This is a genomic window from Lentibacter algarum (assembly GCF_018860975.1).
Classification (GTDB): Bacteria; Pseudomonadota; Alphaproteobacteria; order Rhodobacterales; family Rhodobacteraceae; genus Lentibacter; species Lentibacter algarum_A.
This window is the reverse complement of sequence record NZ_JAHKQI010000005.1, coordinates 224,312-279,752: the sequence shown is the minus strand read 5'-3', so window position 1 is coordinate 279,752 and position 55,441 is coordinate 224,312. Positions and strand designations below refer to the sequence as shown.

57 protein-coding genes (2 of these 57 cut by a window edge) are annotated in these 55,441 nt (G+C 57.8%); 16 read left to right on the top strand and 41 right to left on the bottom strand.

From position 1 onward, the window contains the following. The 4 genes from KO498_RS18330 to hemC form a co-directional block, all read right to left on the bottom strand. Nucleotides 1–784, bottom strand: the 5' portion of a protein-coding gene (locus KO498_RS18330; protein ID WP_289847823.1) for a calcium-binding protein. 167 nt of this gene lie to the left of the window's left edge; only the first 784 of its 951 coding nucleotides appear in the window; its start codon is at nt 782–784; its stop codon lies off the left edge, out of view. Nucleotides 785–859: 75 nt separating this feature from the next. After that, nucleotides 860–1,138, bottom strand: coding sequence for a DUF5665 domain-containing protein (locus KO498_RS05735; protein WP_252731289.1), 279 nt, complete (start codon nt 1,136–1,138; stop codon nt 860–862). A 13-nt stretch (nt 1,139–1,151) separates the two neighbouring features. Next, nucleotides 1,152–1,658 (bottom strand): DUF1643 domain-containing protein, encoded by a 507-nt coding sequence (locus KO498_RS05730; RefSeq protein WP_215958922.1) that lies wholly within the window; start codon nt 1,656–1,658, stop codon nt 1,152–1,154. 9 nt (nt 1,659–1,667) lie between these two features. Further along, entirely contained in the window at nt 1,668–2,630 is a 963-nt protein-coding gene (gene hemC, locus KO498_RS05725; RefSeq protein WP_215958921.1) for a hydroxymethylbilane synthase, read from the bottom strand. Between the two features lie 99 nt (nt 2,631–2,729). On the opposite strand from hemC, the gene hemE reads away from it, so the two are divergent. After that, nucleotides 2,730–3,764 (top strand): uroporphyrinogen decarboxylase, encoded by a 1,035-nt coding sequence (hemE, locus tag KO498_RS05720; RefSeq protein ID WP_215958920.1) that lies wholly within the window; start codon nt 2,730–2,732, stop codon nt 3,762–3,764. Here hemE and KO498_RS05715 read toward each other — a convergent pair. The 11 genes from KO498_RS05715 to xdhA form a co-directional block, all read right to left on the bottom strand. After that, entirely contained in the window at nt 3,761–4,507 is a 747-nt protein-coding gene (locus tag KO498_RS05715) for an SDR family NAD(P)-dependent oxidoreductase (RefSeq protein WP_215958919.1), read from the bottom strand. The genes hemE and KO498_RS05715 overlap by 4 nt on opposite strands. Nucleotides 4,508–4,518: 11 nt before the next feature. Continuing rightward, a complete protein-coding gene (locus KO498_RS05710; RefSeq protein ID WP_252731288.1) occupies nt 4,519–5,037 on the bottom strand; it encodes a hypothetical protein in 519 nt (172 codons plus the stop codon). After that, on the bottom strand, nt 5,034–5,912 hold the full coding sequence (gene hemF / locus KO498_RS05705; protein WP_215958918.1) for an oxygen-dependent coproporphyrinogen oxidase: 879 nt from the start codon (nt 5,910–5,912) through the stop codon (nt 5,034–5,036). Before hemF ends, KO498_RS05710 begins: the two co-directional genes overlap by 4 nt. 10 nt (nt 5,913–5,922) lie before the next feature. After that, entirely contained in the window at nt 5,923–6,726 is an 804-nt protein-coding gene (locus KO498_RS05700; RefSeq protein WP_215958917.1) for an SDR family NAD(P)-dependent oxidoreductase, read from the bottom strand. 45 nt (nt 6,727–6,771) lie between these two features. Then, nucleotides 6,772–7,761, bottom strand: coding sequence for a class I SAM-dependent methyltransferase (locus KO498_RS05695; RefSeq protein WP_252731287.1), 990 nt, complete (start codon nt 7,759–7,761; stop codon nt 6,772–6,774). A 31-nt stretch (nt 7,762–7,792) separates the two neighbouring features. After that, a complete protein-coding gene (gene clpS / locus KO498_RS05690; RefSeq protein WP_215958916.1) occupies nt 7,793–8,137 on the bottom strand; it encodes an ATP-dependent Clp protease adapter ClpS in 345 nt (114 codons plus the stop codon). A 128-nt stretch (nt 8,138–8,265) separates the two neighbouring features. Further along, nucleotides 8,266–9,963, bottom strand: coding sequence for an adenine deaminase (gene ade, locus KO498_RS05685; protein ID WP_215958915.1), 1,698 nt, complete (start codon nt 9,961–9,963; stop codon nt 8,266–8,268). Nucleotides 9,964–9,978: 15 nt separating this feature from the next. Then, nucleotides 9,979–11,268, bottom strand: a complete 1,290-nt coding sequence (guaD, locus tag KO498_RS05680) for a guanine deaminase (RefSeq protein WP_215958914.1) — start codon at nt 11,266–11,268, stop codon at nt 9,979–9,981. Continuing rightward, nucleotides 11,265–12,074: a xanthine dehydrogenase accessory protein XdhC gene (xdhC, locus tag KO498_RS05675; RefSeq protein ID WP_354667624.1), complete on the bottom strand. Its 810-nt coding sequence runs from the start codon at nt 12,072–12,074 to the stop codon at nt 11,265–11,267. Before xdhC ends, guaD begins: the two co-directional genes overlap by 4 nt. Then, nucleotides 12,067–14,376: a xanthine dehydrogenase molybdopterin binding subunit gene (gene xdhB, locus KO498_RS05670; protein WP_215958913.1), complete on the bottom strand. Its 2,310-nt coding sequence runs from the start codon at nt 14,374–14,376 to the stop codon at nt 12,067–12,069. The genes xdhC and xdhB overlap by 8 nt, the downstream gene beginning before the upstream one ends. After that, a complete protein-coding gene (xdhA, locus tag KO498_RS05665; protein ID WP_215958912.1) occupies nt 14,373–15,812 on the bottom strand; it encodes a xanthine dehydrogenase small subunit in 1,440 nt (479 codons plus the stop codon). The genes xdhB and xdhA overlap by 4 nt, the downstream gene beginning before the upstream one ends. Nucleotides 15,813–15,932: 120 nt before the next feature. On the opposite strand from xdhA, the gene KO498_RS05660 reads away from it, so the two are divergent. Further along, a complete protein-coding gene (locus tag KO498_RS05660) occupies nt 15,933–16,829 on the top strand; it encodes a LysR family transcriptional regulator (RefSeq protein ID WP_215958911.1) in 897 nt (298 codons plus the stop codon). Here KO498_RS05660 and KO498_RS05655 read toward each other — a convergent pair. The 3 genes from KO498_RS05655 to KO498_RS05645 all read right to left on the bottom strand — a co-directional run bounded on the left by KO498_RS05655 (nt 16,817) and on the right by KO498_RS05645 (nt 20,292). After that, complete coding sequence (locus KO498_RS05655) at nt 16,817–17,200, bottom strand: MerR family DNA-binding protein (RefSeq protein ID WP_215958910.1); 384 nt, start codon at nt 17,198–17,200, stop codon at nt 16,817–16,819. The genes KO498_RS05660 and KO498_RS05655 overlap by 13 nt on opposite strands. Before the next feature lie 62 nt (nt 17,201–17,262). Then, on the bottom strand, nt 17,263–18,840 hold the full coding sequence (locus KO498_RS05650) for a choice-of-anchor L domain-containing protein (protein WP_215958909.1): 1,578 nt from the start codon (nt 18,838–18,840) through the stop codon (nt 17,263–17,265). Nucleotides 18,841–19,041: 201 nt separating this feature from the next. Continuing rightward, on the bottom strand, nt 19,042–20,292 hold the full coding sequence (locus tag KO498_RS05645; protein ID WP_215958908.1) for a urate hydroxylase PuuD: 1,251 nt from the start codon (nt 20,290–20,292) through the stop codon (nt 19,042–19,044). Nucleotides 20,293–20,396: 104 nt separating this feature from the next. Between KO498_RS05645 and KO498_RS05640 the strand changes: the two genes are divergently transcribed. Further along, nucleotides 20,397–21,305 carry a LysR family transcriptional regulator gene (locus tag KO498_RS05640; RefSeq protein WP_215958907.1) on the top strand — a complete coding sequence of 303 codons (909 nt, stop codon included), beginning with the start codon at nt 20,397–20,399 and terminating at the stop codon, nt 21,303–21,305. Nucleotides 21,306–21,339: 34 nt separating this feature from the next. Here KO498_RS05640 and KO498_RS05635 read toward each other — a convergent pair whose 3' ends face one another. From KO498_RS05635 to KO498_RS05620, 4 genes are all read right to left on the bottom strand, one after another. Next, nucleotides 21,340–22,212 carry a DMT family transporter gene (locus tag KO498_RS05635; RefSeq protein WP_215958906.1) on the bottom strand — a complete coding sequence of 291 codons (873 nt, stop codon included), beginning with the start codon at nt 22,210–22,212 and terminating at the stop codon, nt 21,340–21,342. A 29-nt stretch (nt 22,213–22,241) separates the two neighbouring features. Then, on the bottom strand, nt 22,242–22,598 hold the full coding sequence (gene uraH, locus KO498_RS05630) for a hydroxyisourate hydrolase (RefSeq protein WP_215958905.1): 357 nt from the start codon (nt 22,596–22,598) through the stop codon (nt 22,242–22,244). 89 nt (nt 22,599–22,687) lie between these two features. Continuing rightward, a complete protein-coding gene (locus KO498_RS05625; RefSeq protein WP_215958904.1) occupies nt 22,688–23,698 on the bottom strand; it encodes a type I glyceraldehyde-3-phosphate dehydrogenase in 1,011 nt (336 codons plus the stop codon). Beyond that, complete coding sequence (locus KO498_RS05620) at nt 23,698–24,054, bottom strand: hypothetical protein (RefSeq protein WP_354667623.1); 357 nt, start codon at nt 24,052–24,054, stop codon at nt 23,698–23,700. The genes KO498_RS05625 and KO498_RS05620 overlap by 1 nt, the downstream gene beginning before the upstream one ends. Nucleotides 24,055–24,211: 157 nt before the next feature. Between KO498_RS05620 and KO498_RS05615 the strand changes: the two genes are divergently transcribed. After that, on the top strand, nt 24,212–24,847 hold the full coding sequence (locus KO498_RS05615; RefSeq protein ID WP_215958903.1) for a hypothetical protein: 636 nt from the start codon (nt 24,212–24,214) through the stop codon (nt 24,845–24,847). 158 nt (nt 24,848–25,005) lie between these two features. Here KO498_RS05615 and dapD read toward each other — a convergent pair whose 3' ends face one another. Continuing rightward, nucleotides 25,006–25,833 (bottom strand): 2,3,4,5-tetrahydropyridine-2,6-dicarboxylate N-succinyltransferase, encoded by an 828-nt coding sequence (gene dapD, locus KO498_RS05610; RefSeq protein ID WP_215958902.1) that lies wholly within the window; start codon nt 25,831–25,833, stop codon nt 25,006–25,008. A 132-nt stretch (nt 25,834–25,965) separates the two neighbouring features. Between dapD and KO498_RS05605 the strand changes: the two genes are divergently transcribed. Then, nucleotides 25,966–27,582, top strand: a complete 1,617-nt coding sequence (locus KO498_RS05605) for a GMC family oxidoreductase (RefSeq protein WP_215958901.1) — start codon at nt 25,966–25,968, stop codon at nt 27,580–27,582. Here the strand turns inward: KO498_RS05605 and KO498_RS05600 are convergent. Then, nucleotides 27,579–28,499 (bottom strand): threonine/serine dehydratase, encoded by a 921-nt coding sequence (locus tag KO498_RS05600; protein WP_215958900.1) that lies wholly within the window; start codon nt 28,497–28,499, stop codon nt 27,579–27,581. The two genes, KO498_RS05605 and KO498_RS05600, sit on opposite strands and share 4 nt — an antisense overlap. A gap of 79 nt (nt 28,500–28,578) precedes the next feature. Between KO498_RS05600 and KO498_RS05595 the strand changes: the two genes are divergently transcribed. Continuing rightward, complete coding sequence (locus KO498_RS05595) at nt 28,579–29,421, top strand: TIGR00730 family Rossman fold protein (RefSeq protein ID WP_215958899.1); 843 nt, start codon at nt 28,579–28,581, stop codon at nt 29,419–29,421. A 61-nt stretch (nt 29,422–29,482) separates the two neighbouring features. Here KO498_RS05595 and KO498_RS05590 read toward each other — a convergent pair whose 3' ends face one another. Then, complete coding sequence (locus tag KO498_RS05590) at nt 29,483–30,481, bottom strand: asparaginase (RefSeq protein WP_215958898.1); 999 nt, start codon at nt 30,479–30,481, stop codon at nt 29,483–29,485. Nucleotides 30,482–30,659: 178 nt separating this feature from the next. Here KO498_RS05590 and KO498_RS05585 point away from each other — a divergent pair, with 178 nt between their 5' ends. After that, nucleotides 30,660–31,190: an invasion associated locus B family protein gene (locus tag KO498_RS05585; RefSeq protein ID WP_215958897.1), complete on the top strand. Its 531-nt coding sequence runs from the start codon at nt 30,660–30,662 to the stop codon at nt 31,188–31,190. A 4-nt stretch (nt 31,191–31,194) separates the two neighbouring features. On the opposite strand, the gene KO498_RS05580 is transcribed toward KO498_RS05585, so the two are convergent. From KO498_RS05580 to KO498_RS05565, 4 genes are all read right to left on the bottom strand, one after another. After that, a complete protein-coding gene (locus KO498_RS05580) occupies nt 31,195–32,433 on the bottom strand; it encodes a glycerate kinase type-2 family protein (protein WP_215958896.1) in 1,239 nt (412 codons plus the stop codon). Between the two features lie 16 nt (nt 32,434–32,449). Further along, the gene (locus KO498_RS05575) at nt 32,450–33,718 is read right to left on the bottom strand and encodes an ABC transporter permease (RefSeq protein WP_215958895.1); all 1,269 of its coding nucleotides are present in this window, start codon (nt 33,716–33,718) and stop codon (nt 32,450–32,452) included. Continuing rightward, nucleotides 33,715–34,524 (bottom strand): ATP-binding cassette domain-containing protein, encoded by an 810-nt coding sequence (locus KO498_RS05570; RefSeq protein WP_215959411.1) that lies wholly within the window; start codon nt 34,522–34,524, stop codon nt 33,715–33,717. Before KO498_RS05570 ends, KO498_RS05575 begins: the two co-directional genes overlap by 4 nt. 135 nt (nt 34,525–34,659) lie before the next feature. Then, a complete protein-coding gene (locus KO498_RS05565) occupies nt 34,660–35,655 on the bottom strand; it encodes a taurine ABC transporter substrate-binding protein (protein WP_215958894.1) in 996 nt (331 codons plus the stop codon). Nucleotides 35,656–36,048: 393 nt separating this feature from the next. On the opposite strand from KO498_RS05565, the gene KO498_RS05560 reads away from it, so the two are divergent. Together KO498_RS05560 and KO498_RS05555 are read left to right on the top strand one after the other, a co-directional pair. Next, on the top strand, nt 36,049–37,449 hold the full coding sequence (locus tag KO498_RS05560; RefSeq protein WP_215958893.1) for an aminotransferase family protein: 1,401 nt from the start codon (nt 36,049–36,051) through the stop codon (nt 37,447–37,449). Continuing rightward, on the top strand, nt 37,442–38,128 hold the full coding sequence (locus KO498_RS05555) for a GNAT family N-acetyltransferase (RefSeq protein ID WP_215958892.1): 687 nt from the start codon (nt 37,442–37,444) through the stop codon (nt 38,126–38,128). Before KO498_RS05560 ends, KO498_RS05555 begins: the two co-directional genes overlap by 8 nt. A gap of 171 nt (nt 38,129–38,299) precedes the next feature. On the opposite strand, the gene ilvD is transcribed toward KO498_RS05555, so the two are convergent. The 3 genes from ilvD to KO498_RS05540 all read right to left on the bottom strand — a co-directional run bounded on the left by ilvD (nt 38,300) and on the right by KO498_RS05540 (nt 41,585). After that, nucleotides 38,300–40,132 (bottom strand): dihydroxy-acid dehydratase, encoded by a 1,833-nt coding sequence (gene ilvD / locus KO498_RS05550; protein ID WP_215958891.1) that lies wholly within the window; start codon nt 40,130–40,132, stop codon nt 38,300–38,302. Between the two features lie 72 nt (nt 40,133–40,204). Further along, the gene (locus KO498_RS05545) at nt 40,205–41,194 is read right to left on the bottom strand and encodes a glycosyltransferase family 2 protein (RefSeq protein ID WP_215958890.1); all 990 of its coding nucleotides are present in this window, start codon (nt 41,192–41,194) and stop codon (nt 40,205–40,207) included. A gap of 13 nt (nt 41,195–41,207) precedes the next feature. After that, nucleotides 41,208–41,585 carry a winged helix-turn-helix transcriptional regulator gene (locus KO498_RS05540; protein WP_215958889.1) on the bottom strand — a complete coding sequence of 126 codons (378 nt, stop codon included), beginning with the start codon at nt 41,583–41,585 and terminating at the stop codon, nt 41,208–41,210. Nucleotides 41,586–41,699: 114 nt separating this feature from the next. On the opposite strand from KO498_RS05540, the gene KO498_RS05535 reads away from it, so the two are divergent. Then, a complete protein-coding gene (locus KO498_RS05535) occupies nt 41,700–42,341 on the top strand; it encodes an NAD(P)H-dependent oxidoreductase (RefSeq protein ID WP_215958888.1) in 642 nt (213 codons plus the stop codon). Between the two features lie 147 nt (nt 42,342–42,488). Here the strand turns inward: KO498_RS05535 and KO498_RS05530 are convergent, their stop codons facing one another. The 3 genes from KO498_RS05530 to KO498_RS05520 all read right to left on the bottom strand — a co-directional run bounded on the left by KO498_RS05530 (nt 42,489) and on the right by KO498_RS05520 (nt 44,094). Further along, complete coding sequence (locus tag KO498_RS05530) at nt 42,489–43,262, bottom strand: nuclease-related domain-containing protein (RefSeq protein ID WP_215959410.1); 774 nt, start codon at nt 43,260–43,262, stop codon at nt 42,489–42,491. Nucleotides 43,263–43,429: 167 nt separating this feature from the next. After that, nucleotides 43,430–43,774, bottom strand: coding sequence for an antibiotic biosynthesis monooxygenase family protein (locus KO498_RS05525; protein WP_215958887.1), 345 nt, complete (start codon nt 43,772–43,774; stop codon nt 43,430–43,432). Further along, nucleotides 43,771–44,094, bottom strand: coding sequence for an NIPSNAP family protein (locus tag KO498_RS05520; RefSeq protein WP_215958886.1), 324 nt, complete (start codon nt 44,092–44,094; stop codon nt 43,771–43,773). The genes KO498_RS05525 and KO498_RS05520 overlap by 4 nt, the downstream gene beginning before the upstream one ends. Before the next feature lie 236 nt (nt 44,095–44,330). Here KO498_RS05520 and KO498_RS05515 point away from each other — a divergent pair, with 236 nt between their 5' ends. The 4 genes from KO498_RS05515 to KO498_RS05500 all read left to right on the top strand — a co-directional run bounded on the left by KO498_RS05515 (nt 44,331) and on the right by KO498_RS05500 (nt 49,773). Beyond that, complete coding sequence (locus KO498_RS05515) at nt 44,331–45,794, top strand: PLP-dependent aminotransferase family protein (RefSeq protein WP_215958885.1); 1,464 nt, start codon at nt 44,331–44,333, stop codon at nt 45,792–45,794. Between the two features lie 111 nt (nt 45,795–45,905). Further along, nucleotides 45,906–47,684, top strand: coding sequence for a sulfoacetaldehyde acetyltransferase (gene xsc, locus KO498_RS05510; RefSeq protein WP_215958884.1), 1,779 nt, complete (start codon nt 45,906–45,908; stop codon nt 47,682–47,684). 77 nt (nt 47,685–47,761) lie between these two features. Then, nucleotides 47,762–48,709, top strand: a complete 948-nt coding sequence (locus KO498_RS05505; RefSeq protein WP_215958883.1) for a phosphate acyltransferase — start codon at nt 47,762–47,764, stop codon at nt 48,707–48,709. Beyond that, nucleotides 48,709–49,773 (top strand): acetate/propionate family kinase, encoded by a 1,065-nt coding sequence (locus tag KO498_RS05500; protein WP_215958882.1) that lies wholly within the window; start codon nt 48,709–48,711, stop codon nt 49,771–49,773. Before KO498_RS05505 ends, KO498_RS05500 begins: the two co-directional genes overlap by 1 nt. Before the next feature lies 1 nt (nt 49,774). Here the strand turns inward: KO498_RS05500 and KO498_RS05495 are convergent, their stop codons facing one another. Further along, entirely contained in the window at nt 49,775–50,626 is an 852-nt protein-coding gene (locus KO498_RS05495) for a phosphate acyltransferase (RefSeq protein WP_215958881.1), read from the bottom strand. 36 nt (nt 50,627–50,662) lie between these two features. On the opposite strand from KO498_RS05495, the gene KO498_RS05490 reads away from it, so the two are divergent. Together KO498_RS05490 and KO498_RS05485 are read left to right on the top strand one after the other, a co-directional pair. Beyond that, the gene (locus tag KO498_RS05490; protein WP_215958880.1) at nt 50,663–51,796 is read left to right on the top strand and encodes a citrate/2-methylcitrate synthase; all 1,134 of its coding nucleotides are present in this window, start codon (nt 50,663–50,665) and stop codon (nt 51,794–51,796) included. Then, nucleotides 51,793–52,542 (top strand): sulfite exporter TauE/SafE family protein, encoded by a 750-nt coding sequence (locus KO498_RS05485; RefSeq protein WP_215958879.1) that lies wholly within the window; start codon nt 51,793–51,795, stop codon nt 52,540–52,542. The genes KO498_RS05490 and KO498_RS05485 overlap by 4 nt, the downstream gene beginning before the upstream one ends. Here KO498_RS05485 and KO498_RS05480 read toward each other — a convergent pair. The 5 genes from KO498_RS05480 to KO498_RS05460 form a co-directional block, all read right to left on the bottom strand. Further along, nucleotides 52,489–52,671 (bottom strand): hypothetical protein, encoded by a 183-nt coding sequence (locus KO498_RS05480; RefSeq protein ID WP_215958878.1) that lies wholly within the window; start codon nt 52,669–52,671, stop codon nt 52,489–52,491. The genes KO498_RS05485 and KO498_RS05480 overlap by 54 nt on opposite strands. A 108-nt stretch (nt 52,672–52,779) precedes the next feature. Then, nucleotides 52,780–53,436, bottom strand: a complete 657-nt coding sequence (locus tag KO498_RS05475; RefSeq protein ID WP_215958877.1) for a DUF1523 family protein — start codon at nt 53,434–53,436, stop codon at nt 52,780–52,782. Nucleotides 53,437–53,446: 10 nt separating this feature from the next. Then, the gene (locus KO498_RS05470) at nt 53,447–53,722 is read right to left on the bottom strand and encodes a hypothetical protein (protein ID WP_215958876.1); all 276 of its coding nucleotides are present in this window, start codon (nt 53,720–53,722) and stop codon (nt 53,447–53,449) included. Between the two features lie 19 nt (nt 53,723–53,741). Continuing rightward, entirely contained in the window at nt 53,742–55,085 is a 1,344-nt protein-coding gene (locus KO498_RS05465) for a DUF6638 family protein (protein WP_215958875.1), read from the bottom strand. Nucleotides 55,086–55,170: 85 nt separating this feature from the next. Further along, on the bottom strand, nt 55,171–55,441 hold the 3' portion of the coding sequence (locus KO498_RS05460; RefSeq protein WP_215958874.1) for a hypothetical protein. It continues 152 nt past the right edge of the window; the window shows 271 of its 423 coding nt (coding positions 153–423); its start codon lies beyond the right edge, outside the window; the stop codon is at nt 55,171–55,173.

The following is a 55,441-nucleotide window of genomic DNA, read 5'->3' as shown; positions in this document are numbered from 1 at the left end:
CACCTTCTTCGCCGTCAAAGACAACAATCAAGCGATCATCCTCTGGCGTAAAGTCTTGCACTCGCACCTCTTCTCCGGCTTCGATCCAGTCGCCAACCACAATATCATCGGAGCCAAGGCCTGCTGTCACAACGTCGTTGCTGCCGGCGATAATGTTGTCGTTTCCGGCACCGCCATTCAGGAAATCGGTGCTGCCACCATCGCGACCATCGAGCACGTCGTCACCCGTGCCGCCAAACAGTGTATCTTCGCCCGCGCCCCCTGTTAGGCTGTCGTTATCAAGCCCGCCGTGTAGTGCGTCGTCGCCCGCATCACCCGTGAGCGCATCTTGTCCGCTGCCACCATGCAAAACATCATCGCCAAGACCGCCATCAAGCGTGTCATCATCTTCATGTCCGTAAAGGTCGTCATCATCGGCATCGCCAAACAGCGCGTCTTGGCCTGCGCCACCGTGCAACGAATCCTGACCGAGACCGCCAAACAACTCATCATCACCGTCCGCACCGTAGAGATCATCATCGCCGCTATCACCCTCGACAAAGTCATCGCCGTCATAGCCGTTCATCTGGTCATCACCGCTGGTGCCGCTCATGACATTACCCTCAGCATCGCCAGAGCTGATTTCTCCGATATCGAGACCGGCATCTAGTAAAGCGGACACAGGTGCACTGCTCTCCGAGGGTGTTTCGGGCTGAGCGTCGTCAATGTCTGTAGAGTCATCAAACCCTATAAACACAGTGGCGCCTACAACCGCCATACCCATAAGACCAACAAGGACGAGCATCATCCGACTCCAATAAACCCGACCTATTCATAGGCCGAATCTGACATATTCGTCAAAACTTTAACGTCCAAATGGTTAACGACCGCTTTCGATCTGATCGACAATTTGACCGGCCCACTCGCCGATCACAGGAATAAACTCGATCTGGCCAACCCAGTAAACCAGCATCGACACCAGCAAGGTTGCACCCAGCACCGAGCCAAGACCAAAGAACAACCCGCGCATAAAGTTGAACCCAAGCAACCGCCACAAAGAGTTATGCAGCGTCACAAAGCGGTGCGTGTTGAGGCGCTCTACTTCTTGTGTAAGCCGTTCAACAGCATGTTGCATTTCTTCAGGTGTCTTTTCAGTCATCTTAAAACCGCCCTCAAAACCACAGTTCAGGTTGCTGCGTGTAAGCAATATATAGCGGATGCTTTGGATGGCCAGCTTTTGTCAGGCCGAGGTGTGACACAGGCAAGCCGGTTGCGCGCAGCACGGCTTGCATTGACGCGCCCCTCCCGAGGTGATCACCATGCGCGCCCCAAGCCGCGATGATCTGATCCGCCCAAGCGCAGCCTTCAGCAATGATCCGGTCATTTTCCGGCCCGACAGGCTCGGCAGCGGCGCGCATGTTCTTCGGATCAGTGTCACGCCATGCAAAGATATTGGTCACTTGAAACGCCCCGAATCCAAGCGCTCGCGCCCGTCGCTCACAGCGCTCAACTGTCGGGTCATTTTGCATCTCGGTCGCCGTCGAGGGGTTGAGCATAATGAACAACACGCGGCGGCCCTCAGGCTCCCAGACGCGCGTCAGGCTATAACGATATCGCTCGCAATCCGAGTAAACAGCCGTTGAAGGCGCGTCGCCTTTGGTGTGGGTTCGTTCAATCATCCTGCGTGATCATTCGCGCCAACTGAAAAAGTCAGGGCCAGCTTGCTTAAGCAGCTTCGCCGCCATCTCGCGGCCCATCTTGGCGCCGTCTTCAATGGGGCCAGTAACGTCATCATTGATCGCCTCGCTACCATCGGGGCGCAGCACCTGCCCGCGCAGTCGCAAGTTGCCGCCGTTAAGCTCGGCAAGCGCTGCGATCGGTGTTTCGCAAGAGCCGTCCAGCGCGGCAAGGAAAGCGCGCTCCGCGGCAAGGCGTTGGCCCGTTTCAACATGGTGAATGGCCGCAAGCATATCAGCGACACGCGAGTCGTCGCCGCGCCGTTCAATACCGATAGCCCCCTGTGCCACCGCAGGCAGCATGTCGGTCACTTCAATCGGCGATGCCGGCACTTGCCCGATCATCCCAAGGCGCGTGAGGCCAGCCATAGCAAGGAACGTCGCATCGGCGGTTCCGTCTTCGAGTTTCTTCAAGCGTGTCTGCACATTGCCGCGAAACTCGACCAAGTTTAGATCAGGCCGCCCCTGAGCAAGCTGCGCGCGGCGGCGCAGGCTAGACGAGCCCATCACAGCCCCTTCAGGCACATCGCCCAGCGCGCCGTATTTGAGCGAAACGAACGCATCGCGCACGTCTTCACGCGGCAGATAGGTGTCGAGCAGTAAGCCAGTCGGTTGCAACGTCGGCATGTCTTTCATCGAATGCACTGCAATATCGATGCCGCCGCTCAAAAGCTGCTCTTCGATCTCTTTGGTAAACAGCCCCTTACCGCCGAGCTCCTTGAGCGGTTTGTCTTTTGCAATTAGCGCTGCGTCGTCGCCTGTGGTCTTTATCACCACGACTTCAAAGGCCTCTTGCGGCAAGTCAAACGCCACTGACAAGCGTTCGCGCGTTTCGTAAGCCTGTGCCAATGCCAGCGGCGAGCCGCGTGTGCCTATCTTGAGCGGGGAAGCGGGTGTTGGGAGTTCTTTAACCATACCCTCGTTTAAGCGCGGCTGATTGCCCTGACAAGCTCCTCATGCTTGACATCTTGCCTCAGTCAAGGGACGACAACCGCAACACCTCAGGAGAGACACATGACACAGCAAAAGAAAATCCTGCGCGCTTTGGCCGGAGAAACGCTACCGACACCGCCAATCTGGATGATGCGGCAAGCTGGTCGCTACCTCCCTGAATACCGCGCAACACGGGCGCAGGCGGGTGATTTTCTGAAGCTCTGCTACAATCCCGAGCTGGCCTGTGAAGTGACCATGCAACCCATCCGCCGCTATGGTTTTGACGCCGCGATCTTGTTTGCCGACATCCTCTTGGTGCCGCAAGCGCTTGGAGCTGACCTCTGGTTTGTCACCGGCGAAGGCCCGCGGCTTTCGACCATCACCGACAAAGCAGGCTTTGACGCGCTCAAGCCCGCCGATGCGATCCATGAACACCTGTCGCCGATCTACGAGACCGTCAAGCTGCTGCGCAAGGAGCTACCCGACGACACAGCCCTCATCGGCTTTGCTGGTGCGCCTTGGACAGTCGCGACATATATGATCGCCGGACAAGGCACCCCCGACCAAGGCCCAGCGCATGCGCTCAAAGATGGCAACCGCGAGGTGTTTGAAGCACTGCTAGGCCGCATCACCGAGGCCACCGTGAGCTATCTCTCCGAGCAGATCAAAGCCGGGGCCGAAGTGGTGAAGCTGTTTGACAGCTGGGCAGGTTCCTTGATGGGCGACGACTTTATCAACTACGCCGTCAAGCCTGCCGCGCAGATCACTGCAGCGCTCAAAAAACTACACCCTGAAGTGCCGGTCATCGCCTTCCCGCGTGGCGCGGGCGAAAGCTATGTCGGTCTGCACAAAGCCATCGGCGCCGACTGCATCGCGATCGACGATGGTGTCACAGCCGAATGGGCCGCCGCCAACGTGCAAACAGGCGGCTGCGTTCAAGGCAACCTCAAGTCATCACACATGGTGACGGGCGGCGACGCTCTGGTCAGTGAAACCCGCCGCATCGTTGACGCCTTCTCAAACGGCCCACATATCTTCAACCTCGGCCACGGCATCACCCCTGACGCCGACCCGGAAAATGTACAGCTGATGATTGATACTGTTCGCGGCAACTAACTCCGCAAACTTGGTAGCCCGATGCCTGTGCTCTCGAACCCGCCGTCAACGGCAATCACTTGCCCTGTCACGTAGCTGGCTTTGTCCGAGCAGAGGAAGGTGATCACATTGCCGAGCTCGTCTTCCGTGCCGTAGCGGCCAAGCGGGATAGCGTCGTGATAGGCGTCGATGATGTCTTGCGAGTGCACCGCCATCGCCAGTTTGGTGCGTACAGGGCCGGGGCAAACGCAGTTCACACGCACGCCAAACTCGCCCCACTCGGCCGCTTGCTGCTTGGTCATGTGTATCACCGCCGCTTTTGATGTCCCGTAAGCCACGCGCAAAGTTGATGCGCGCAAGCCGCTGATCGAAGCGATGTTCACAACCGCTCCCTTGGCGCGTTTGAGCAAGGGTGCCGCGGCCTGCGACATACGGAATACACCGTCGAGGTTGGTGTCCATAACTGTGCGCCAGCGGGCAAAATCTGTCTCGTCAATCGGGCCAAAGTCGGCCACACCCGCGTTGTTCACCAGCGCGTCGAGTTGCCCTGCCCACTCCGTGACTTCGGCTATGATCGCCCCGACATCTTGACCAACCGACACATCACGGCAAATCGCCTTCACGTTGCTCAGCCCCTCTGCCGCTTTTGCCAATTCGTCGCCGTCACGATCAACCATCGCCACGCGCCAGCCCTCGGCCAGAAACAGCTTTGTGGTTGCAAGTCCAATGCCGCGTGCGGCGCCTGTTACAAGTGCGGTTTTCATCTGTCGTTCTCTCAAATTAGCGGGTCATATGCCCATTGTAACAAGCCTTGCCTCTGGCGTGGACGGCAAAAGATATCGCCGGGATCACAGTTGGCACGGATCTGCCCTGCGTGTCGCGCAAACCCGCGCCAGCGTTTGATCTGCACATCATCAAGTGCCTCAATGCGACGGCCAAGATAGTATCGGCAATACCATTGAAACCAACCACGCGGGTCAGGTTCAAGTATCCAGCCCTTTTTGCGCCATTCTGACAAAGGCTGCCTGCTTTTGATGCCGAAGTAATTGATCGATGGATCAGGCTTGTCCGCAAGCTTTGCCCCCTCAAACCACTCTTCCGGAAGTTCATCGCGGCAATCGTTGCAATATTTGCCCTCAAACACGCCCATCGCCAGCATCTCGGCAGGAGTGTGATGCGGCTCAAAACCCTCGCCAAGCACACCAACGTCCGCTGCAAGCTCATAACTATAGTCGCGCTGCATACTGTCGCTTACCTCAATCACCAGACCGGGCTTATAACTGGCGAGCTTCAAACCCACTTCGCCATTGGCGGCAGGCTCATCAACACTGCGTTGGCGTCATGGCCTGTCTCAAGGCCAAACTTGGTGCCGCGATCATAGACAAGGTTATACTCCGCATAGAGCCCACGGTGCACGAGCTGCGCGTCTTTGTCGGCCTCATTCCAAGGCTGGTGCATACGCTTCTCGGTGAGCGGCACAAAGGCCGGCAGAAACGCCCGCCCGATATCTTGAATGAAGGCAAAGTCTTTGGCCCAGTCGCCGGTGTTGTGATCATCCAGAAAGATGCCGCCAACCCCGCGCGCGCGGTTGCGGTGCGGAATATAAAAGTATTCGTCTGCCCAGGCTTTGAGCCGCGGGTAATTCTCGCTACCGTGCTTGTCGCAATGCTCTTGCTGAACAGCGTGAAAATGCGCGGTGTCCTCGGCATACTCGATACATGGGTTGAGATCAGAGCCGCCCCCAAGCCACCAGCCATGCGGTGTCCAGAACATACGCGTGTTCATATGGACCGCAGGGCTGTGCGGATTTTGCATATGCGCAACGAGGCTAATGCCTGACGCCCAAAAGCGCGGGTCGTCTTTCATCCCCGGCATGCCCTTGCGCGCCATCATAGCCGCCTGCGCACGCTCACCGAGGGTGCCGTAAACCGTCGAGATGTTCACCCCGACTTTCTCAAACACGCGCCCGCCGCGCATGACGCTCATCAGGCCACCGCCCGCATCAGAACCGTCGTCAGCTTTGCGTTTGGTGTCGCTTACCTCAAATGTGCCCAGCGGCGCATCACCGCCAAAACTTGCTTCTAGCCCTTCAAACGCAGCAACAATGTCGTCGCGCAGAGAGCGAAACCAAGCACTGGCCTTGGCTTTTTCTTCAATCATATCACTCATGATACTTCCCTCAGTGAGCAGGTGCCGAGACCGGATCAAGCAGGGTGCGACCGCCGTCAACCGTGAGCACCTGCCCTGTCATGAAGCCCGCACCGTCAGAGGCGAGAAACTGCACCGCTTCCGCAAGCTCTGTCGGGCTGGCGATACGCCCCATAGGCGTGCCTTTCTCGATCACATCGCGAAAGTCGGGGCTTTCCTTGAGCTTCTTTTGCAAGCTCGCGCTCATCACCGAACCCATCGCAACGGCGTTCACTCTGATATGCTTGTCAGCCAAAGCCACGGCCAGCGAGCGTGTCATTTGCTCCAACGCAGCGTTTGAGATCGACAGAGCCATCAACTCGGGGTGCGCACGGTTGGCAAGAATTGACGACAGGTTGATGATCGAACCGCTGGAGCCGGTGCCGTCACCGCCCTCCGCCTGCTTGATCATCCGTTTGGCTATAACCTGGCTCAGCCGCAGTGATGTCATCAGGTTTTGTTGTATCGCCATCTCAACAGCGTCATCATCAGGGTTAAGCGGGTCCGAGCGCAGCACCTGCCGAGAGGCATTCACCAGAATATCAACCCGATCAAACGCATCAATCGTCGCTGAAAGCAGGTTGGTGATTGTCAACTTCTCTCGCAGATCACCCGAGAAAAAGCGGATAGCGCTGTCTTCTTCTTGCTCGCCAACTTCCTTGGCAAGGCGCACATCGTCCATATCGGCGAACATCACATTGGCGCCCTTATCGACGAAATGCCTTGCGATCGCGAGCCCAACGCCGTTAGCAGCGCCTGTGACAATCGCGGTTTTTCCGCTAATCGAAAGCGACATACCGCTCTCCCTCTGTTCGAATCCAACTAGACCTAGCGCAATTTCTCAGCGCTTGCGAGACGGCTTCGCAGCATGCAGAAGCTTAAACCGCGTATTGCCGCCGATCTCTTCAACAAACTTGAACCGCTCACGCAGGATATCCTCATAAGGCAAATGCCGGTTGGCAACCATGTAGAGCTTGCCCATCCCCTTCAGGATGTTCGCAGCCGAGTCGATGAACTGCTGCCCAAGCTCGGGCACACCCTTACGGCCAACATGAAACGGCGGGTTCATCACCACAGTGTCAAAGTTGAACTTCGGCTCCCAGCGCGTCGCATCTGCCCAATGAAACTGCGCGCGCACGTCCGGCAGGTTGCGTTTGGCACAGCTCAGGGCGGCACTACTTGCTTCAACGAGGTGCAGCTCCTCTACGCTCTCGCGTGTCAGAACCGCGCGCGAAAGGTAGCCCCAGCCAGCGCCCAAATCAGCAACATGCTTGCCAAGATTGTCTGGCAAAGCCTCCGCCAAAAGCAGCGAGCCCTCGTCGGCCTTCACAGAAGAAAACACACCCGGAACAGTGAAAAAGCCGGCCTCGTTTTCTCCGCCCTCGCCCTGCTCCGCCCAGTCGGCCAAGGCCTCCGCAGTGACGTCACAAGCAAACACCTTGCCATGCGCCTTGCTGTAAGCAGCAGTGCAATCACCTCGCGCGCGCAACTCCTTGAAGTGGCTGTCGATGCCGTCCGTCTTTGCCCCGTCGACAATAAGCTTACCAGCCGCAAGCGCCGCAGCTCGCGCAAACATCACCCGCCCCTCAATGCGCCCGCGCGGCACAAAAACCAGCCCCAGCGCCGCACTTTCTGGCGGCTCGACCTGCACATGGTAGCCCTGCGCCTTGTAGCTCTCTGCAGCGATCACATCGTCACAGATCAGCACCAGCCGCTCAGCTGGCAAACCCGTCAACACCTGCCCCGACGCACCAAAAACCGCGATATCGCCAACCTCCGGCAAAGCAACATGCCCCGCCTCAAGTGCGAGTGAAAGTCTCGTGTCCATCATCTCAGAAATCCCTTTCGAAGCGAGGCGCAGCTCACTCCTTTTCCATCGTGCATTGCAGCGGGTGCTGGTTCTGGCGCGCGGCATCCATAACCTGCGCAACTTTGGTCTCGGCAATCTCGGCAGAGAACACCCCAACCACAGCCAGCCCCTTTTTGTGCACCGTCAGCATGATCTCGAAGGCCTGCGCCTGGTTCATCCCGAAAAAGCGCTCAAGCACGTGCACAACAAATTCCATCGGAGTAAAATCATCATTGAGCAGCATCACCTTATAAAGTGGTGGCCGCTTGGTCTTGGGTTTGGTCGCGGTAAGAACCGAGGTATCTCCCCCGTCATCACCATCATCATCGCCCGACATGATCAGTTCAAAACTACGCATCGAATCCGCTTTGCTGCTTTGGCTTGTGCTCCGCCCTATATAACCCTTCACGCGCGGCTGAAAAGAGGCAGCAGTCAAAGCACCCTCACGCTCCGGCTTTTCCTTTGGCAAAATACTCAAATCCCGCCCTAACCGATAATCTCAAACTTCATTACGTCCACCAGCCCTCGGTCGGTGATTTTCAGGTTTGGAATCACCGGCAGCGCCAGAAATGCCAGTTGCAAAAACGGCTCGTGCAGCGCCACATCCAAGCTCGCCGCCGCCGCCCTGAGCGGTATCAGCATCTCGTGCACGCGCTCAAAGCTCTCAAGGCTCATCAACCCTGCCAACGGCAACGCCAGCTCAGCCAAAACCTTGCCATCTTCAACAACAACAAAACCGCCTTCGATCTCGCTCAGCCGATTCGCCGCCAAGGCCATATCGCCATAATCCGCGCCGACAACCGCAATGTTGTGATGGTCATGGCAAACCGTCGAGGCAATCGCCCCGCGCTTCAGCCCGAAGCCGCGCACAAAACCGGTCGCGATGTTTCCGTTCTCGCCGTGCCGTTCAATCACCGCGATTTTCACCAAATCACGGCTCACATCAGGCCGCTTGTCACCATCGACAATCGGAATATCTTCATGCAGGTGCTCAGTGATGATCTTGCCTTCAATGATGCCAATAACATCAGTGCTTTCGCGGTTGCCCGAGGTACGGAACGCTTCTGCTGTCACCTTCGGCGCTTTCACAGAGGCGCGCCCAACAGGGCTTACATCAGGCCGCGCAGCAAAGGCTTCGTCGCTCACCCGCACACCGCTCGCCCACACAGCCTGCACATCACAGGCCTCAAGACTGCCAACCGCGACAATATCCGCGCGCTTGCCGGGCGACACTTGCCCGCGGTCTTTCATCCCGAAAGCCTCCGCCGCCGAAAGGCTCGCCGCTCGGTAAACAGCCCGCGCAGAGCAGCCCCGCTCGATCAGCCGCCGGATCATATAGTCCAGATGCCCCTGTTCAGCGATATCAAGCGGGTTGCGGTCATCGGTGCACAGACACATGTAGGCGCTGGTGAAATCATCGAGCACCTCAGCAAGCGCCTCCAGGTCTTTGCTGACAGAACCTTCCCGTATGAGCACCCGCATGCCCTTACGCAGCTTCTCTAGCGCCTCCTCAGGCCCCGTCGCCTCATGCTCGGTTCTGATACCAGCGCTGATGTATGCATTCAGATCAATCCCCGACAAAAGCGGCGCATGCCCGTCGATGTGCATACCGCGAAACAACTCCAGCTTTTTCATCGCCTCAGCATCGCGGTGCACAACCCCCGGGTAGTTCATGAACTCGGCAAGGCCTGTTACCTGAGCATGCCCCATCAGCGGCGCCAAGTCTTCCGCCAGTATCCGCGCGCCAGAGGTTTCCATCTCGGTTGATGGCACACAGCTTGAGAGGTTGACCCGCAAGTCCATCAACAGACATTCGGCGCAAGCAAGGAAATACTCGATGCCGGAAACGCCCATCACATTGGCAATCTCATGCGGATCACAGATCGCCGTGGTCACGCCCCTCGAGGTGACGCATCGGTCAAACTCATGCGGTGTGACAAGCGAGCTTTCCACATGCAGATGCGTGTCAATAAACCCTGGCACCAGTGTCATCCCGCTAACATCAGTGGTTTCACGGCCCTCATAGGCCTCACCGATGCCCGCAATCACCCCTTGGTATATCGCCACATCGCCCTTGATCAGCGCTCCGGTGACAACGTCAAACACTTCGCCTCCGCGCAGCACAGTGTCGGCAGGCGCATCGCCCCTAGCCACAGCAATCAGCTCTTCAAGTGTCGGTAGCATCTTCAGCCCTCGCGCCTATTTCTGCGCCACACCTGCAACATAGGTCTGCGCGACAGCTCGATCATCGCCCATGATCATCAAAAGGAAAAGCTCTTCTGCAAGGCTCTCGACACGTTCCTGCCGCAGCCGCATTTCCGGCGTCGCGCCGGCGTCGAGCACGACCATATCCGCCGCACTGCCAGCCTCCAAGGTGCCTATGTCGTCGCGCAACCCAAGCACCTCGGCATTGCCCCGCGTGATCCAGTCAAACGCTGTATAGGGGTGCATCTGCTGTTGTTGGAGTTGCAACACTTTGTAACCCTCATTGAGGGTCTGCAACATCGAGTAGCTCGTGCCGCCGCCAATGTCGGTCGCGATCCCGCTCTCGATACCTTTGGCCCGGAGGCTTGCTTCGTCAAACAACCCCGACCCGAGGAACAGGTTGCTCGTCGGGCAAAACACCGGTGCCGCACCCGTCTCGGCCATCACACCAACCTCGCGCTCGGTGAGGTGAATGCAATGCCCCAACAAAGCGCGCTCATTGAGCAAACCGTAGTCTTCATAGATGCCAAGGTAATCTTTCGCGCTCGGATAAAGCTCCTTGGCGCGGGCGATCTCGTCAACATTCTCGTCAACGTGGGTTTGCATAAAACATGTCGGGTTTTCGCGCACCAAAGCACCGGCGGCCTCAAGCTGCTCGGGGCTGGATGTCAGCGCAAATCGTGGGCTGATAGCATAGTGCATCCGCCCGGTGCCGTGCCATTTGCCGATCAGATCAAGGCTCTCGTCATAGCTTTTTTGTGGTGTATCAAGCAGCCCCTCGGGCGCGTGACAGTCCATCATCACCTTGCCACCAATCATGCACATGCCGCGCTTGTGCCCTTCGGCAAAGTAAGCCTCGGCGCTCTCAGAGTGCACCGAGCAATAGGCAACCGCAGTCGTGGTTCCGTGGTTGGTCAACCCGTCATAGAAGCCCCCAGCCATACGCGCACTATGGGCCGCATCTGCAAAACGCAGCTCTTCGGGGAAAGTGTAGGTGTTGAGCCAATCCAGCAAGTCAGCGCCCCAAGAGGCCAGAACCTGCACCTGCGGGAAGTGCAAATGCGTATCAATGAAGCCGGGCATGATAAGATGCGGCCGATGGTCAACAACCTGCGCTGCACCCGCCTGTCTGCGCACAGCTTCCGCCGCACCCGCCGCGATGATCCGCCCGTCGCGCACCAAAACTGCGCCGTCTTCCTCATAGGTGAACGCCGTCTCGTCGCCAGCACCCGCACACCGCCGATCAAAGCTCAGCACACGGCCTAAGAAAATGGTCTCACTCATTGTTCTTCCTTAACCGTTCCGGCCTTAACAGGGGCATAATAGGCACCCAAAGCCTGCATAACTTCTGCAACAACAAAGGCCGCGATCACCTCGGGCCGCCTGTCGCCCTTGTTATTCGCCGCCATCGGGCAAACCAACAAGTCAGTGGCTGTTTCTGCCCAACTCTCAAATTGCTTTCGCTTGCTCAGCGAACCGATCATGCCAACATAGGCTGCATCACCACGTTCAAGCGCTTCCTTGGCAAGGATGAAATCAAGCGCATGCTCATGGGTAACAATGATATGTGCCGCACCCTTGCTTGCGCCGCGCAGCTCGGCCTCCGGCAACACCGTCAACCGCCCTTCGACGCCCGCAGGCGCATGCACGATCTCCTCGGGCCGGTTGTCTACCAACCGCAACCGCACAGGCAGCGCAAGAAATGCCAGCGCAAGCGCGCGGCCAACATGCCCGGCACCGTAAACAAACACCTCGGGCTGTGCCGCCAGCCGGTCACGTTCGGCCTTCGCCAAGGCGCGCTTGTCCGCCTCGCTCATCACCGTCAAAGCAAGCTCGACACGCCCGCCGCAACACTGGCCGATCTCCGGCCCAAGCGGCACGTCCATTGCCCGCGCCAGGTCATCGCTCGCAAGCAAACTCCGCGCCTCATCAATCGCCATATACTCAAGCTGTCCGCCGCCGATAGTGCCAAACAATCCCCGCGCCGTGACCAGCATAAATGCGCCCTCTTCGCGAGGGGCCGAGCCGCGCACTCGCGTCAAGGCAACCTTTACAACAGGCTGCAACAGCATGGCTTCAAGCTCATACACCGGTGCGCATCCGCTCACAGGCCATCAACACACACTCGGGCGTGGCTGGCGCGTCAAGTCGTGGGCAAGTCTTGTAATCACCCAAGGAGGCCACAGCATGCCCCAGCGCCTCAAACACCGATATCCCAAGCATAAACGGTGGCTCTCCCACAGCTTTAGAGCGCTTGATCGTGCGTTCAGGGTTCTCGCTCCACTCCGCCAGTTTGACGTTAAACTCGCGCGGCTTGTCACTCGCCAGCGGGATTTTGTAAGTGCTCGGCGCATGGGTGCGCAGTTGGCCTTTGTCGTCCCACCACAGCTCTTCCGTTGTCAGCCAGCCCATGCCCTGAATGAACGCGCCTTCAACTTGCCCGCGGTCGATCACCGGGTTCAGCGAACGGCCCACATCATGCAGCACATCCGCCCGCTCGACACGGTATTCGCCGGTCAGCGTATCAACCGAAACTTCACTGCACGCTGCACCATAGGCAAAGTAGTAGAACGGCCGCCCCTGCCCTTTGTCGCGGTCCCAGTGAATCTTGGGCGTCTTGTAAAAGCCAGCCGCCGAAAGCTGCACCCGCGCCATATAGGCCTGCGAGACAAATTCGGCCCAATCGTGCTCTTCACCGCCGCACAGAACCTTGCCGTCAACAAACTGCACATCATTGCACACATCGCCCCAACGCTCTGCGGCAAAGCCAACGAGCCGCGCCTTGATCTGCTCGCAAGCATCCTGCGCCGCCATGCCGTTCAGGTCGGTGCCTGAAGAGGCCGCCGTGGCGCTGGTGTTTGGCACTTTGTCAGTCGCCGTTGCGGTGATTTTCACCAAGCTCAGGTCAACTCCAAACGCCTCGGCCACGATCATCGCGATTTTGGTGTTCAACCCTTGGCCCATCTCTGTGCCGCCATGGTTAATCATGATCGAGCCGTCTTTGTAGACATGCAACAGCGCGCCCGCTTGGTTATACCACGTCGCCGTGAAGCTGATGCCAAACTTCACCGGCGTCAGCGCGATTCCACGCTTGATCACCGGGCTCGTAGCGTTATGCGCGACGATCTCAGCCCGCCGCTTGCGGTAGTCAGAGCTCTCTTCCAGCTCACCCACCAAGCGCTCCAGGATGTTGTCCTCAACCGTCTGGTGGTAAGGCGTCACATCACGCTCGCCGATGCCGTAAAAGTTCGCGCGGCGCACATCAAGCGGGTCTTGTCCAAGCGCATATGCGATCTCTTCGATCATCCGCTCGGCAACGATAACGCCCTGCGGCCCGCCAAAGCCCCTGAAGGCGGTATTGCTCACCGTATTTGTCTTCATCGGCTTTGAGACGAGCTTAACATTCGGATAGTAGTAAGCGTTGTCAGCATGAAACAAAGCGCGGTCTGTCACTGGCCCGGACAGGTCAGCCGCAAAGCCGCACCGCGCGGCGAACTGCCCTTCAACAGCCTCGATGCGCCCGCTGTCATCAAAGCCGACTTCGTAATCAACCGAGAAGTCATGCCGCTTGCCAGTTGCGCTCATGTCTTGGTCGCGATCCGGCCTGATCTTTACCGGCGCGTTCCACTTTTTCGCCGCCATAGCGGCAACGCTGGCAAACAGGTTCATCTGGCTTTCCTTGCCGCCAAACCCGCCGCCCATGCGCCGCACTTTGACAGTGACGCAATGCGCCGCAACACCAAGAACCTGAGCAACAATCACTTGCGCCTCGGTCGGGTGTTGTGTCGAAGTGTAAAGCAGCACATCCTCGTCCTCGCCCGGAATGGCAAAAGAGATATGACCCTCCAGATACATATGATCCTGCCCGCCGATCTCCATCTGCGCTTTGATCCTGTGCTTGGCGTTTTTCAGGCCGCTTGCAACATCGCCACGCTCCAGTTTCAACGGAGCCGTCACCTCGGGGTAGCCCGCTCTCATCGCTTCACGCGTCGCGGTCACATGCTCCAATGGCGTGATCTCGACCACTGCCAGTTCGGCCGCCCGCCGTGCTGCATCCCGCGTCTCGGCAACGACCGCAAACAACGGTTGGCCGTAAAACTCGACAGTCTTGCTAGGGAACACCGGCTCGTCATGCGCGTGCACCGCCGAAACGTCATTGACGCCTTTGATGTCATCCGCCGTCAACACACCGACGACACCCTCAGCTGCCAGAACAGCGCTCAAATCAAGCCCCTCAAGCGTGCCATGCGCCACTTTCGAGCAACCGAGATAAGCGTGCAAAGTGCCGATTGGCTCAGCAATGTCGTCCGTGTATGTCGCGCGCCCCGTTACATGCTTTACGGCGCTGTCGTGCGGGGTGTCTGCGCCTGTCTTGCTCACAGAATTCTTCATTGCGCGGCCTCCTGTGCTGCACCCTGTTCTGCCCAGAACCTCCGGAACATATTCGCCGCGACCATGCTGCGGTACTCAGCCGATGCGCGCCAATCTGACAGAGGGGAAAAGTCCCTTGCAACAGCCTCTGCCGCCGCCTCGAAACTTGCTTGCCCAAAACCCTTCCCGACAAGCGCCGCCTCAGCGAGCTTCGCGCGTTTGGGCGTCGCGGCCATACCGCCAAATGCCGCGCAGGCTTGGGTGATGATACCATCAACAACCCTCACCGAGATACCAGCCGCAACCGCCGTGATATCTTCATCGCGTCGCTTTGATACCTTGTAAGCCGCGTTAATAACGCCCGCCTCAGGCATCGGAATTTCAACTGCCTCAACAAACTCACCAGCCTGCAAGTCTTGCTTGCCGTAGTCGATGAAATAGTCTTCCAACGGCAGGCTACGCTGGCCCTTGGCACTGCGCAAATGCAGCACCGCCCCAAGCGCGATCAGCACCGGCGGCGTGTCACCAATCGGTGAGCCGTTAGCAATATTCCCGCCGACCGTGCCCATGTTGCGCACCTGCCATCCTGCGATGCGGCTCCAGTAATCCGCGAGGTGCGGGAAAGCGCGCACAAGTTGCGCCTCGGCTTCGGAGTAACTCGCCCCCGCGCCGATCTTCAAGCTCCTGTCCGATAGTGCCACATTGCGCAGCCCGTTCAGATGTCCGGTGAAAATCGCTGGCGCAATCGGCTTCATCATCTTTGTCACCCAGAGGCCAACATCTGTCGCCCCCGCGATGATCGTCGCATCGGGATAATCCTGCATCGCCTGTGCAAAGTCGGCAACGTCAGCAGGCAGGATCGCCCCACCAACTTCAACTCGCTTGCTGTCTTGCATCTTGCTCAGGGCAGCTGTCACCTCGGCGCGTTCTACAAACAACGGGTCAGCCTCGGGCTTGCCCAGTTCCGCCGCGGCGCGCGCTGCTTTGAAAATCGGCTCATAGCCGGTGCAGCGGCACAAGTTGCCCTGAAGCGCAACGCCGATCTCTTCATCACTTGGCGCAGCCGACTGCATCCATAGCGCATAAAGCGACATCACAATCCCGGGCGTGCAAAAGCCGCATTGGCTGCCGTGTTGATCAACCATCGCTTGCTGCACAAGGTGCAAACCTCCGTCCGCGCCGCGCAGATGCTCGATCGTGACCACATGGCACCCATCAAGACTGGCCATAAAGCGGATGCAGGCATTAACGGTTTCATACACCAGCCCGCCCTCAGCAAGCCGCCCGACAAGCACGGTGCAGGCACCACAATCACCCTCGGCACAGCCCTCCTTGGTGCCCGTCAGCCGCTTGGCAATCCGCAGGTGGTCAAGCAGCGTGTCCTGCGCTTGGACATCACGCAGCGCAACTTCGGCCCCGTTGAGCAAAAATCTGATCTCGTCTCGGTGCTGGGTCATAGGGTCCTCCGCCTGCGTGACACCTGTCAGGTGTAATCCTCCTCGGCTTTCACAAAAACCACGGGATTGCTTGGACACTTTCAATGATTTGTATAAAATCCACAAGCAGGAGGAAAACAAATGCCTTATGTCGAGTCGATCAAAGTGTTTGTGCGGGTTGTCGAGCTTGGATCGATCACATCAGGCGGGCGTGACTTACGGCTGACACCTGCCGTTGCCTCCAACCGCATCAAGGAACTGGAAAAGCGCCTCGGACTGCGGCTGTTTGACAGAACCACCCGTAAACTGCGCACCACCGAAGCAGGCGAGCTGTTTTATGATCACGCCTGCAAAGTGATCGCCGCACTGGATGACGCCGAAGCCGTTCTTGCGGGGTTCTCCGGCCAGCCCCGCGGTGTTCTCAGGGTCAGCGCGCCCTTGGGTTTAGGGCAACGCATGATCGCGCCGCTTGTTCCTGCTTTCAGCGATGAGCACCCCGAAGTGCAAGTGCAACTCAGGCTCACCGACAGGCGCATCGACATGCTCGATGACAGGCTTGATGCCGCTTTCGTGCTCGGCGAACTACCCGACAGCAACTTCAAACAACGCAAAATAGCCGACTGCCCGCGTATGCTGGCAGCGGCACCGGGTTATCTGGCAAAGCACGGCACGCCCAAGACACCCGAAGACCTCTCAAAGCACAATTGCCTGCTGCTGCGTTTTCCGCGCTCGCCCGAGTATTTCTGGACATTGCAGACAGACAGCGGGCCAAAAAAACTTAACCTGCGTGGCCGCTTTGACGCCGATACAGGCGATGTGCTCACAGCTTGGGCACTTGCAGAACAAGGCATCATCAACAAACCGCGAATCGAACTGGAAGCGCATCTGCAATCCGGTGCTTTGGTTGAGGTTTTGCCCGACACCCCGCCCATGCCGACGCCTTTTGTTTGCCTCTATCCGCACCGCAAGTTGCAAGATCCGAAGATCAGCCTGTTCATCGACCACATGCTCGACGCGCTAAAACCTCAGCTCAAGTAATCAAGGATCGGGCAGTCAGGCCGTGCATCGCCCTTGCAAGCCCCGACAAGCCCTTGCAGCTCGTCGTGCAACAACTGCAATTCGCGTTGCTTGGCACGAATGTCCTCAAGCCGCGCTTGCGCAATCTGGCGCACTTCGGCGCTGCTGCGTTCGGTGTTTTCATATAGCCCCAGCAACTCACGGCACTGGACTATAGAAAAGCCAAGCGCGCGCGCACGGCCCACAAACGACAGCTTGCGCAGCGCCACATCGTCATAGTCGCGATAGCCCGCTTGCGTGCGCCCCTGCGGCTTTACCAACCCGATGTCAGCGTAGTAGCGCACGGTCTTCACCGGCAGGCCTGCCGCCTCGGCTGCTGTTGAAATCTTCATAGAACATCACCCTAAAGCTTCCCGTTATGGGAAACTTACAGCGTCATGCCAGAAAACAAAAGTCACTGAAACCACGACGCCATGCTGCGTGTCTCAAACCAGCGCGCAACCCGCCGCGCAACACCGCCGTAAGCTGTCTCACCATGGTTGCGCAGCTCGGGAAACAAGACGTAAATCTCCTCGCGCGCCTTCTCGCTGAACGCATCCAGCGTGCTGTCGGAAGGGAAGTAGCTTTCCGCCTCAAGCCCGTTGGCCCACAACAGTTGATGACGGTCAAACAGCAGGTGATAGTAAGTCACGTCCCTGTCGCTCTCGACAACTTCGGCAAGCCCTGCTTCCGCAAGCATCTGTGCCGAGGCAAGCAACTCGCTGCCGTCCGCGTTTAACTCGGCCATCGGCCCGCGCACCAAAACACGGTGCTGCGGCGAAACGCTCAGGTCTCCATGTGCGCCAAACGTGCCTGCACGTATCAATACCGGTGCGAAATCACCCATCGCCGCGACAGTCTTCTTGCCAACCCAGCGCAAGACCTGCGTGCCGTCGTCGCGGGTGATCACACGGTCGCCAACACGCAAGTCCTCGACTGGCATATCTCCATACATCGTCCGGATCATCGTTCCTGCCGTAAAGCACGGCACTGTGTCGACGGTCACAAAAGCAGTGTCGGTGTTGCCGTCTTCGTCGGTCACCTCATAAGAAAATGTGTTTGTATCAACGTCCGCATCCGCGGTTACTGTGATGGTTCCGTCAGCGTTGAGTAATACAGTCTCACCCGTCGCCAGCGTCACTTCATCACCGGCGCTCACGTCCATCCCGTTGATCTGGGTGATGGTCAGCGTGCCGCCTGTAGAGCTCTCATCATTGGCTAGAATGTCGATCGTTTCACTGCCAAAGGGGACCGTCTCGACAAAATCATCGTCAGCGATCAGCACAGTCTGGATGCTGTCACCGATGATCAGCAGGTTGCTGTCATAAACACTGTCACCCCCGTCCGCGATGCCGATCTTGATGGTGTTTTCCTGTCCGGCCACAACCGGCGCTTTTAGCGTCAGCGTCACGGTAAACCCGTCCATCTCGGTGTTGAAGGGGCTGCTTGCTGCGGGGTTATCAACATAGAGGTTCTCGTTTGAGCCATCGTTGATATTGTTAATCGTAATGTCGCCGTCGCCAACCGTCAGCTCGGCCTGAACGCCGTTCACCCAAATCGCTGTCGCGTCGTTGAAACCCGAGTTCACATACTCGAGATATTCCTCCGAGCTAAAGATGATCTGCATAGTCAGCTCATCGCCTTCGGGCACAAACACAGCCTCGAAAACGGCGGCATCAAATGTTTGCTGCCCTGCTACCGCTGTCAAATCAGCGTCGCCCGCCAGCCCGTTGTTGCCTGAGGTATTTGCCGCTTGGTTGGCTTGCCCTGTGCTGTTGGTAAAGTCGCGCGCATCGCCCGTCGACAAGATAACACCGCTGTCGGAAGGCAGCACATTCGGCGAGGTGCTCTGCCCGTTGCTATAAACGCCGGACGCGTTGTTGGCACCTGTGTATGTGGCCGAGGTAACGCTGACCCCGTTTCCAAACATTGCATCGGCCATAGCCAAAGCCGAAGCATTTGTGTCGATCGTAAGTTCGCTAGCAGCAACCATTATCTTGCCCCCCTAAGGCAAGCTCACTTGGGGCGCTGGCAGAAATCAGCAATTTTGGACAACTTTGACAAACAAAGAATCGCCCCAACAAGCGCATACAGTGTGTCTGGCAATCGCACCGCCCCCTAGGGGAACCGCGATATTGCTTTCCCCCTAGCGAAATATGGCTTGTTTTCAGGGGTTTGCTCGGCAGGCCTCCGCCTATCCGCGCTGTGCAGCCTCAAACCACGCCCGAATAGCAGCGCGTTCCTCCGGCTCGATAAAGGTCACATTCGCCGGCGGCATGGCAACAGTGCGCCCCGCATGCAGATAGATCTGGGTGGCGTGCTTGGCAATTTCCGAGGGCGTCTCCAGCAGCACGTTCTTGGGCGCGATACGGATACCGTCATAAAACGGCTCGCGCGAATGACACATCGAGCAACGGCCCAGCACGATGTCGGTGACATCCTCAAAGCCGTCAGCGCTGGCAAATACCTGCTCTTGCGGCGTCAACGCGCGGGCCTCCTCGTCCTCAAGCGAAAGCTGCTCAAGCGGTGCTTTGCTCAGCCAGATGATCACAAAGAACAGCAGCACCGTCACGGCGATCGTCCAGCTCGGTTTGCCTTTGCGCGCATGCATCGAATTGAAGTAATGCCGGATGGTGACGCCCATCAGGAACACCAGCGCCGCGATAACCCAGTTATACTGCGAGGCAAAAGCCAGCGGGTAGTGGTTGCTCAGCATCAGGAAGATCACTGGCAAAGTCAGATAGTTGTTATGGGTAGAGCGCAGCTTGGCGATCTTGCCATACTTCGGGTCGGGCTTGCGGCCCGCCTTGAGGTCGGCCACCACGATGCGCTGGTTGGGCATGATCACATGCGCCACATTCGCGGTCATGATCGTCGCGGTAAACGCACCCAGATGCAGCATCATCGCACGGCCCGTAAAGACCAGCGTGTAGCAATAGCCCATCACCACGAGCAGCACAAAGAGCAAGAGCATCAGCATGGTCGGGTTCTCACCGAGTGGGCTTTTGCACAGGAAGTCATAGACAACCCACCCGATCACCAGCGAAAGCCCGGAGATCAACACACCTTGCCACAAAGCAAGGTCGGTCTTGCTCTGGTCAAGCAGGTAAAGCTCCCCGCCAAACCAGTAAACGATCATCAGCATCGCAAAGCCGGAAAGCCACGTCCAGTAGCTCTCCCATTTGAACCAAGTCAGGTGCTCGGGCATTTCGGCGGGGGCAACAAGATACTTGCGGATGTGGTAAAAACCGCCGCCATGCACCTGCCATTCGTCACCGTCAGCATCACCTAAGTCGTCGCCATCACGGCGCAGGCCCAAATCAAGCGCGATGAAGTAGAACGAAGAGCCGATCCAGGCGATCGCGGTGATCACATGCAGCCAGCGTACGGCAAACGCCAACCAATCCCAGATCAGCAATGACTCAGTTGCAACCAATTCGCCCATGACTATGTCCTCGTGTGTTTCACCCCAGACTATGCCTGTTCGATTTTCCCTTGAATACCCGAAAGTTTCCCATCACTTTCAAAAAAATCATTAAAGTGAGCCCCATGTCGTATTTTGAAAACCTCAAAACATTCATCCGCGTGTTTGAACTTGGCTCCATGTCTGCCGCTGCGCGTGACCAGCGCATTTCCCCTGCCGTTGCCTCGTCGCGCATTGCGCAGCTTGAGGAGCGCCTCGGTGTGCGGCTGTTTCAGCGCACCACCCGCAAGCTCGGCCCGACAGAACAAGGCCGTATCTTCTACGAGGGTGCGCAACGCGTGCTCGACGCAGTTGAGGAAGCCGAGAGCGCTGTTAACTCTGTCACAGGTGAGCCGCGCGGAACGATCTATGTCGCCGCTCCACTAGGGCTTGGGCGCCGCTTCATCGCCCCGCAAGTGCCTGCCTTCAAACTGCTCTACCCCAAAATCAACATCCGCCTGCGCCTGTCTGATCGCAAGCTTGATCTCACCTCCGAGGGGCTTGATATCGCCTTCTTTCTTGGCACGCCCGAAGACAGCACCCTCAAAATGCGCAAGATTGCCGATTGCGAACGCCTGCTTTGCGCCGCGCCAACCTATATAGCTTCACGCGGAGCCCCGACAAGCGCCGCCCAGCTAACAGACAGCACACACGACTGCCTCAACCTGCGCTACCCCGGCGCGCCGGAGTTTCAGTGGCCTTTGCAAACCTCTGAAGGCCTACACCGTGTTCCCGTAACTGGGCCGTATGAAAGCGACGACGGCGATGTTCTCACAACTTGGGCGCTCGAAGGCCACGGCATCATCCTCAAGCCCCGCTTTGAAGTCGCCGAGCACCTCACCACTGGCGCGCTGGTGCCGGTGCTGGAAAGCACACCCCCCCTCCCCGTCCAACTCGGAGCACTCTACTCACACCGCAAAGGCCAAGACCCGAAAACGCGGCTGTTCACTGATTTTATTGCTCAAGACATTACTGCAAAAATCCGTGAAATGTGAACGGCCTAGCCTAAAGCTGCTTTAGGTTGCCCGGTTAACTTACGCTTGCCCGGGTAGCAAAATGGTTCACAGCAAGTGACCCCGCTCCAGAGGCCGCAATCAGGATCAGTCCAAACAGCGAATAGGCGTCAGGCCAGTCTCCGAACACCAGAACGCCCACAACCGTGGCCGAGATCAGCTGACTGTAAACCAGCGGTGCGATCAGGCTTGCTTCGGCAGTTTTGCTGGCAAGAACCAACAAAAAATTGCCCACTGCCGACCCAAGCACGCTCACTGCGATCAACAAACAAATGTTGAGCCCAAACGCCGGCACCTCGGCGCTCAGGCCAAACGGTGTCAACAACACCGAGCCGATCAAGAGCTGCGAGATTAGCAAAAATCGTGGCCTGTATGCCCCCGCAAGAGCGCGTGTCATGACAAGGAAACAGCCGTAAAATACGCCGGCAATAAGGGCAAACACGATTCCAAAAGTTCCGCCAAACCCCGGTTTTACAATCAGCATCACTCCAAAAAAGCCAAGCCCCAAAAGCGCGGTGCGCAGGGGCGAAGGCTTTTCTCCGAGAAACACAATCGCCAGAACATAGGCAACCACGGGCCCGACAAAAAACGCGCCGAACACATTGGCTATAGGTTCGGTTTTCAGTGCTGTCAGGATGCTGACAATACCACAGGTGATGCAGGCCCCGCGCAAAAGAACACGCCAGTCAGCGAACTGCTTAAGCTCGGCTCTGCTAAGGCCACTGAAAGGCAGCAAGAAAATCGCCGCCAACCCAAAGCGAGACCAAGCAACAATAAATGGATCAACACCGCCAGACGTAAGCAGCTTTCCGGCTGTGTCGCCAAAAACAACAAAGGTCACAGCAACAAAGACGGTAAAGACAAGCCTCAATGTGTCGGCGTTTCTCATGCTTCGCAATCCTCTCAGAAACAGGAGCCCTAGCTCCCCCGGTACGTCGAATACCCGAACGGCGAGAGCAACAGCGGAACATGGTAATGCGCGTCAGGGTCTGACATCCCGAAGCGCAGCGGCACTTGATCAAGGAACAGCGGATCAGCCCCCGCTTGCCCCGTGGCGCGCAGGTAGTCCCCCGCGTGAAACAGCAGTTCGTAACACCCTGTCGCAAAATCACCCTCGGGCAAAATCGGGCTGTCCGTGCGGCCGTCACTGTTGGTTTGCATCTCAACAATCTTGCGGCGCGCTTCGCCCTCGATCGCATAGAGCACAATCGTCATTCCCGCCGCAGGGTTTCCTGTCGCGGTGTCCAGAACATGTGTCGTCAAGTAGCCAGCCATTTGTGCTCTCCTTTTGCGTTACTCTGGCGCAAACTGGGCGGGCTTGCACCCGCGAATTGCCAAGAGCTGTTTCAAACCAGTCGAGATAATCAGCGCGCCGCCATCATCGCGGCCATATCCAGCATCCGGTTGGAGAACCCCCATTCGTTGTCATACCAGCCGAAAACTCGCAACAACCCGCCAACCGACACGCTGGTTTCACGCCCCGACATGATAATGCTCTCGGGTCGCATCCGCAGGTCTGTAGAAACAAGCGGAGCCGTGATGTAGCCGAACAAATCGCCAGTCAGCGGGCTCTTTGCCGCGGCTTCAAGCGCTACGTTCACAGCCTCGACGCTTGCGGTTTCACGCAGTTGCAACGCCAGATCAATCGCTGAAACGCTCGCTGTCGGCACCCGCACTGCGCGCGCCTCGATCCGCCCTGCAAGCGCTGGCAGCACCTCGCCAATCATCCGCGCCGCACTTGTGGTCGTTGGCACCATCGACAGCGCCGCCGCGCGCGATCGCACCAAGTCACCACGCGGCTTGTCGATCGTTGGCTGGCTGCCTGTGTAGCAATGCACCGTCGTCATATGCCCGCTCACGACGCCCCATTCTTCATCCAGAAGCCTGAGCAACGGAGCCAGCGCATTTGTCGTGCAGCTGGCATTCGAGATAATCTTGTGATCAGCGATTTCGGCATCATTCGCGCCCAGCACCACAGTCTTGTCGGCGGCCTCCGAAGGGCCGGAGATCAGCACCGCCTTCGCTCCTGCCTCAAGCCCGCGCATCGCCACCGCGCGGTTGCCGGCAGCGCCAGTGCACTCCAGCAGCACATCGACTTGGCTCAGATCGAGCTTCCCGATGTCGGCCACGCCGTGAAAAGCAAAGGCCCGCCCGTCAACACGCAGCTCACCCTCACTATGGCTCACTTCACCGGGGTAAGGGCCGAACACGCTGTCATAGGCAAACAGATAGGCACAGCTCTCAAGCGGCGCGATATCGTTGATCAGTACAACCTCAAAGCCCTCGTCTGCCCGGGTATTCTGCAACATCCGCAACAACGACCGGCCAATGCGCCCAAAGCCGTTGATCGCTATTCTGACTGGCCGCGCACCCACTAGTGCTCGCCTCCGCCATCATACCCCTGATCATCAAAGAAAGGCTCCATCTGCGCCACGATCACCGAGTTCTCCTCAAGCGCGCGCGCCATCAAAGCCCGTTCTTCATCGGCGATGTCGTGGCCCTGCTCTTCCCGCTCGGCCAGAGTGCCGTATCCGGTGACATCCAAAGGTGCCGTATCGGCCTGCTTGAGAATAGCCACCGTCTCGCGCACCGCCTCGGCTTCATCAATGCCACTCGCGTAGATCACCAGCGCCGCACCCGTCGCGCCTTTGGGCAGCCCGTCGCCCTCCTTACGGCCGATCTGAACCAGCAACGTATACACTTCCTGTCGGGTTTTCTTCTTCTCAGCCACAGCGGCCTCCATCAGAGCTGTCACGCGGGCCTGAACCCGAATGTATCTGCTAACAGATGCTGCCTATCTGGCCGCAAGTCAACCTGTGGCCAGCGCCTTGCCCGTGCAACCCAACTCTGGCAAAAATGGCAGCAAGCAACCCAAGACAGGACAGCTCATGCGCCTCCTCCGAACAATGCTCGCTTTGCTATGCCTTAGCTTCACCACAGCCTGCATCGAAGGCGAAATTGAACTGAGCTTCGTCGATGACGTTACCGTCGAAAGCAGCGCGACATACACTATGGCGCGACAACTGTTTGACATGACAGGCAGCAATGCCGCCAAAGCCTGCCCGGGCGGCGAGCACACTTTGAGCTCCGAAAGCTTCACCTGCCGCGGCACCGGAAAAGGCAGGCTTGAAGCTCTGCTCAACGAACAAACTCTGCCGTTTGAACACGCCGAGCGCGCCCGAACCGAGCACGTCACCTTTCAGCGCACCAGTGACAACAGTGTCAAAGTCACGGTTGATTTCGCCGCAATCCTAAGGGAGCAAAAAGTGCCAGAAGACGCCACAGCCTCACTGGCAGGCGCCGAAGACTTGCTGCGCGCCGCACTCGCTGGGCATGACTTTGTGTTCAAGATCAAAGCCTATAAAATTCTCAGCACCACAGGCGAGCTTTCAGATGATGAAACCGAGGCAAAACGCGTCATCCCCGTTGCCAATCTGCTCGACAGCCCGCCCAACGTCGGCAAGCCCTTCGTCACCGAAGTGCAGCTGAAAAAGCCCTGCCGCTTCCGGTTCTTTTGCAAGTAGCCTTAAGCAATCCCATGCGCCTGAAGCCACATCGCAAATACCATCGCCGCGCATAAAACTATTGGTCTAATCATCGCTTTGTCCCTTCTAACTTAAGGGTCAAACGCAAAACGCGGCAACCTCCGTCGCCGCATTTTGATTTTCTTTCAGCGTCAATCTCAGTCGCGCAGAAGCTCGTTGATCGACGTCTTGCTGCGTGTCTTTTCGTCAACCCGCTTGACGATCACCGCGCAGTAGAGGTTCACACCGTTCTTGCTTGGCATCGAGCCCGCAACCACGACCGAACCGCTCGGCACCTCGCCATACATGACTTCGCCGGTGTCGCGGTCCAAAATCTTGGTTGACTGGCCGATGAAAACACCCATGCCAAGCACAGAGCCTTCGCGCACGATACAGCCTTCAACAACCTCCGAGCGCGCGCCGATAAAGCAGTTGTCTTCAATGATCGTCGGGCCAGCCTGCATTGGCTCAAGAACGCCGCCAATGCCCACGCCGCCAGAAAGGTGCACGTTCTTGCCGATCTGCGCACAGGAGCCGACAGTCGCCCATGTGTCCACCATAGTTCCACTGTCAACATAAGCACCGATGTTCACGAAACTCGGCATAAGCACAACGCCGGGCGCGATATAGGCTGACTTGCGCACAACGCAGTTGGGAACCGCGCGAAAGCCCGCAGCCTTCCACTGGTTTTCGCCCCATCCGGCGAACTTGCTGTCAACCTTGTCCCACCAGCCGCCAGCCTGCGGGCCACCTTCCTGAATTTCCATATCCTTGATACGGAAACCAAGCAGTACAGCCTTTTTGGCCCATTGGTTCACATGCCAGCTGTTGTCAGCTTGCTTTTCAGCAACCCGCAAACTGCCGCTATCAAGCGCATTGAGCGTGTCTTCAATCGCTTCACGCGTCTCGCCTGTGGTGGCGGGGGTGATCGTGTCACGCGCCTCCCATGCGGCTTCAATCGCTGTCTCAAGCTGTGCATTTGACATCTGGCTGTCTCCTCGGTTCGCTATCCAAATTCCGAGGTCGGCTATACGCGGCTTCGCCTTGCGCCGCAACGGCATCGTTGACTCACGCCGACCATACCAAGCAACATCCTTGCATAGGCAGGGGAGAACGACTTGGATTATGACTACATCATCGTCGGTGGCGGCTCGGCGGGTTCTACCCTTGCGGCGCGCCTGTCAGAAGACCCCGCAGTCACCGTCTGCCTGCTTGAAGCGGGCGGAAAGGGCAAAGGCCCGCTCGTGCGCATCCCCACTGCCGCCATCGCCACGCTGCCGGGCTGGCCTGTGAAGCTTAACAACTGGGCCTTTGAAACCGTGCCGCAAGCAGGCCTCAATGGCCGCCGCGGATATCAACCCCGCGGTAAGGTGCTCGGCGGTTCCTCGGCGATCAACGCCATGCTCTATGTGCGCGGTCAGCGTGAAGACTACGACAGCTGGGAAGCAAGCGGCTGCGAAGGCTGGGGCTGGGACGCCGTGCTGCCCTACTTCAAACGCTCCGAGCACAACATTAACGGCGAAGATGAATGTCACGGCGCTTCCGGCCCTCTGCATGTCTCGAACGCCAAAGCCCCGCGGCCTGTTTCCGAAGCTTTTGTCGCGGCCAACACACAGGTGCAAATCCGCGAAACCGCTGACTTTAACAACGGCAACAATGAAGGCGCTGGCCTCTACCAGACAACCCTGTTTCACTCTCCTGAAAGGAACGGTGAGCGCTGCTCGGCGGCGGCAGCTTTCCTGCATCCGGTGATGAAGCGCAAAAACCTGACCGTGATCACCAAGGCCCACGCCACCAAGCTGCAACTGAGCGGCAAACGTGCGACGGGTGTGCTCTATAGCGACGGCAAGGCCATCAAACTGGTGCATGCCAATCGAGAAGTTATCCTCTGCGGAGGCGCGTTCAACTCGCCGCAACTCTTGCAGCTCTCCGGTATTGGCCGCGAGGAAGACTTGGCGCCGCATGGCATCAAAACCGTGCACAGCCTCAACGGCGTTGGTCACAACCTGCAAGATCACATCGACTTTGTCCTCGCCTACAAAACCCGCGATACCGACAACATAGGCATCGGCGTGCGCGCTGGCCTTAAGCTGTTCCGCGAGGGGCTGAAGTGGCGCAAAACCGGAAACTCGATGATCTCTTCGACCATCGCCGAAGCGGGCAGCTTCTTCAAAACTGACAGCGCCCTCGAGCGGCCCGATGTGCAAACCCATTTTTGCATCGCGGTGGTCGATGACCACGCCCGCAAGTTGCACCTCGGACATGGCTACTCCTGCCACGTCTGCGTGCTGCGCCCGCACTCTCGCGGCACGGTTACACTCAACAGCGCCGACCCGCTCGCGCCACCCCGCATTGACCCGCAGTTTCTGTCTGATGATCGCGACCTGCAAACCCTGATCAAAGGCGCGAAGATGACCCGACAGATTTTGGAGGCCCCCGCCCTCGCGTCATTCAAGCACAAAGAGATGTTCGGCGTGCACGACAACATGACAGACACCGAATGGGAAAAGCACATCCGCGCACGCGCCGACACTGTCTATCACCCCGTAGGCACCTGCAAAATGGGCGTTGATGAGGATGCTGTCGTGTCACCCGACCTCAAAGTGCGCGGCATGACAGGCCTGCGGGTTTGTGACGCTTCAGTGATGCCCACAGTCGTATCGGGCAACACCAACGCCCCGACGATCATGATCGCCGAGCGCTGCGCCGATATGATAAAAGCCGACTACAACTAAGTCAGCGGATCAGGCGCAACATTCGCACCGCACAGTATAACGGCAACACGCTCGCCCTTCTCGGGTTGGTAAGCGCCGCTCATCAAAGCCGAAAGCGCAGCCGCCCCCGCAGGCTCAACCAACAAACGCCGTTCTTGCCAAAGCGCGAGCTGCGCCTTGGTGATCGCGTCGTCAGAAACCAAAACCGACTGCGCCTTGTGCTCAACCGCCAGATCATAGCAAATCTGCCCGACCTTGCGCGCACCAAGCGCGTTCGCCGCCACGCCCGACACGCTGACATCACAAGGTGCGCCTTTGGCGAGGGCTGCATTCAAAGCACAGGACGTCTCCGGCTCAACAGCAACAACTTTGCGATTGCCCTGAAGCCAGGCCAGCGCACCGCCGATCAACCCGCCGCCGCCAACGGCGACCAACACCGTGTCGGCTTCAAGTCCCTGCGCTTCCCACTCGGCAAAACATGTTCCTTGCCCCGCAACCGTGGCTTGCGCGTCATAGGCATGTATCTGCATCGCGCCCGTGGCCTCTTCATACTCGGCAGCGGCCTCGGCGGCATCGGCATATTCCCCCTCAACAACCGTGAGCTGCGCACCGGTGCGTTCGATCAAACCTATCTTGGAAGGCCCCGCGATTTTGGGAACAAATATATGCGCCGTATGCCCAAGCCGATGCGCCGCATAAGCCACAGCCGCCCCGTGGTTGCCGCCGGACGCCGCAACAATTCCCGCCTGAGGGACAGGGCCAGATAGCAAAGTGTTAAACGCCCCTCGTGCTTTGAACGTGCCGGTGTGCTGGAGCTGCTCAAGCTTGAGATCAACCTCGTAGCCAAGCCCGAAGCCCCCCGTTCTGAGCACCGGAGTTCGCACAACATAGCCATTTATGCGCTCGCCGGCGGCCTTGATCCATTCTTGCCAATTCATGCTTCGTACTCCCGCGACTAGCCTTTGTTTTCAAAACCCTATAGGCCTGAGACAAACGTGCAAGCAGGGAATACACAACATGAACGACCACCGCCCAAGCCCCTTCCGCGACGCCCACACCGACCGCGACGCAGCAGAGCAAATTCCGGACACGCCGCAAACCCGCGCGCCGGCCTATCAACTGGCCTTCGCCGATGAAGACTTCATGTGCCGCGACGAGCTGCGCCCTGTGCGCCTGCAACTCGAGCTGCTCAAGCCGCAGATGATCCTCGATGAACGCGGCATCGAAAGCACCATCGTACTGTTCGGCGGTGCGCGCATACCCGAACCCGCGAAAAAAGACAGCGCCCGCACCCAAACGCTGGCTGACCTGTCGGTGTTTTACGACGAAGCGCGTGAGTTTGCACGGCTGATGACCATCAAATCAATGGAAAGCTATGGCAAAGAAGACGTGATCGTCACCGGCGGTGGGCCCGGGGTTATGGAAGCCGGCAACCGCGGCGCTGTGGACGCGGGCGGTGCCTCGATCGGGCTCAATATCGTGCTTCCGCACGAACAAGCGCCGAACGAATATGTCACGCCTGACCTGTGCTTTAACTTCCACTACTTCGCCATCCGCAAGATGCACTTCCTGATGCGCGCCAAGGCGATCTGCGTATTCCCCGGCGGGTTTGGAACGCTTGACGAGACCTTTGAAACGCTGACGCTCATTCAAACCGGGCGGATGAAACCGATCCCGTTTTTGCTGTTTGGCAAAAAGTTCTGGAACGATATTATCAATTGGGATGCGCTGTCAGAAGCCGGAACAATCTCGGCAGAAGACCTTGAGCTGTTCAAGTTCGTCGACACGGCGCAGGAAGCGGTTGATCTGATCGAGACCTGGGCCGACGCAGACCGCCGCGAGGACATTCCCGGGCGGTAACCTTTGCCAAACGGGGGGCTAGCCCCCCGAACCCCCCAGGATATTTTCCCAAGAAAAAGAGTTAGGCCAAGGCGGCCGCGGGGCGAATCTCGCCTGTTGTTATGCCTGCGAAGTTCTTGATCGGCGGATTGCGGCGCTTTTGGGTTGCGGGGTGCTTGGCGTCGAGCACGCCGAGGCGCACGAGAATTGATGCAATTGCGCATTCAGCACCACGGGTTGAACCGTCAACGATCTTGAGGGCGATGCCGACTTTCTTTTCGGGAACGATGCCGACAAAGAAGGCTTCAGCTCCGGTTTTGAGGGTCACCCGCCCATCCATCGCCCGCATCAACTCCGTGCAGGCGCGGCCATCACCGGCGACAAGCTCAGGGTAGGTTGCCATCGCTGTGCGAAGGGCAACTGCGGCTTGTTCGCGGGTGTTTCCACCCTCGCTGGCATTGGCGAAGAAGGCCATAGCACGGGCCACGCCATGCAGGCTGGCCGCATGGTTGGGCGCTGAACAACCGTCGATACCGTAGCCGGGGCTTGTCTCTTCTGTCAGCTCTTCAAAGGCTGCGAGGCAAGCTCGTTGCACGGGGTGAGAAGGGTCGACATAGGTCGGGTCCTTGCTGCCGAGATGCTGGCTAAGCGTCAGGAACCCTGCATGCTTGCCCGAGCAGTTGTTATGATACTTACAGGGTGAACTATCTGTCTTATACATAAGCGCCAAATCGCGCTCGTCACGTGGGGCTTGCGGCCCGCAGTTGAGCGCGCTGTCGTCAAGCCCGAGATCTTTGAGCCACGCCAAAACGCGGTCGGTGTGCATAGGTTGGCCCTGATGCGAAGCACAAGACAACGCCAATTGCTCGGCCGTTAAACCAAAAGCCTTCGCAGCGCCGCTTTCAACCAGTGGCAGCGCCTGCAGCATTTTGGAGGACGAGCGCGGCAGCACAATTGCCGCAGGATCACCCCATGCCTCGATGATCTCGCCACCGGGCCCACAAACCACAGCATGTCCCGTATGGACGCTCTCCAAAAACGGCCCGCGCCAGATTTCTGCCATTGCCACAGGTGCGTTCATATCATTCTCCCGAAAACTTGTGCGATTTTCCGCCAATTGCTCTTTCGTATATGGCAGTTTTCAGGGTAATGTAGCAATGTCGAGTAGAAATCGGCCCAGACCTGACAATAACGGCAAAAGCCACAGGTCACTATTTTGGGCTATAAGTTGAGGCAACGGACAGCTGGAGGCTGGACATATGGTATTAGGAATTGCGCAAAAATTAGCCTGCGCCGCGCTCGTTTTGGGCGTAGCAAGCACCGCACAAGCGCAGCAAACAAGCACAAATCAGGTAGCAACCAAGACAGCTTGGGCCGTGTTTGAAGACAAAAACCCCAAAGAATGCTGGGCTGTTTCGTCACCCAAAGAAACCGTCAACACCAAGGATGGTCGCGTTGTCGCCGTGACACGCAGTGACATCTTGCTGATGGCGTTTTATCGCCCCGGAGCGCTAAACGGCGGGCAACTGGCTTTCACCGGGGGCTACCCGTTTGCTGGCGGTTCAACTGTGTCACTACAGGTCGGCGACAGCCGTTTTGAACTGTTCACCGACGGTGAATGGGCTTGGGCAGCCTCGGCAGAAGAAGATGCCAAGATCGTTAGCGCGCTCAAACGCGGCGCAACTGCTGTGCTCACTGCACGCTCGGGCCGCGGCACAAACACAAAAGACACCTTCTCACTGTCAGGCTTCACCGCCGCAGTGGAAGACGCGGAAAAGCGCTGTAAGTAAGCGCCTAAAGCTCCCCGATCAAGATTGCGCGAAAATCGTTCACGTTGGTGCCTGTTGGCCCCGGCGTGAACAGCGTCTGCGCGGCCTCAAAGGCAGTGTAGGCATCGTTGCTGGCAAGTGCTTGCACGGGGTCAACACCCGCCGCGCGCATCTTTTCGGCAATCTCACCGTCTGCAAAGGCACCGGCATTGTCCTCTGAACCGTCGATGCCGTCACTGTCAGCCGCCAAAGCACAGATGTCAGTGCGCCCCTCGATAGCCAAAGCAAAGCTGAGCAAATACTCGGTATTGCGTCCGCCTCGCCCCTTGCCCGTCAGCGTCACAGTTGTTTCACCGCCCGACAAAATTAGCTGCGGCGTGGCCTCACAAGCCAGCTGAGCGTGCTCGGCCCCTAGTTCGCGCGCCTCGCCCTCAAGCGCATCACCAAGCACTGTTACAGCAACGCCCGCTTTTCGCGCCCGCTCGGCTGCGGCTGCCAGTGACACCGCGGCGGAGGCAACAACATGCACCTCGTTGCCTTCAAACACCGTATCACTCGGCAAAGGTGGCTCGGGCGCGTCTTGCAAAAACGCGAGCACCCGCTCTGGCAAAGCAATCTTGTAACGCTCAATCGCGGCCAAGGCCTCGGCACGGCCCGAAGCACAAGGCACTGTCGGCCCGCTGGCAACCTGCGCAGGGTCGTCGCCCGGAACGTCGGAGACAACCAGCGTCACAACGCGCGCCTTAGTTGCCGCCGCAAGCCTTCCGCCCTTCACGCGGCTGGTCATTTTGCGGATCGCGTTCATCGCTCCGATCGGCGCACCAGACGCTAGCAGGGAATGGTTCAGTTCAACCTCGTCAGCAAACTCTAGCCCCTCGGCAGGCCCGGCCAGCAAAGCCGACCCCCCACCGCAAACCAGCGCCACAACCAAATCGTCAGGTCCGAGATCCTCGACAGCCGCGAACATCGCCTCGCTCGCCGAAAGCCCCGCCGCGTCCGGCACGGGGTGCGCCGCCTCAAGCACTTCAATGCGCTCACAAGCGCAGCCAAAGCCATAGCGCGTGACAACAACACCGCTCAAATCTCCACGCCACAGCACCTCAAACGCCGCCGCCAGCTGCGCTGCACCCTTGCCTGCTCCGACGACAACGCAGCGCCCCTTGGGCTTATCAGGTAGATGCCCTGCCAGCGCGTGCAGTGGGTCAGCCGCCGCAATCGCGACATCAAACAACTCGGTCAGAAAGGCCTGCTTCTTTTCATCCATTCAAACAAGATAGCCCCTACGAGCGCCCCTTCCAAGGCACGAGGTAACGCTCGGCAATGCGCATCATGATGTCGATTCCATAGCCGATCACCCCGATCAGGATGATGCCCATAATCACGATATCCGTCAGCTGGAAGCGCGAGGCCACCATGATCATCATGCCGGCGCCCTTTTCGGCGGCGACAAGTTCGGCCGCAACAACCGTGCCCCAGCAAACGCCCATAGCAACCCGCGCACCGGTGAAGATTTCCGGCAACGAGTTGGGCACAATCACGTGCCGCATCAGCTGAAACTTACTTGCCCCAAGCGAATAGGCAGCGTGAACCTTGGTGATATTCACACCCGACACACCGGCCCTCGCAGCAATCGCCATGATCCAAAGAGCCGCCAAGAACAGCAGTATGATCTTACCGGTCTCGCCGATGCCCGCCCAGATGATCACCAAGGGGATCAGCGCCAAAGGCGGCACAGGGCGCATGAACTCGACGATCGGATCAAACCAACCGCGGAACCAGTTGCTCAGCCCCATCGCATAACCAAGCGGAATACCGACAAGCGCGCCAAAGATAAACCCGACAACAACCCGAAACAGCGAATACCCAAGATGCTCCCACAGTGTGAAACCCTGATATCCTTCGCTTGAAATTTCGCCAAACCGCTCAACAACCTTCTCGGGTGGCGGCAGCCAAATCGGCTCCATCTGCATGCCGCCCGGTGGGGTAATCGACAGCGCGCCCTTGTCTGTCAAGGTAACTTTGCCAGCGTCAACACTCACCGCTGTGCCAATCGCAATCGGCTTGCCATCAACCGCAACAATCTTGGCACCTTCCTTGCGCTTGGCCTCGTCGTTCTTGTCAAAAATTACTGTTTTGCTGCGCCCCGCAGACACCAATGCAACGTCGTTCTTGGCAAAGCCGCCTCCGGCCTCAACTTCGGGCAGCTCCGGCGCTTCACCGTGCTTATGAACCCGCAAAGTCACGGTTGCATCATCGGTGCTCCCATCAGCCGCCTCAAGCGTGTAAGTCAGCACTGCGTCGCCAACAAACGGGCCCGGCGCATGTATCGGTGCCCACTTTGACCCCGTGAAAGCCCCCCAAAGCAGGAAAATCGTCACAATCGAAATCACACTCGCCCAGCGGTTGGGCCGCACAGCGCTTTCGTCACCAAACGTCACCGTCTTAAGCGAGGTAAAGTCAGCCGACGTGCTCATCAAACGCCCGATAACATGTTTCACAAACAAGAAGGCCAGCACGAATATCGTGATGTAAATCAGCAGAATAATCATGCGCTTGCCTCCTCTGCACTGCCCATAATCTCTTCTTCCATGTCCCAGATCATGCTCAAAATTTCTTCGCGCTTCTCGCCAAACTCAGGGTGCTTCTTCACCTCCCGCAAATCCTGCCCAACGCCCAAATCGGCAAACGGCAAGCGGTATTCCTTGTGAATGCGCCCCGGCCGCGGCGCGAGCACCAGCAAACGCTCACCCAATAGCAGCGCCTCCTCAACCGAGTGGGTGATCAGAATGATCGTCTTGCCCGTCTCTTTCCACAACTTCAGAACCAGCCCCTGCATCTTCTCGCGCGTCAAAGCGTCGAGCGCGCCAAGCGGCTCATCCATCAAAATCACGTCAGGGTCATTTGCCAGACACCGCGCCAAAGCCACACGCTGTTGCATCCCGCCCGAAAGCTCGAACACAGACTTCTCCTTGAAGTCCGACAACCCGACAATGTTAAGCAGATGGTCAACGTTCTCGCGCCACTGCGCCTCGCGCTGGCCTTTCATACGCGGCCCGAAACTCACGTTCTCACGCACGCTCATCCACTCAAACAATGCGCCCTGCTGAAACACCATGCCGCGCTCGGCAGCCGGCTCGGTGATCAAATGATCATTCAGCGTCATGCTGCCTTCCGTCGGAGCCAGAAACCCGGCAACAATGTTCAAAAGCGTCGTTTTCCCACAGCCCGAAGGCCCGAGAACGCTCATCAACTCGCCTGTCTTGATCTCCAGCGAAATATCCTTAAGCGCCTGCACATGCCCGCCATTTGGCAAATCAAACCGCATCGAAATCTTGTCTATTGAAAGTGTCGAAATGCCCGCCCCCTTGAGGGCACCGCCCTCTGCTTTTTCTTGGCCTAAATATCCCCGCCGGAGGCATCAGCACTCACAGTAGGGTCTGACGCGCCAGAGATCAGTCTCCGGCGCGTCAAAGTGCTCTTAAAAGTGCTCTTACATGGCGCTCGCTTTAAGCGGGCCCGCGTTTACAGCGCCTTCATATGACTCAAGCGCCGCGTCGATGCTCTTGGCTTCAACGAACACATCCGCAACACCCTTCATAAAGGTCGCCGCGTTGCCACCGAGCCATGCTTCAGACAGCTGCTCTTCTGTGGTGGGGAAGGTGAACGTCGCCATGGTTTCCATCGTGGCTTTTTCGTCCATGCCCGCGTCTTTCGCGATCACTGGCAGCATTTCCGCTTGGTTGGCCTCGTCCGCCCACATCGCGTTCGCATCGGCCGTGACTTTCAGGAACTTAGCAACCAGATCACCGTTTTCAGCGATGAAACCCGCTGGCCCGGTTGTCGCATCAAACACCAGAATACCCAGCTCGGTTTTCTCGGCGCCCGTCATCAGTGTGTTGCCGTGCTCAAGCGCGCGGCGTAGCGAACCGCCCCAACCACAGAACATATCGACCGCGCCCTGCGCAATCGCCGCCGAGCCTTCAGGCGGGTTCATGTTCACAACTTCCATGCTGCCAACATCAACGCCAAAGTGGCTCATCTGCTTAAGAAAGCCGTAGTGCGCCGCCGTGCCGAGCGGAACAGCAACTTTCTTGCCAGCAAGCTCGGCTGCGTTCGACCCATCAATCTCAAGCGCTTCGGCCACGACACAGTTGTCGTTGTCAGCGTAGCTCACGGCCACATCCAGAACCTGAAGGTCCTGACCACCCGAGGCCGCAACAACGAACGGCGGAATGCCCTGGCTCACGGAAAGATGCACATCGCCCGAGGCCATCGCCGCGCTCATCTCTGTGCCCGAGCCAAACGCGCGCCAGTTAACCTTAACGCCCAGCGCTTCGTCGTATGTCCCTTTAACTTTGGCATACTCGAAAGGCATCGGCCATTCCTGGAAGTAGCCAACTGTGATTTCGTCTAAAGCGACGGCTTGCGAACCTGCGAGCATCGCCGCACCAGCCACTGCCGACATAAGTTTTGTCTTGAATTTCATTCGTATTCTCCCGTTGTCTGTTGTGTGTTCCGGTCATCGAAACACGAACCCGCCGTTCTAGCGGCGTTGAGTTGTTGGTCAGGCGCTTTTCTCACAAAACGGAGTGCCCTCGCGCAGCATCCGAACGTAATTGCCGATTCCGATCAATGTTTTTGTAGCCAAACCACTACGATTTTCGATTTCATAAAACTACTCCACGCGTTAATCAAAAGCTCCAACGCTTTTACAATAAAGCAATTTCGACTTTGCGCAATGTTTGGCCCCTGCTTGACTGGCTCCATAGCTCGCATCACACTGGCCCTATCAGACTCAGGGAAAATGGCGCTCTTCTACCCCTAGAATATGATCAAATCGCAGCTTACGAAGGCCGCATTTTACATTGGAGACACGCAAATGGATGGTAACCTTTCTGCAAATGACATCAGTCACATCGTTGACGCCGACCGCGCACATGTCTGGCATCACCTGACCCAGCACAAACCCTTTGAAACCGGCGAACCGCGTATCATCATTGAGGGCAAAGGTATGCGAGTCTGGGACCAGAAAGGCAAAGAATACCTCGACGCCGTCTCAGGTGGTGTCTGGACAGTCAACGTCGGCTACGGCCGCGAAAGCATCGCCAACGCCGTGCGTGACCAGCTGGTGAAGCTACCTTACTTCGCGGGCTCGGCCGGCTCTGTGCCAGGGGCATTGTTCGCTGAAAAACTGATCAGCAAAATGCCCGGTATGACGCGGGTTTATCAAACCAACTCCGGCTCCGAGGCCAACGAAAAAGCCTTCAAAATGGTTCGCCAGATTTCTCACAAAAACCACGGCGGCAAGAAATTCAAGATCCTCTACCGCGACCGCGACTATCACGGCAGCACCCTCGCCGCGATGTCGGCGGGCGGGCAAGACGAGCGCAACGCACAATACGGCCCCTTCGCGCCGGGTTTTGTTCGCGTGCCGCATTGCATGGAATACCGCGCACACGACCAAGGCATGGGGGATCTGACAGGCGAAGCCTACGCAGAAGCCAACGTCAAAGCCATCGAAGAGGTGATCCTCGCAGAAGGCGCCGACACCATCGGCTCACTCTGCCTTGAACCCGTTACAGCGGGCGGCGGCGTTATCCCCGCGCCCGAAGGCTACTGGCCCCGCATCCAAGAGCTGTGCCGCAAGTATGACATCCTGCTGCACATCGACGAAGTCGTCTGCGGTGTTGGCCGCACAGGAACCGAGTGGTTCGGCTACCAGCACTACGGCATCGAGCCTGATTTTGTGACCATGGCCAAAGGCGTCGCTTCTGGCTACGCGGCAATCGCCTGCTGCGTCACCAACGAGCGCGTGTTTGACATGTTCAAAGACAACTCCGACGACCCGCTCAACTACTTCCGCGATATCTCGACATTCGGCGGCTGCACCGCAGGGCCAGCGGCAGCGCTTGAGTGCATGCGCATTATCGAAGACGAGAATCTCTTGGAAAACACCACCAAAATGGGCGAGCGCATGGTGAACAACCTGAACGCGCTTTCCGAGAGCCATGCCATCATCGGCGATGTGCGCGGCCTTGGCCTCTTTGTCGGCGCTGAACTGGTCACAGACCGCACCAGCAAAGAGCCAGCAGATGAGAAGCTTGTCGCGCAAGTGGTGGCCGAATGTGGTGCGATGGGCGTGATCATCGGCGCAACAAACCGCTCGGTGCCGGGCTTCAACAACACGCTCTGCTTCTCTCCGGCGTTGATCTCAACTGCCGACGATATCGACAATATCACCGAGACAGTCGGCAAAGCGCTGAGCCGCGTCTTTGGCTGATATCATCAACGATCTGGGCCAGCCCATCGGCTGGCCCGTCACAACCACGCTGCCCTGCAAGCGCCCCCAGCACACCACGCTTTTGGGCCAGTATTGCGCGCTCGTGCCGCTCAATGTCGCCGCCCACGGCGACGATCTTTGGAAAGCTTTCAGCAAAGACAAATCCGGAGCAAACTGGACATACCTGCCCATCGGCCCATTCGAGCAAAAAGCCGACTTCATCACATTTCTGCAATCTGCCGAAGCCAGCCCAGACCCGCTCTATTACTCCGTGATCAAAGAGGGCCGCGCCATTGGCCACGCCACGTTCCTGCGCATCGACGAAAAACAAGGCGTGATTGAAGTCGGCTTCATCCACTTCTCACCGCTCATGCAACGCAGCCCCACCAGCACCGAAGCGATGTATCTAATGATGTCATACGTCTTCGACACCCTCGGCTACCGCCGCTACGAATGGAAATGCGACGCGCTCAACGCACCGTCGATTAGAGCCGCAAAACGCCTCGGCTTTTCGTTTGAAGGCATCTTCAGACAAGCGACCACCTACAAGGGCCGCAACCGCGACACGGCTTGGTTGTCGATTTTGGACAGCGAGTGGCCCGCCCAAAAAGCCAGGTTTGAACGCTGGCTTAAACCGACGAATTTTGACACAGAGGGTCGGCAACAAACTTCACTCTAGTTTCGAATTTTGCTGCGCAAAATCCGACCCATGCGGGGGCCAGCCCCCGCACCCCCGGGATATTTTTACCAAGAAAAACAGTGAAACTTCTCGACTTTTTCCTGGTCTAAATATCCTCGTTCCGTTGCCGCCAATCGGCTTTTGCCGATGATAGGGGAGGCATCCGCGATCTCAAACTTGTCGAACGGCGCCTTTTGCCGCCGAGGTTGTCAAAGCAGCGTAAGCCCTGAGTGCCGTCGTCACCTTGCGTTTGCGTGGCTTGGCTGGCTTCCAGCCGCTGGCCTCCATCGCCTTACGTCGCGTTGCCAGTGTGGCATCGTCAACATCAAGGTGAATTTTGCGGTTGGGGATGTCGATCACGATTGTGTCGCCCTGCTCGACGAGCCCGATGGTGCCGCCCTCGGCTGCTTCTGGTGAGCAGTGACCGATGCTGAGACCTGACGTGCCGCCCGAGAAGCGCCCGTCTGTGAGCAAGGCGCATTTCTTGCCAAGGCCCTTGGATTTAAGGTAGCTCGTTGGATAGAGCATTTCTTGCATGCCCGGCCCGCCGCGCGGCCCCTCGTAGCGGATAACAACAACGTCGCCCTCTTTCACTTTGCCGGTGAGGATGTCGCTCACAGCCTGATCCTGGCTTTCGCAAACATAGGCAGGGCCCGAGAAGTTGAGGTTGCTCGCATCAACGCCCGCTGTCTTAACGATACAACCATCAAGCGCGATGTTACCGAACAAAACCGCCAAGCCGCCGTCTTGCGAGAAGGCGTGCTCTTTGGTGCGGATAACGCCGTTTTCGCGGTCGGTATCCAGCTCTTTATAGCGGTTCTGGGTGCTAAACGCTTCTGTCGTGCGTACGCCGCCGGGGGCCGCCTTGAACAGCGCTTCAGCTTCGGGGTTATTGGCAACTTTGATGTCCCATTTGGCAATCGCCTCGCCCATTGTCGCCGAGTGCACTGTCGGCGGATCAAGATGCAACAGCCCAGCGCGACTTAGCTCACCGAGGATAGAGAAAATTCCGCCCGCGCGGTGCACATCTTCCATGTGAACATTCTCGATGTTGGGCGCGACTTTGCACAGGCACGGCACATTGCGTGACAGGCGGTCCATGTCTTCCATGGTAAAATCAACCTCGCCCTCATGGGCAATCGCCAGCAGGTGCAACACAGTGTTCGTCGAGCCGCCCATCGCTATATCGAGGCTCATCGCGTTCTCGAAAGCATCAAACGTAGCGATCTCGCGTGGCAGCAGGCCCTTCTCTTCCTCAAGGTAGTGCCGCTTGGTGATCTCGACAATCTTACGCCCGGCCTCAAGGAAAAGCCCCTTACGGTCAGCATGTGTCGCGAGCGTCGAGCCATTGCCCGGCAACGCGAGGCCCAAAGCCTCGGCGAGGCAGTTCATCGAGTTCGCTGTAAACATCCCCGAACACGAGCCGCACGTCGGGCAAGCATTCTCTTCGATGTGCTGCAACTGCTCATCAGTGAACTTGTCATCAGCCGCGGCGACCATCGCATCAACCAAGTCGATCTTGTCCAAGTCGAGGTCTTCGAGCTCGATCTTGCCGGCCTCCATCGGCCCGCCAGATACGAAGATAACCGGAATGTTCAGCCGCATCGCCGCCATCAACATACCCGGAGTGATCTTGTCGCAGTTCGAGATACAGACCATCGCATCCGCACAATGCGCGTTAACCATATACTCGACAGAGTCAGCAATGATCTCGCGTGAAGGCAATGAGTAAAGCATGCCGTCGTGGCCCATAGCGATACCGTCATCAACGGCTATGGTATTGAACTCCTTGGCAACTCCGCCAGCCGCTTCAACCTCACGCGCCACCATCTGGCCGAGGTCCTTGAGGTGAACATGCCCCGGCACGAACTGGGTAAAAGAGTTAACAATCGCGACAATCGGCTTGCCGAAATCGTCGTCTGTCATCCCCGTCGCGCGCCAAAGGCCGCGTGCTCCGGCCATGTTGCGGCCGTGTGTGCTTGTCCGTGATCTAAGTGCTGGCATGTCTGCCTCCCGCGTTTATCTGCAAGCGAGAAACCATATGAGGCTCCTGAAATCAAGCCTCACAGCTTCTTGTTACTTTGCCCGTGCATTGACCAAATCAGCCTTCAACTTCTGAATGGTGTTTTGCTGTCGTGCGATATGCCTCGCCCACGGCGTATATTGGGCAATGCGCGCATCTTCGCTGTGTAAAAATCGGTCGTCATCTGCCGGTTTCTCTGCCCCGAACGCACCGGTAAACACCCGCAATGTCGCGTGAAACTGCCGTTCGTAAAACGCCGCCAAGGCCTGCTCCCGGCCGAGGCCTTCCTGCGCACGCAAAAAGCTTTCAACCCGCTGCATGATTTCACCCTGATCACGCATCACGCGATCAAAGTAGCCCCCCGTGTCACCCCCCGTGTCACTCGCCGTGCCTTGACCTGCGTGCTGCACATAATGATAGCCCAGCACCTCGACATGCTCAAACCGCTCTGCAAGCCAGAACACCGCGGCATTTAGCAAAAAATCATCGCCATGAAAGGCTTTCACAGGCGCGCTTAGCTGTTCAAACGCAGTCAACAATACCGAGCGCCGGTAGAGCTTGTTCCAGAGCGCAAACAAATACCGGAAGCCAAAAAACTGTTTCATTAGTTCGCCACGATCAGTGATCACATGCGCAGTGTCGGGCTTGCCGCGCAGTGTTAGCGCACCGTCCCGGGCCTTGGTCATCGCGCGAAAAGCGACAATATCAGCCTTGTCCAACGCGCCGCCCAACTGACTGTAGAGCACCGGATCAACCCAGTCATCGGCATCAGCAAACTGGACAAACCGCCGTGTCGCAACTGCTGCTCCAGCGCGTCTGGCTTCAAATGCGCCGCTGTTTTGGGGCAGCCGAACAAGCTTGTCAATTCTCCTCAAAGCCCGCGCCGAAAGCCGCGCCTCAAGCGGCACATCCGAGCAATCGTCAACCACAATAATCTCGGGACGCGCCTCCATATCAAACAGGCCCTGCAAGCAAGCCTCAAGCACCTCTGCGGCCGTGTTGTAGCTGGGCACAATCAGCGAAATATCAGCCGCTTCAGTCATGGTTTCCTCCTGTTCAGGCGCGTGCGGCGATGTCTTGCGCCGCATCATAGCCTTCGCGCGCCGCGTCAATCGTTGCAAGGTTCTCAAGCGCCCAACCGGCCAGAACCTTTACCGGCTCGCGAAACGACATCCCTAACTCAGTCAGCTCATACTCAACTTTGGGCGGGATCGTCGGGTAGTAGGTGCGCCGCACCAGCCCGTCGCGCTCAAGCTGCTTGAGCGTCAGGCTCAGCATCCGCTGTGAAATGCCCAAGTTGCGTTTGAGCTCGTTAAACCGTAGCACGCCGTATTGCGCCAGCGACACCACAACCAGCACGCTCCACCTGTCACCAACCCGCGCCAGAACTTCGTTTATACGCCCGCAATCGGGGCAGCCAGCTACATCAGCCATGTCGGTTCCTTCCATGATACCGAGGCTACTAAATGTGCCTCCTTGCGGCTCCGCTTGGTTCTTATTATATCGCCGGTTACAAATATATACTACCCTCTAAAGGAACACACCGATATGACCAAGACCCCCCTCATCGAGCGCCTCAACTGGCGTTACGCAACCAAAAAGATGGACCCGGCCAAGCCAGTTTCAGAAGACAAAGTCGCGCAGATCGTTGAAGCGATCCAACTCGCGCCAACATCAAGCGGTACCCAGCCGTTCGAGCTGTTTGTGATCACCAACCCCGAGACCCGCGCCGAAATCCGCAAAGTTGCATGGGATCAAACTCCGATCACCGACGGCTCGCACCTCCTCGTTTTCGCCGCGTGGGACAACTACACAGCCGAGCGCATCGACGCCGTTACCGACCAGCTCAAAGCCGAGCGTGGCGACTTGCCCTTGCTCACGGCCTACTACGATAATCTCAAGAACACCTACTTGCCGCGTGACGCCTCGGTGAACCATGATCACGCCGCCCGCCAAGCCTATATCGCGCTTGGCCTCGCCATGGCCGCCGCCGCCGAGCTAGAGGTTGACGCCACCCCGATGGAAGGCTTTGACCCCGACAAAGTTGACGAGATCTTGGGCCTCAAAGACAAAGGCCTGCGCTCGGTCGTCATCATGCCCCTCGGCCACCGTGAGGAAGGCGCCGACTGGCTGCTGCCAATGCCAAAAATGCGCAAACCCCTCGAGAAGCTTGTGACGCGCCTTGACTAAATTACTGCTGGTTGCCGGCTTAGGTTGGCAACCAGTTATCCGTGCCGTTGAGCATAGTTACCATACACAGTGGAGGGTTGAGCTCACACTGACCAATGCTGCGCGTTGCTTGATCGTCGGCTATTCCATTGAACCAACCCAGACCGATTAAGTGGCTTTTCGAGTGCCTTTGCACTTGGGGAAACTCGAACAGCCCCAGAAAGCATCGCCTGTCCTACGATTAGTCCGCTTTATCATCTCTGCGCCACACCGTGGACATGCTATTTGACCCGAGCTGACCGCAGGTATTTTGGTTGGTGTCCGCTTTTTGGCTGCCACCTTCTTTTCCAAATTTTTCAAGTGTTCATTGCGCATTGCCTTCGTGCCTTCCAAAGCCTCACCGCGCAACTTCTTCGAGTATGTGTCTACTTGTACGTCAGTTAGTATCTGCATCTTTTGAAGCGCAATAAGTTTACCAAGATCTTTCAAGCCCCAAGCAACGCTTTCTGGCATTGCCGTCTTCGGTTCGGCTGTCCCGGTAAACACAACAAAATTGTGCAGAGTACTTTGATCGACGTTCAAAATTTTCTGTACGGCCTTCACGTGTGCGTAGTTCTGTCGAAGAGGGTTTTGAAAACTTCGCTTGCTGCGTTTTTGCACTTGAGTCCATTTCTGTTGGTCCGCACCACCAAAAATCCAGCCGGACATGTTCTTGGTTTCGATCACAAAAATCCCGAAGCGAGATAGGACCAGATGGTCAATCTGAGTTGTGCCACCGGCGATCGGCAAAATTAAATCCGTCAGCACTTTATAGTCTGGTTCGCTCAGAACAGATGTGAGCGCATTGTGCACCAGCCGCTCTCCTCGAGCGCCTTTTCTTTCAGGTGTATTGATACTATTTTCAATCGCCCAGATTGTAGACCTTAAGAGGAACTTCAGCATTAGAAATCACGCTTCTTTCATTAGTAATGGCATCCACCATCATCCTAGATAGCACGCCTGTCGAGTATCTCCGCCGATTTAGGTCAAATTTTGGCAACTCAACGAACCTTGAACCGCTATCGTTCGCCAACAATACCTGCCCCACAATCCAAACAAAACCTTTCACCCTACCCGTGCCGCTGCCGGCTATCCTTTGGCGCTTCATCGCGCTCAAACTTGCCGTAGTCGCGGATCACACTCACAACCCGCAGCCTGTAGTCTTCAAACAGCTCGCCGCGTCCGGCCTCCTGCGCGCCGCGGTGTTCTTCAAGTGCGCGCCAACGCTGCACCGCGGCCTCGTCTTCAAAGAAGCTGAGTGACAGGATTTTACCTTCCGTCGTCAGGCTGGCAAACCGCTCGACGCTGATAAAGCCCTCAACCTGCTCCAAGAGCGGCTTCATCTTTGCGGCCATCGCAAGGTAGCCCTCCTGCTTGCCCTCCGCGACTTGCACCTCAAAGATCACGCCTATCATTTTGATCCTCCATGTGGCGCTGACGCCAGTCTCAAAAACGTGCGGTCTTCGCGCAGCAAGAACTTCTCGCGCTGCGCAAACTCGTAGTTTTCGCGGCCCAGCGGATCAGCCGACAGCCGCGTGCGGTAGGCTTCATACTCCGCCAGATTTTGCACATTGTATATCCCGTAAGCCAGTGTCGAGCTGCCCTCATGCGGTGCATAATATCCGATCAGGTCGGCCCCGCAGCGCGGGATAGCCTCGCCCCAGTTTCGGGCATAATGTTCAAACTGCACTTTCTTCGTCGGGTCTATCTCATAGCGGATAACACAGGTCAGCATATCAGTTTCCTTTTGCTGCCTTTTGATACGCCCGATCCGCGCGAGAGTGTTGCGCAGTCGCTTCGTCACAGAGCGCAACGTTAACCCTTTTTGGCCCTTCCAAACGTCTGCACGCATTATGCACTGCGGTATGCACTGTAGTATGCACGGGTTGTGCAGGCCGGTTCGCGGCGTTAACCGGCCTGAACGTAAGTCCAGATTGCCAAGCAAACCAGTCCAGTCTAGGGTTCGGGATCATGGCGATTTCAGTTGAGACATTCTTTCTCGCTCCCGAAGGGCAAGGCACGCTTCAGGCCCGCATCCAGCAGATGGTTGCCGAGGGCATTCTCTCGGGCCGCCTGTTGCGCGGCGAGAAACTGCCCTCGACCCGCAAGCTCGCAAAGCACCTTGGCGTCAGCCGCATCACCGTCACGCTGGCCTACACCGAGTTGCAAGCAAACGACTACCTCAGCTCGCGCGGCCGTTCCGGTTACTACGTCTCCGAGAACGCCCCCGAACCGCCCGCCTTTGAGCCACAGCCAGAAAGCGAAGACAGCATCGACTGGTCTCGTGCCCTTGGGCAACGCTTCTCTGCCGACGGCGCAAATCGCAAGCCCTCCGACTGGGCGCGCTATCGCTTTCCCTTTGTCTATGGTCAGACCGATCCAACCCTGTTTGACCACGCCAACTGGCGCCTCTGCGCCCTTCAGGCATTGGGCCAAAAGGACTTTGAATCACTGACATCCGACTACTATGATCAGGACGATCCCGAGTTGATCGAGTTCATCCTCAGGCACTCTCTGCCGCGCCGTGGGATCATCGCCAAGCCTGATGAAATTCTGGTAACCATGGGGGCTCAGAATGCCCTCTGGCTGGCAGCACAAGTGCTGTTGACACAACGCCGCACCGCCGCCATCGAAGAGCCATGCTACCCGTCGCTCCGCAGCATTCTCAGCCAGTCACGCTGTCACTTAGCCCCTGTTGGCGTTGATGCTGACGGGCTGAAGTATGATGACATACCGCCCGAAACCGATGTGATCTTCACCACCCCCAGCCACCAGTGCCCAACCACAGCGACCATGCCACTGGAGAACCGCAAAAGCCTGTTGCAAAAGGCCCGCGCCCTTGACGCACTGATCGTTGAAGACGACTACGAGTTTGAAATGTCCTTCATGCGCGCGCCCTCTCCGGCGCTCAAATCTCTCGACAGCGAAGGCCGTGTTGTCTACGTCGGCAGCTTCTCCAAATCGCTGTTTCCAGGCCTTCGTCTCGGCTATCTCGTCGGTTCCCGCGCCTTCATCCGTGAGGCCCGTGCGCTGCGCACAACCGTGCTGCGACATGTTCCCGGACACGTGCAGCGCACTGCCGCATATTTCCTGCGGCTCGGTCACTATGACGCGCTGATCAGGCGCATGTCAGGGGTGCTTTCCGAGCGCCGGCAAGTGATGACCGAGGCCATCGAAGAGCATGGGCTAAGCATCGCCGGCACCGGCGCTTTTGGCGGCTCGGCCTTCTGGATGCGCGCGCCTGACCACATCAACACTGAAGTCCTTGCGGCTCGCCTCCAAGCGCACTCGGTACTCATCGAGCCGGGAAAACCGTTCTTTGGTGAAGACAACGCGCCCCAAAACCACTATCGGCTGGGTTACAGCTCTATTCCGTCATCACGAATTCCCGAAGGGCTTGAAATCATCGCGCGTGAGATCAAAAACTGGTCCTAAACCCGCAGGTTTTCTGGCCCTAACCCCCTTGCGCTCAGGCACGTAACTTCGCATCAACTTGGGGCCTATAAGCCCGATTCTGCTCGCTCATTTGATTTTCAGGAGACACCTATGAAAATGACCACCGAAGAAGCCTTTGTGAAGGTCCTCCAGCGCCACGGCATTCAACATGCGTTCGGTATTATCGGCTCCGCCATGATGCCCATTTCGGATCTCTTCCCCAAAGCAGGCATCGCATTTTGGGACTGCGCCCATGAAGGTTCCGCCGGTATGATGAGCGACGGTTACACCCGCGCCACAGGCAAGATGAGCATGATGATCGCCCAAAACGGCCCCGGCATCACCAACTTCGTCACCGCCGTCAAAACTGCATATTGGAACCACACACCCCTGCTGTTGGTTACGCCCCAAGCGGCCAACAAAACCATCGGTCAGGGCGGCTTCCAAGAGGTCGAGCAGATGAAACTGTTTGAGGACATGGTCGCCTACCAAGAAGAGGTGCGTGACCCCTCTCGCGTCGCCGAAGTGCTCACCCGTGTGATCAGCCAGGCCAAGCGCCTGTCTGGCCCCGCACAGCTCAACATTCCGCGTGACTACTGGACGCAAATCGTCGATATCGACATCCCTGATCCGATCGAATTCGAGCGCTCACCAGGTGGCACAAACTCCGTCACTGAAGCCGCTGCTTTGCTCAGTTCAGCCAAGAACCCCGTCATCCTCAACGGCGCGGGCGTAGTGCTTTCTGCGGGTGGCATTGACGCTTCAAAGGCTCTCGCCGAACGCCTCGATGCCCCTGTCTGCGTTGGCTATCAGCACAATGACGCCTTCCCTGGTTCGCACCCGCTCTTTGCTGGCCCCCTCGGCTACAACGGCTCAAAGGCAGGCATGGAACTGATCAAAGACGCCGACGTTGTGCTCTGCCTCGGCACGCGCCTCAACCCGTTCTCAACACTGCCGGGTTACGGCATGGACTACTGGCCCACGAGCGCCAAAGTCATCCAGGTTGACATCAACCCAGACCGCATCGGCCTGACCAAAAAGGTTGCTGTCGGCATTGTCGGGGACGCGGCGATGGTCGCCCAAGGCATCCTCTCGCAATTGTCCGATACAGCAGGCGATGCAGGCCGTGCAGCACGTAAAAACAAGATCGCTGACACCAAGTCAAAATGGGCACAGCAACTCTCCAGCATGGATCACGAAGACGATGATGAAGGCACCGACTGGAACAAGCGCGCACGCGGTGACAAGCCTGACTGGATGAGCCCACGCATGGCGTGGCGCGCGATCCAATCGGCCCTGCCAGCAGATGCAATCATCAGCTCCGACATCGGCAACAACTGTGCCATCGGCAACGCATACCCGAGCTTTGATGAGGGCCGCAAATACCTCGCCCCTGGCCTCTTCGGCCCTTGCGGCTACGGCTTGCCAGCGGTTGTCGGCGCCAAGATCGGCTGCCCAGACGTGCCAGTTGTCGGCTTCTCGGGCGACGGCGCATTTGGCATCGCGGTCAACGAACTTACAGCCATCGGCCGCGGCGAGTGGCCTGCTGTCACGCAGGTTGTTTTCCGCAACTACCAGTGGGGCGCTGAAAAACGCAACTCGACGCTTTGGTTTGACGATAACTTCGTCGGAACCGAGCTCGACGAACAAGTCAGCTACGCCGGGATCGCCAATGCTTGCGGCCTCAAAGGCGTCGTTGCCCGCACGATGGACGAACTCACTGCCGCCCTCAAGCAAGCCTGCGATGACCAAAAAAAGGGCATCACCACGCTCGTTGAAGCGATGATCAACCAAGAGCTCGGCGAGCCTTTCCGCCGTGACGCGATGAAAAAACCGGTTTCTGTGGCCGGTATCAACGCCGATGACATGGTTGAGCAGACACCGTCCTGATAGCGGTGGATTTCTTGACCGACTTGTGATGTGTTCGCCCGAATTTAGCGGCGAACACATTCAAGAAAGGCACATTCATGACCGAGCCATACCCCTTCCTGAGCACGACAAAACCAAGTGCTCCAGCAACGCTGCTCGCGCAAGCGCGTAGCCTTCCAGTGCCGCGTGTTGCTCTTGTAAACGCTGGTGCCGTTAACCCGCTGCTTGGCATCCGTGAAGCCGCCGAAGCAGGCCTTGCCGAGCCGATCCTCATCGGTGATGAAGCCAAGATCAGAGCCGCAGCCGAGGAAGTCGGCTACGACATTTCGCAGCTTCGCCTCATACACGCACCCCATGCCGAGGCCAGCATCAAAGCCGCCGAGCTTGCCCGCGAAGGTGAGGCTGATGCGATCATGAAAGGGCAGGTGCACACCTCGACGTTTCTCAAAGGTTTACTGCCGTCAAAAGCCGGTCTGCGTGATCGTAAAACCCGTTGTGGGCACGTCTTTCACATCACCACGCCGCACAATGACCGCCCGCTCCTGCTCACCGACGCCGCGCTTAACGTGAACCCGTCAGTTGCCACGCGACAGGCCTGCCTCACGCACGCCGTGACCCTCGCGCAGACCCTCGGCATCACCCGCCCCAAAGCCGCACTGCTTGCCCCGTCAGAAGACGCAACGCCCTCGATCGCCAACACTATGGAAAGCGCCGAAATAGCTGCTTGGGCGCAGGAGAACCTGCCGCAAGCCGACGTCGCCGGCCCGATGGCGATGGACCTCATCCTCTCCAAACGCGCCGCCGAAGTGAAGAGCTACGTGAGCCCCGTTGCTGGTGATGCCGACATTATCGTCACCCCGAACATCACCTCCGGCAATGCGCTGTTCAAGCTCTTCGTTCTCGGCATGGGCTGTTGCGCTGGTGGCCTTGTGATCGGTGCCAAAGTGCCGATCCTGCTCACTTCGCGCAGTCAGGAAGCCCCCGCACGCCTCGCCTCTGCGGCCCTCGGCGTTATCGCAGCAGACCAAGCCAAGGGAGCCGCCTGATGTTTCTGGCCCTCAACACCGGCTCGTCCTCGATCAAGATCGCGGTGTTTGATGCCGCGCTTGATTTGGTCGTTGAAGGCAACATCGCCGGTGTCGGCACCGAGGGCAAATTGACACTTGGTGAGCACAAAGAAAATGTCACCACCGCCGATCACAACGAGGCTCTCGATTGCCTGCTCGACGGGCTGGTTGAACGCGGCATCACGCTTGATCAGATCTCCGCCGCAGCGCACCGTGTTGTGCATGGCGGTCGCCGCCTCACCGAGCCAACGCGCATCACCGACGAGACACTTGAGCAGATCGCAGCAATGATCCCTCTCGCCCCGTTGCACAACCCTGCGGCGCTTGCAGGCATGGCCGCTGTTAGCAAGCATCTGCCAGATATCCCGCAGTTCGCCAGCTTTGATACCGCCTTTCATGCTGGCCAACCCGCCCTCGCAACAACCTATGCCTTGCCACTCGCGCAACGCGAGAAGGGCATCCGCCGCTATGGGTTTCACGGGTTAAGCTATGCTGGCATGGTGCGTCAGTTGGGTGATCAACTGCCAAGCCGCCTGCTCGCGCTTCACCTCGGTGCGGGCGTCAGCCTCTGCGCGATCAAAGATGGCAAATCTATCGCAACAAGCATGGGCTACTCACCGCTTTCCGGCCCGACAATGGCCACCCGCACAGGTGATATTGACGGCATGGCTATACTGCGCATTGCCAAAGAAGAAGGCTTCGAGAAGGCGGCACATCTGCTCAACAAAGAGAGCGGCCTGCTAGGTCTGTCCGGCACAACAGCCGACATGCGCACCCTGCTTGATGACCCATCAGATGAAGCGCAGTTCGCGGTTGATCACTTCGTCTACACCGTCGTGCATCAAGCCGGAGGCCTCGCCGCCGCACTTGAGGGTGTCGACGCGATCGCTTTCACCGGCGGCATCGGTGAGAACTCCGCGCCCATCCGTGAGCGCATTTTGGCGCGGCTTGCGTGGTTAGGGGATGTTCCCGTGCACGTTGTCCCCGCTGACGAAGAGCGCCAGATCGCGATTGATGCAAGCGCGCTCATGGAGAAAAAGTGAATTACGCCAGCGCCACCATGATAGCCGTCGCCGCAACAATGTCGTCAACACTTGCACCACGGCTCAGGTCACATACCGGCCGCGCAAAGCCCTGTAAAAACGGCCCCAAAGCCTGCGCTTCAGCAAGTTCCTGGCAAAGTTTGTATGCGATGTTTCCCGCATCCAAACTCGGGAACACCAGCACATTCGCCGCGCCGGTTCCCGCTCCCTTCTTTTCGGCAATCACCGCATTCAAGGCGGCATCGGCCTGCACTGGCCCGCTAAAACCCGCCAACTCGGCCGCCGCCCTCACGCGCTCAACGCTTTCGCCCGCACCGCTTGTGCCAGTTGAAAACGAGAGCATCGCAACCTCGCTCCGCCCGAACAATGCCTTGGCTGAAGCCGCTGAAGCACGCGCGATATCGGCAAGCTCGCCCGCGTCAGGCGCGATATTTACTGCGCAATCCGCAAACAGCAACTCGCGTCCATCAGGGAAGAGCATGACGAAAAATGACGACACGGTCGCAACATTCTCCGCAGGCCCAATCGCCATCGCCGCCGCCTCGATCACCCGCTTGGTCGGGCTATCCGCCCCCGCGACCATCGCGTCAACCTCGCCGCAAGCAACCATCGCCGCCGCTTGGTATAGCGGCTTGGCAAGCAGCCGCCGCGCCATGGCTTCTTTCATGCCTCGCGCGGCAACCAAAGCCGCAACCTGCGCCTCACTCACATCCCCCAAAGCAACAGGCACACAGAGCCCCTCGGCCGCAAGCTGCGACATCGCTTCAGCCACTCGTGGCTCATCGGCTTCCGGAAACACAACACGCGCAGGCCGTGCCTTAGCTGCATCAAAAACTTTCTCTAAAAACTGCATGTATGCTCCTGTATACTGCCCTCAAAGGAGCCAGCTATGAGCACAGACGTCAAGATCAATCGCGGCCTCAAAGGCATCTACTTCGAGCGCTCCGGCGTCTCTCATATCGACGGTGCGAAAGGCGAACTCAGCTATCGCGGCTACTCAATTCATGACCTTGCGACCAAATCGACATTTGAAGAAGTTTGCTACCTGTTGATCAACGGAGAGCTGCCAACCGCCGACGAACTTGCCACATTTGAAGCCAGGCTCAAAGCCGCCCGCACGCTACCCGACGCGATCTATGATATCATCCGCAGCACACAACAGGGGCATCCGATGGACGTGTTGCGCACCTGTGTTTCGGCCCTTGCGGCACTCGAACCGGCAAGCGCAGAGACCGGCGAAGAGGCATTCATCAGCAACGGAATCCGCCTCACCGCGCAAGTGCCGATGATCATCGCCGCACATGAAAACATCCGCAACGGCCGCGCACCCGTCGCCCCTGACAACACCCTAAGTCACGCCGCAAACTGGCTCTACATGCTCAAGGGCGAGAAGCCCTCAGAAGCCGCTGCAAAGCTCGCCGATGTTGACTTCATACTGCACGCCGAACACGGCGCAAACGCCTCGGCCTTTGCGGCCCGCGTCACCGTCGGAACCGAAGCAAACCTGCACGGCGCCATGGTCACAGCCCTCGCCACGCTCGCAGGCCCGGCTCACGGCGGCGCCGCCGAAGACGTGATGAAAATGGTGCACGAAATCGGCACCCCGGACAAGGCCGCCGCCTACGTCAAAGCCAAGCGCGCCAACCGCGAGGCTGTCACTGGTTTCGGGCACCGCGTCTACCGCGCCGAAGACCCGCGCGCGCGCCACATGCGTGATGGCGTCAAGCAGTTGGGCGATGAAATGGGCGCACCAGAATGGTATGAAATCCTTCAAGGGGTTGTCGACGCGATGAAGCCCTACGCCCGCCACGGCCTTAACGTAAACGTCGATTTCTACTCAGGCGTCATCTACCAGTTGCACGGTATCCCGATGGATCTATACGTGCCGATCTTCGCCATCGGCCGTATGCCCGGCTGGATCATCCAATGCATCGAGCAACAGCGCGGCAACATCCTGATCCGCCCGCTGACACTGTATAACGGGCCGGAAATGCGCGACTACGTGAGCATGAAAAACCGGTGACAGCACTCGCACAACTTACCACACTCGAGCTCGCCTTCGCCCTCATCGCCGTCTTCACAGCAGGCGTCGTGCGTGGCTTTGCCGGCTTCGCTCTTTCGGCGCTGATCATGGCTGCTCTCGCCACCATGATCCCACCTGTCGAGCTGATCCCCGTCTGCACCATGCTTGAGCTTGCCTCAGCAGCCCTGCTGATACGTGGAGGTTTCAGCGAGGCCAACAAGCGCATGGCTTTAACCCTGCAAGCTGGCGCGCTCATTGGCGTGCCAACAGGTTTGTATCTGACGACCACGATCGACCCTGAACTGTCAAAACTCGTCGCACTCTGCCTCGTCGTCGGGCTTGCTCTGTTGCAACTCGCCAAGGTGCGCCTGCCGCTCACGACATCCCCGGTGCCGACATTCCTAACAGGCATCTTTTCGGGCTTCGTGACAGGCCTTGCCAGCATCGGCGGCATGGTCATCGCGCTTTATGCTTTAGCCTTGCAAATGCCGCCCAAAAAAATGCGTGGCTCGCTGATCTTGATCATCTTCATCGGCGGCTCTCTCACGTTCCTGTGGCAGATCCTCTATGGCATGATCACCACGCTCGCGCTCACCCGCTTCGCAATTTTCGCAGTGCCAATGCTCGCTGGAGTCCTGCTGGGCCGCACCTACTTCAAGCCCGAATACGAGCGCTATTACCGCCCGTTTTGCTTAACCCTGCTTATAGGCCTCGGCCTCTTCGGCCTGATGCGCACACTGCTCTAAATGCTCGCGCAATCCAACATGATAACTGGTCATCTCAACCACGGCATCAAGCCCGCATCCAGCCTCGGCAAGCACCAGCCTGATCTTCTCAAACGCCGGGCGAAACTGCGCTTCATCATTCTCTGGCATAACCCCGTCAAAAACACATGCCCGCCGCCCCAGCTGCCTGCCTAAACGCCTCCGGGATAGTCGCTCGCTTGCTCATAAACCCTTAGGCTTTTCTTTTGGCAAAAATACTCATTTCTTCCGCCAGCTATCCAGCCACTTTTGCACGCGGCTTTTGCGCTCGTCATAGCCGCCTTCAAGCGCTTCCATTGTCGGGTCGACCGTGCGCTCGACAAACTGCCGCCACATCGCGCGGATCATAAGAAGTGCAAAGAACAAGCATACAAAAAAGAAAATGTTGAACCAAGGGATCACCCGCTCGTCAGGGCCGCTCGCAGGGCGTATATCAATCGCATTCGGGTAAATCGAAATGTATTTATTGCGCCAGCCATAATGCGTAATCACAACCCACTTTTCAGCGCCCGCTGTGGTCACATTGGCCCCCGCCGCTGCCTGCAGGTTTGCCGTGTCAAACTTGAAATACGGCGGCCAGATCCAGCCGGTGTCCTCGTTGCGATAGACCATCACCTCTGTGCTGTCACGCTGCCAGAAACCAAGCAGCCAGGTGTTCTTTTTCTCGACGTTGATCAACCGCAAGTCGCGCGTTGCCAACTCGGCAGCGCCGCCGTCAGCCTGCGCATAAAACATCCTGTTGATACTTGAGAAGTCCGTTCTGATCACTTCCGTCGAAATCACGCGCGCAACATCATGCTGCGGCAGAACGTAGTGCAACAGCCCCGCAACCAAAACAAAAATAGCAATCCGCAAAACCCGGCGTATCTGGCGCATCTCTTAATCCTCAATAATATGTCGTAAATATATGAACGATGGCGATGAAAAACAGAGGCACAAGGTAGATGCATATTCTTAGCACCCAAGGCCACGGCCCCGCCTCATAGTGTGTCATGCCCTCTTCTACATAGGCCTCGCGCCCGCTCACGTCAGCACCGGCGTTGTCCGCACGCCAGCGCTTTTCCAAGGCTTCGCGCCTCAGGCTGCGTGCAAAGATCGACACCGCAAAATAGATCACGCTACAGCCCACGGCCCACAGCAACATCAATCTGACAAAGCTCATCCTCGCCCCCTCCTCCCAGTCATCTTTTTACAGCGCCCCAAGGCCCGACCTTGGCAATCAAATCTTGTGGCACGGCACCGTCATCGTCGCTCATCGGGGCTTCATGCCCGAACAGCGCCTCGCGCGCGCCTGCCTTGTCTACAGCATATTCCCGTTGCAGAAAATCGGCCACAAATGATTTCTTGGTCTCGCTCCAGTCAGCATACATCTGGTAAAACAGCTCTTTGTGGCAAATAAACAGTTGCCGCACATCCTTTGGTGCCAGCTCCGAGAGCAGCATGTTCACAAGGTCACGGTCGGCGTGGTTTGCTGCTCTGAGCGTGTAAAAATATGCAGGGTGGTCACTGGTTATACGCGGCCAACTGCCGCCGCCCTCTGCCCAGTTCACCAAGTCACCCAGCGCATGAAACTCGGCAGGCAGTTTGTCAGCATGCGAGCGCCCCAAAGCACGAATGTCTGCCCGCCGCGCGCCCGTCAGATCAACACCTGCCTCCTGCGCCGCATCAACAACGATAAAGTCCATTTTCTGCCGCAAGATCGCCGCCGCATCTATGCCGCGTGCTTTCACGATAGGCTCAACCAAGTCATTGTATTCAAAGAACTTCGCAACTTGGTTTCGGTCGTCCAGATCAAACACATATTTGATAGGCAAGTCGCCAAGCGCCGCCTTATCCGTGCGGGCAATCACGGCAGGGTGCTCAACACCGCGAAACATGTAGAGCCCGCCAAAATGTGCCGTCCAAAAGTTGTCTTGGGCAAACTCCCGGGCCGTGAGCCGCACAGGGTTGCGCACAACATCGCCCGTGCCCTTTGCAGTTTCGATCATCTCGGCAATCAAAACATCGTCAAACCAGCCGTCTTCCTCGCCTTTGAAACGGTCGATCAACTTGCCCAGTTTTTCGCCCTCGCGCACGGTGCCTTCCGTCGTATCCGCCTCGATCTCGATCTTGCGAATGTCAAACAATTGCACCGGCTCCGCGACACTGTAAACCGAGTTAAGCAACTCCCCCGCAACAGCATCCCGCGCCGTCAGAGCAAACAACTGCCGCTCGTTCTCCTCGATGAACTGCCGTAAAATGCCACGTGATGTCGAGAACTGCACATGCAAAAGCGGCGCAGTGCGTTGTTCTGTGCTCAACAAAATAAACTGCCGGTTGCACCCCCCTTGATTGAGGTAGTGCTGATCGCCCAGCTCATCACCCACTTCGGGAGAATATCCGCTGATGTCTATATGAAAGTCCTTAAGCTTCGTGCGCTTCCCCGTCAGATGCTCAAGCGCACGATTATACCGCTCGACCAGCGCAGGGCTGTCGACATGGATAAGGTTCCCAAACATAAGGCCGCGTTCAATTAGGCGTTTCATAGGCTGCCTTTCGCGTTGGAATCGATCACGAACGGGACACAAATATCCATTTCTGCTTGAGGCACGGGAGTTTGAAACTGCATTTTCACGGGGTGACCTTGAGCAATTCACAGTTTCTTTCTACGAACTCGGCTTGAACCATATCTTTCGAGAAAGTTTCGAACAATCGGCGCGGCTCATTCAAATCTTGGCCGAGTGACTTTCTCACTTCGTCTTCCACGTCAGCCCAGAGGTTTCCCAACCTAAATTGAATCGGCTTGTTCAGAAGAAACATAATCGCGACCCTTTGTTCAGCAACTGTAGTTGGCGAAAATTCATCTTTTTCAAAGAAGCCTGTCGCCAATTTTTCTCCTTCT

Excerpts from the sequence above, each read along its gene's own strand:
- KO498_RS05735 (WP_252731289.1), bottom strand. The coding sequence starts at position 1,138 with ATGACTGAAAAGACACCTGAAGAAATGCAACATGCTGTTGAACGGCTT.
- KO498_RS05500 (WP_215958882.1), top strand. The coding sequence starts at position 48,709 with ATGTTTCTGGCCCTCAACACCGGCTCGTCCTCGATCAAGATCGCGGTG.
- KO498_RS05475 (WP_215958877.1), bottom strand. The coding sequence starts at position 53,436 with ATGCGCCAGATACGCCGGGTTTTGCGGATTGCTATTTTTGTTTTGGTT.
- KO498_RS05715 (WP_215958919.1), bottom strand. The coding sequence starts at position 4,507 with ATGAAAACCGCACTTGTAACAGGCGCCGCACGCGGCATTGGACTTGCA.
- KO498_RS05650 (WP_215958909.1), bottom strand. The coding sequence starts at position 18,840 with ATGGTTGCTGCTAGCGAACTTACGATCGACACAAATGCTTCGGCTTTG.
- xdhA (WP_215958912.1), bottom strand. The coding sequence starts at position 15,812 with ATGACCCAGCACCGAGACGAGATCAGATTTTTGCTCAACGGGGCCGAA.
- KO498_RS05490 (WP_215958880.1), top strand. The coding sequence starts at position 50,663 with ATGAGCACAGACGTCAAGATCAATCGCGGCCTCAAAGGCATCTACTTC.
- KO498_RS05525 (WP_215958887.1), bottom strand. The coding sequence starts at position 43,774 with ATGATAGGCGTGATCTTTGAGGTGCAAGTCGCGGAGGGCAAGCAGGAG.
- KO498_RS05660 (WP_215958911.1), top strand. The coding sequence starts at position 15,933 with ATGCCTTATGTCGAGTCGATCAAAGTGTTTGTGCGGGTTGTCGAGCTT.
- KO498_RS05530 (WP_215959410.1), bottom strand. The coding sequence starts at position 43,262 with ATGCTGAAGTTCCTCTTAAGGTCTACAATCTGGGCGATTGAAAATAGT.
- ade (WP_215958915.1), bottom strand. The coding sequence starts at position 9,963 with ATGCTACCGACACTTGAAGAGCTGATTGCTGTGGCTAGGGGCGATGCG.
- KO498_RS05575 (WP_215958895.1), bottom strand. The coding sequence starts at position 33,718 with ATGATTATTCTGCTGATTTACATCACGATATTCGTGCTGGCCTTCTTG.
- uraH (WP_215958905.1), bottom strand. The coding sequence starts at position 22,598 with ATGGCTGGCTACTTGACGACACATGTTCTGGACACCGCGACAGGAAAC.
- xsc (WP_215958884.1), top strand. The coding sequence starts at position 45,906 with ATGAAAATGACCACCGAAGAAGCCTTTGTGAAGGTCCTCCAGCGCCAC.
- KO498_RS05515 (WP_215958885.1), top strand. The coding sequence starts at position 44,331 with ATGGCGATTTCAGTTGAGACATTCTTTCTCGCTCCCGAAGGGCAAGGC.
- KO498_RS05520 (WP_215958886.1), bottom strand. The coding sequence starts at position 44,094 with ATGCTGACCTGTGTTATCCGCTATGAGATAGACCCGACGAAGAAAGTG.
- KO498_RS05590 (WP_215958898.1), bottom strand. The coding sequence starts at position 30,481 with ATGAACGCACCTGTGGCAATGGCAGAAATCTGGCGCGGGCCGTTTTTG.
- KO498_RS05565 (WP_215958894.1), bottom strand. The coding sequence starts at position 35,655 with ATGAAATTCAAGACAAAACTTATGTCGGCAGTGGCTGGTGCGGCGATG.
- hemC (WP_215958921.1), bottom strand. The coding sequence starts at position 2,630 with ATGGTTAAAGAACTCCCAACACCCGCTTCCCCGCTCAAGATAGGCACA.
- ilvD (WP_215958891.1), bottom strand. The coding sequence starts at position 40,132 with ATGCCAGCACTTAGATCACGGACAAGCACACACGGCCGCAACATGGCC.
- KO498_RS05655 (WP_215958910.1), bottom strand. The coding sequence starts at position 17,200 with ATGAAGATTTCAACAGCAGCCGAGGCGGCAGGCCTGCCGGTGAAGACC.
- KO498_RS05695 (WP_252731287.1), bottom strand. The coding sequence starts at position 7,761 with ATGATGGACACGAGACTTTCACTCGCACTTGAGGCGGGGCATGTTGCT.
- KO498_RS05495 (WP_215958881.1), bottom strand. The coding sequence starts at position 50,626 with ATGCAGTTTTTAGAGAAAGTTTTTGATGCAGCTAAGGCACGGCCTGCG.
- KO498_RS05480 (WP_215958878.1), bottom strand. The coding sequence starts at position 52,671 with ATGCCAGAGAATGATGAAGCGCAGTTTCGCCCGGCGTTTGAGAAGATC.
- hemE (WP_215958920.1), top strand. The coding sequence starts at position 2,730 with ATGACACAGCAAAAGAAAATCCTGCGCGCTTTGGCCGGAGAAACGCTA.
- guaD (WP_215958914.1), bottom strand. The coding sequence starts at position 11,268 with ATGAGTGAGACCATTTTCTTAGGCCGTGTGCTGAGCTTTGATCGGCGG.
- dapD (WP_215958902.1), bottom strand. The coding sequence starts at position 25,833 with ATGTCAAATGCACAGCTTGAGACAGCGATTGAAGCCGCATGGGAGGCG.
- KO498_RS05645 (WP_215958908.1), bottom strand. The coding sequence starts at position 20,292 with ATGGGCGAATTGGTTGCAACTGAGTCATTGCTGATCTGGGATTGGTTG.
- KO498_RS05730 (WP_215958922.1), bottom strand. The coding sequence starts at position 1,658 with ATGATTGAACGAACCCACACCAAAGGCGACGCGCCTTCAACGGCTGTT.
- KO498_RS05595 (WP_215958899.1), top strand. The coding sequence starts at position 28,579 with ATGAACGACCACCGCCCAAGCCCCTTCCGCGACGCCCACACCGACCGC.
- KO498_RS05545 (WP_215958890.1), bottom strand. The coding sequence starts at position 41,194 with ATGACTGAAGCGGCTGATATTTCGCTGATTGTGCCCAGCTACAACACG.
- KO498_RS05700 (WP_215958917.1), bottom strand. The coding sequence starts at position 6,726 with ATGTCGCTTTCGATTAGCGGAAAAACCGCGATTGTCACAGGCGCTGCT.
- KO498_RS05600 (WP_215958900.1), bottom strand. The coding sequence starts at position 28,499 with ATGAATTGGCAAGAATGGATCAAGGCCGCCGGCGAGCGCATAAATGGC.
- KO498_RS05640 (WP_215958907.1), top strand. The coding sequence starts at position 20,397 with ATGTCGTATTTTGAAAACCTCAAAACATTCATCCGCGTGTTTGAACTT.
- KO498_RS05470 (WP_215958876.1), bottom strand. The coding sequence starts at position 53,722 with ATGAGCTTTGTCAGATTGATGTTGCTGTGGGCCGTGGGCTGTAGCGTG.
- KO498_RS05560 (WP_215958893.1), top strand. The coding sequence starts at position 36,049 with ATGGATGGTAACCTTTCTGCAAATGACATCAGTCACATCGTTGACGCC.
- clpS (WP_215958916.1), bottom strand. The coding sequence starts at position 8,137 with ATGCGTAGTTTTGAACTGATCATGTCGGGCGATGATGATGGTGATGAC.
- hemF (WP_215958918.1), bottom strand. The coding sequence starts at position 5,912 with ATGAGTGATATGATTGAAGAAAAAGCCAAGGCCAGTGCTTGGTTTCGC.
- KO498_RS05505 (WP_215958883.1), top strand. The coding sequence starts at position 47,762 with ATGACCGAGCCATACCCCTTCCTGAGCACGACAAAACCAAGTGCTCCA.
- xdhB (WP_215958913.1), bottom strand. The coding sequence starts at position 14,376 with ATGAAGAATTCTGTGAGCAAGACAGGCGCAGACACCCCGCACGACAGC.
- KO498_RS05540 (WP_215958889.1), bottom strand. The coding sequence starts at position 41,585 with ATGGCTGATGTAGCTGGCTGCCCCGATTGCGGGCGTATAAACGAAGTT.
- KO498_RS05535 (WP_215958888.1), top strand. The coding sequence starts at position 41,700 with ATGACCAAGACCCCCCTCATCGAGCGCCTCAACTGGCGTTACGCAACC.
- KO498_RS05580 (WP_215958896.1), bottom strand. The coding sequence starts at position 32,433 with ATGGATGAAAAGAAGCAGGCCTTTCTGACCGAGTTGTTTGATGTCGCG.
- KO498_RS05585 (WP_215958897.1), top strand. The coding sequence starts at position 30,660 with ATGGTATTAGGAATTGCGCAAAAATTAGCCTGCGCCGCGCTCGTTTTG.
- KO498_RS05465 (WP_215958875.1), bottom strand. The coding sequence starts at position 55,085 with ATGAAACGCCTAATTGAACGCGGCCTTATGTTTGGGAACCTTATCCAT.
- KO498_RS05615 (WP_215958903.1), top strand. The coding sequence starts at position 24,212 with ATGCGCCTCCTCCGAACAATGCTCGCTTTGCTATGCCTTAGCTTCACC.
- KO498_RS05635 (WP_215958906.1), bottom strand. The coding sequence starts at position 22,212 with ATGAGAAACGCCGACACATTGAGGCTTGTCTTTACCGTCTTTGTTGCT.